This window comes from Paenibacillus rhizovicinus, assembly GCF_010365285.1.
Taxonomy (GTDB): domain Bacteria; phylum Bacillota; class Bacilli; order Paenibacillales; family Paenibacillaceae; genus Paenibacillus_Z; species Paenibacillus_Z rhizovicinus.
The window spans coordinates 4,450,001-4,507,671 of sequence record NZ_CP048286.1 but is presented as its reverse complement, the minus strand read 5'-3'; the positions used below and the strand labels follow the sequence as shown (position 1 = coordinate 4,507,671).

The window sequence follows — 57,671 nt, the reverse complement described above, 5'->3', positions numbered from 1 at the left end:
AAGACGGTCTCTATCTCTTCGAAAATCTTGGACAAAGCGAGGGCTAACGGAATGAGCAAAGTACGGATTGGTTTTGTGGGCGGCGGCGGCATGGGGCAGATGGCGCATTTGAGCAACTATGCGGTGCTCGGGAACGAATGCGAGGTCGTGGCGCTGGCCGAAATCCGGCCGCAGTCCGCGGCGCTCGTCGCGCAGCGTTACGGGATTCCCGAAGTGTACGGCAGCCATATGGCATTGATCGCGAACGCCAAGGTCGACGCCATCGTCGCGCCCCAGCAGTATCGCAACCATGCGGCGCTGATTCCGGATATTCTGCGCGCGGGCATTCCGGTGTTCACGGAGAAGCCGCTCAGCTTGACCGTCGAAGCCGGCCGCGAGCTCGTGCGCATCAGCGAAGAGACCGGCACGCTGCATATGGTCGGCTATCACAAACGTTCCGACCCGGCGATGGAACGCGCCAAGAAGGAAGTCGACGCATGGCGCGCGAGCGGCGATTACGGCAAGCTGCGCAGCATCCGCGTGACGATGCCGCCGGGCGACTGGACCGCCCAAGCGGACAGCCCGCTGAATGCGGGCGATCCCTATCCGGCTTTGACGCCGGAGCCGGGCCCGGCGGATTACACGGATGAGCAAACGCGCGAGCTGGATACTTTCGTCAACTACTACATTCACCAGGTGAACGCGATCCGCTTCTTCCTCGGCGAGAACTACAAGCTGACGTTCGGCGATCGTGCCGGCGTACTGCTCGTCGGCGAAAGCGAAAGCGGCGTCACGGTCAGCCTGGAAATGGCGCCGTACCAGACGTCCATCGAATGGCATGAACACGTCATCGTCGGCTTCGAGAACGGCTTCGTCCGCGTCGACCTCCCCGCTCCGCTCGTTCGTCAGCAGGCGGGCAAAGTGACGATTTACCGGGACAACGCCAAAATCGGCGAGCCTGAAATCGTCCAGCCGATCATGCCCAACGTCTCCGCCATGCGCAACCAGGCGCGCAACTTCCTGGCTGCGGTCCGAGGCGAACGCCCAGCGCCGTGTACATCGAAGGAAGCGCTCGAGGATCTGATACTCGCTCGTTCTTATATTGATTTCATGTCGCGGACGTACGGGAACGGGTTGGCGAAGGTGTAGTTGGCGGGGCGCGAACGGCGGGGTGCGGGGGCGCGCTGTGTCGCTGGCGCTGCGTGAGGGCGGGGCGCGTCGCGAACGGCGGGGTGCGGGGGCGCGCTGCGTGGCTGGCGCTGCGTAATAGCGGGGCGCGGGGCGCGCTGTGTGGCAGCCGCTGCGTGAGGGCGGGGGCGCGGGGCGCGCTGTGTGGCAGCCGCTGCGTGAGGGCGGGGCGCGTCGCGAACGGCGGGGTGCGGGGGCGCGCTGCGTGGCTGGCGCTGCGTAATAGCGGGGTGCGGGGGCGCGCTGCGTGGCTGGCGCTGCGTAATAGCGGGGCGCGGGGCGCGCTGTGTGGCTGGCGCTGCGTAATGGCGGGGCGCGCTGCATGGCTGACGCTTCGTAGACGGCGGTGCGCCAGCCCAAGCAATTAACGTAACGAACCTAGACGACGCTATTCGTTACAAAAAGCGTCCGTTTGATGGCTAACGAACTCAGATGAGCTTATTCGAGCGAAAGTGGCCTATAACACTGGCAAAACAACCAAATAGCGCTGCTGAGATTCGTTAGGATTCAAAACGGCCGTTTTTGCCTGCAATAAGGCTTCTAGGATTCGTTACAATCATGACTCTTGCTTGTGGTTGTTCTCTTGGGATTGTTACTCGGGGTTGTTTCTTTGAGTTGTCCTTGAGGTTGTTACTTAGGTTCGTCCTTGGAGTGTCCTTGGGGGTTGTTCCTCAGTGTTGGTCTTTGGGGGCTGTTCCTTGGAGCTGTTCCTCAGTGTTGGTCTTTGGGGGCTGTTCCTTGGAGCTGTTCCTCAGTGTTGTTCTTTGGGGGCTGTTCCTTGGAGCTGTTCCTCAGTGTTGGTCTTTGGTGGCTGTTCCTTAGGGGTTGTTCCTCAGTGTTGGTCTTTGGGGGCTGTTCCTTAGGGGTTGTTCCTCAGTGTTGGTCTTTGGTGGCTGTTCCTTGGTGGCTGTTCCTTGGTGGCTGTTCCTTGGTGGCTGTTCCTTGGGGCTGTCCTCAGTGTTGTTCTTGGGGTTGCTCCTTGGGGTTCTCCTCAGGGTTATTCCTCGGGGTTGCTCCTTGGGGTTCTCCTCAGGGTTATTCCTCGGGGTTGCTCCTTGGGATTGTCCTTGTGATTATCCTTGGGATTATTCCTTGCTCTTCCCTGCAAAGCCCCCCCTGCTGGGGGGAGTTCTGCTTGCAATGCTTTTAAACCCTTGATCAGCGGGCAAGGCCCGGTGGACGGCATGGAGTCGTAGCAGCGTAGTTTATGCTAGCGAAGCAGGTGAATGCTGCATTCCATGTCTTCCGACATTGAACGCAAACCAATCACCTTAAGCGTTCGCCTTTGTAGTCAGATTTCAACCATTAAAATGTTTAACTAGATGAAGGAAATCTGCACTACAACAGCGATTGGAAACCCCTACCGCCCGCAGGGCCCTCCCCCGCCGTACTAAATCCATTCCACCAGAACGGGGTGTTCTAATGAGAAGAGTTGCCATCATCGGAGCAGGCAGCGTCGTATTTTGCAAAACGCTGATCCTGGATATCATGGCTACGGAAGCGCTGGAAGAAACCGAATTCGTGCTTATGGCGCCGTCGACCACGAAGACGACGCATGTCAAAGGCTACATCGACCGCGTCATCGCCCAGAACAACCTCAAGGCCACGGTGTCCATCACGACCGACCGGCGCGAAGCGCTGCAGGGCGCGAATTACGTCATCTGCTCCTTCCAGATCGGCGGCCTGACCGCCTTCGAAATGGACTACCAAATCCCGCTCAAATACGGCGTCGACCAATGCATCGGCGACACCTTGGGACCAGGCGGCGTCTTCCGTGCCTTGCGCAGCATTCCGGTTATTCTGGACGTCGCGCGCGACATGGAGGAGCTCTGCCCGAAAGCGATCCTGCTCAACTACGTCAACCCGATGGCCATGATCTGCTGGGCGCTCGGCGAGACGAACATCCAGTATGTCGGCCTGTGCCACGGCGTGCAGACGACGCTCGACCTCATTTCCGGCTATACGGGCGTGCCGAAGCAGGAGATCGATTATATAACCGGCGGCATCAATCATATGGGCTGGTTTCTCAAAATCGAGCGCGAAGGCCAGGATCTATATCCGCTGCTGCGCGAGAAGTTCGAGCAGCCGGAATTCTACGTGAACGAGAAGGTGCGCGGCGAAGTGTTCCGGCACTTCGGCTATTTCATGACGGAGTCGACGGGCCATCTGTCCGAGTACGTGCCGTGGTTCCGGCAGTCGAAGAAGGCGCTCGACCTCTACTGCGACGAGCCTGCATTCGGCGGCGCAACGGGCGCCTATTACAACTGGTGCGTCTACGTCGCGGGCAAGTACACGGAATCCGATCTGCTGACGGATGAATCGGCCGATCTGCCGCCGCGCAGCATCGAATATTGCGCCTACATCATCGAGGCGCTGGAAACCGGCAAGCCGTTCAAGTTCAGCGGCAACCTGCGCAACAACGGCATGATCAAGAACCTGCCGGACGACTGCTGCGCGGAAGGCCTCGTCTACGCGGATCGGACCGGCATCCACCGGACGATCGTCGGCGAGCTGCCGGCGCAATGCGCGGCGCTGAACCAAACGAACATCAACGTCCAGCGGCTGGCTGTCATGGCTGCCAAATCCGGCGATCCGGAAACGGTCGTGCAGGCGATCGCCCTCGATCCGTTGACTTCTTCCGTGCTCACGCTGAAAGAAATCCGCGAGATGGTGACGGAGATGCTCGATGCCGAAAGCGAATGGCTGCCGCAGTTCGGCAATCGCCGGCCGCGCCCGACGCCGACGATCCACATCCCCGCCGACGTCAAACGGGCCGACGTGCCTATCGATCCGGCGCTTGCCATCTTCGCCCGGTTAGGCGAGCTGGCGCAATAAGCAGTTCCAAAACCGAATTTAGCGCTTATCTTGGCTCCAGGCTGCCCCGTTGCGGTCGCCGGAGCCGAGATAGGCCTTTTTTTCGTTCCAAGGGTACATCGGCCAGGCGGTATGAGTGGTGTGATCTAGCAACATTGCGAGTAGAGGGGATGGTTTAGACGGGGTTAGACGATGACGATGGATTAAGCGATGAATGGAAGAGGGTAGCCGAGCACGGCGGCAGCAGGTACCGATACCCGCTTCAGTCAAGCCTCGCCGTCTGCGGCATCCCCATGTAGCGCCGTCCATTCCCGGACAAGCAGCCCCATCGCGATCAGGTCGTAGCGGCGTCCCCCGCGCAGGACGGCCTCGCGCAGTCTTCCCTCTTCCACGAAGCCCGCCTTCTCGTAGACGCGAATCGCCGCCTGATTGTAAGCGATCACCTCAAGGCTGATCCGTTCCAGGTTCAGTTCATAAAACGCATAGCGCAGCAGCATGGCGACGGCGTCCTTTCCGTATCCTTTGCCGCGGTCCTCCGCGCTGCCGATGCCGACGGCCATCCGCGAAGAGCGGTTGTTCCACTCGATGCCATGGAGCGCGGCGAAACCGACGAGCCGGTCGTCCTCAAGCGTCCGGAGCATGAATTCGATCGTATTCTTGCCGTTCTCGGCCTGCTCGAAGAACGCCGCCGTCTGCGGCACCGCGAAATCGGTGTCCACGTTGCGCATATAATCGTAACTTTCGGTAAACCGCGACAGCTCCGCCGCGTCGTCCGGCTGCACCGCTGCGAAGCGAAGCCATTCGCCTTGGAACAAATCCTGATGTTGGTTCATGTGGTTCATGTGGTTCATGTGGTTCATGTGGTTCATGTGGTTCATGTGGTTCATGTGGTTCATGTGGTTCATGCGGTTCATGCCGCTTCCACTCCTTCGGGTCCGGATTTCAACAGCCGGCTTTGCTATATTATACCTGCCAAACCTAACGGACCGCCACTATCCGCTCGCTGCCGAACGTCCCCCTCCCCGTCCCCCACTCAACCTCACAGCAACGCCAACAGACCGCCGATCTCTCGGCAGCCTGCAGTCAAACCCATGCGAGCGGACTCTCTAACCCTCCGCCCATCCTTCCGGTAAATTACCAGAACAACTCTACCTGTCCCTTCAGCTTCAACAGCGCCTCGGCAAAGTAATAATCACCGTAGATGATCGGCACGTCCACGTAAGCGTTCCTGGAGTAAAAGCCTGTCGCGTGAAGCAGCAGTCCTTGCTCCTTCTCCTCCCACGCTCCGTAATTCTCATCCAGCGAGCGAAGGATCGCCGCTGCCGCCGAACGGTAGTAGGCTGCATCCGGACCTTCGGCAAAACCCGCGATTTCGAGAATCCCCGAGGCCGCAATCGCAGCCGACGACGAATCGCGCGGCATGCCGTTCACGTCCGGCAGCAGGAAGTCCCAGTACGGCACTTTGTCCTCCGGCAGGCGGGAGACGAAGAAATGGGCCGCCCGCTTCGCAGCGTCCAAATACCGCTGTTCCCCGGTATAGCGGTAGCTGAGCGCGAAGCCGTACAATGCCCAAGCCGTTCCGCGCGCCCAAGCCGATTCGGCGGCATAGCCTTGTCCGGCAAGCGCGCCTGTCCGTTCGCCCGTCTCCGGATCGAAGCACACGATATGATACGACGATCCTTCAGGACGAAGGAAATCGCGCAGCACCATATCCGCATGACGCTTGGCGATATGCTTGTACCGCGGGTCGCCGAGCTCTTCGGAAGCCCAGTACAGCAGCGGCAGGTTCATCATGCAGTCGATGATCGCCCAGCCGCTGTGATCCTCGCCGTCCCAATCCGGCCATGCGCGAATGAAATCGCCGGCCGGATTGAAGCGCCCGGCGAGCAGATTGGCTGCCATCAGGCCATGCCGTCTCGCATTCGAATCCTGGCACAGCTTGTATTGCGCAACGCTGCTCAGGCTGAACATGAAACCGACGTCGTGATGCAGCTCGTCGTAAGCCGTCAGCGTCTCGCCGAGCTTCCGCTCCAGCGATTCCGCCGTCAACCGCAGCCGCTCGTCGCCGTTCTCCCGATAGACGAGCCAGAGCAGGCCCGGCCAGAAGCCGGCGCCCCAATCATGCGCGGGGCAAGAGTTATAGGTGCCGTTCAAGGATGCATGCGGGAACGTATCGGCGATCTCCGCCGCGTTCCGGGTGATTTTGGCCGCGGTCCGCTCCCAAGCGTCCGTCACCCAAGCTTCCACGTTCAATTGTCGTGTCGTCGTCATGTACGTCTCCTCCTCGCTCTATATAACTTCCAGATCATCCGGACCCGGCAGCTTCGGATGCGGGGCATGCGGCTCCGATTGATACCAGAAGGAAACGGAAGCAATGTCGTCCTGAAGCGGCAAGTAGCGGCCTTCCGAACGCCAGCCCAGCGCTTGGATCGTCACGCGCAGGTCGGATTCGAAACGGATCGGATCCATGACATGCCAGCGGTACATGCCGAAGCGCTGCTGGCTCTTGTACAATCCGTCCGGCTTAAGCACTTGAGGCATGCCCATGTACGCCGTCGAGTAGATGCCGTACTGACCGTACGGATGCTCGAAGTTCCAGGCGCCGCCGAAATAATCTTCCGTTCCGGTGCCGCAGATCGTCGGGAATTCTTGATCCCCGTCCATGAAAAACTTAATTTCGCCTTCGCCCCACCAGCCGTTGCTGTTGGATTGCCAAGCGAGGTACGTGCCGACGTAATGGCCTTTTCCTTGCACGCCGTCGATCAGCGTATGAACGTCCTTGTAAGCCAGCGGATTGCTGCGGCGCCACTGCGCATGGAAGTAAGCCGCGTCATCCGGCACCGTCGTAAGCGTATAGGTCACTTGGTAATAGAGAACGACCGGCTTCGTCGAGCGGTTCTCCACCGTCATGCGCGCATGCTGGCGGAACGGCATGGCCCAATAGCTGTTCATGCCGCCGGCCGGGTTCACCGCCACCGGAATAGAATTCACGTTGCTGCGCTCGCACCAGCCGTTGCAGAAGAAATCGCCGAGCGGCACTTCGACGGAAGGCTGCGTCTCCTTGTCCCAATAGAAACGGAGGATCAGGTTGCGCCAATTGTTCGGCGAGCAGGTCAGCCAAATATGTTGAATGGCGCCGGGGCCATCGATGTCCGCCATCGTAAATACCGTGCCCGGCTGGATTTCGACCGAAGGCGAAACCTTCCAGCCCAGGCCCAGATCGCGCGCGCAGCTGGCGCCCGTGCCTTCCGTCGCCATACCGCCGTGACCTTTCGCGCCGTCGAAGTTTTCCGCGCTGATCGATCGGGTTTGCGCGTCGGACAGCCGGAACAGATTGCCTAAATTCATGCCAAGTCCATCGAATCCGTTCATTTCATATCCTCCTGTCGGTAGATCTGCAGCTTCCGCGTCCCGGATGCTACAGCTTCTAGTTCATGTAGCGTTAGACGGTACATATGCTCGCCCCAGTTGCGTTGCAAGCGGGATTCCATCGTATCGATCGATTCGATCGCCGGCTTTAAGCGGGCATGGTCGAAGGCGAGCACGGCCCATCGGCCCGGCGCGTATTCGAAACGGAACTCGCCCTCGGCCGACGCAATCGGCTCGCACGGCGTCATGAGGCTATACGCGATATCCGCCGTACCCTCCCGCAGTTCATAGCGATCCGTAATCTCGATATGCGGCGCACCGGCGCGTTCCAGCTTGAACGACCGCTGCCAGACATCGATTCCGGCCTCCGCCGGATAAGCGTCCGCGATATCGATGCTCAAGACCGACTCCGTTGCGCCGGTCGCATAGACCGCATCCTTCGCGCGGTACTTGCCGCCCTCATGCTGAAGAACGCCGCGCACGGTCGGCAGGTTATGGTATTGGGATTGCAAGTACCACAGCTCGAAGCGATTCGGTCCGAACGTCTGCGCTTTGTACTCTTCCGTGCCGAGATCGACGAACAGCGGGCAGCCGTCGACGAATACCGTGAAGCTGCCGACGTCGTTATGGTTGTGGGACTCGAGATTATGTCCGCCCTTGGCAGCCAAGAACAAGCCTTGCTCGCTGCCCTCTTCCGTGCGCGCCATCATGACTTGCGATACCGGCAGCCAAGCATCGCGGACGTACGGCGCTTTCGCATGCCGTTCTTCCCGCTCGCGCTCAAGGAACAGCGCTTGCAGCTGCGCGTACATTTCGAACCAGATATGGATGACGGGGTCGCCTTCCTTCAAGCTCGCGCCCAGATTCATCAAGCGTTCTTCGCCCGTGCGTTTGCCGTACCGGTACATCACGTCGCCGCCGATCATCGGCATGACGTCGCCGTCCGCGAAGTTGACGAAGTAGCGATCATGGATATGCGCTTTATAAATATAGTTGCCGATGTCCTTGATCAGCGGCTCGTCGAATACGTTAATCGCGCCGCCCGTCGAATCGGAGAGCAGCTCCAGCGCTACGAACAAGCCGCCGCCGGAAGGCGCCCAATAGCCGGGGCCCTCGTCGCAGCAGCCATCGGCCGGATAGGTGCCGATGAAGGCATCGAGGCTGCGCATGATTTTGCGCACCGCCTCGGAACGCTTGTCCGAATCTTCTTCGAGCAGCAGGAAGCCCATCAGCGCGCTGCTGTTGCACCACGGATTCCAGTTGTTGACGCGCACGCCAGGCTGGAAGCCCATCCACCAGTAATCGTCCCGCGCCATGTAAGGAACGAGGAGCCGCGCTTTCACTTCGTCGGCGATTCGCCGGCAAATGCGCGTGCTGACCGCGTCCAGCCAAATCCCCATCACATTGCGGATCCACAGCAGCAGATCGGATGTCGCGCAGGTGACCAGCTCGGCCATATGGTCCGTCTTGTCCGGCATGCATTCCTTGCTCGATTTGTCCGCATGAATGCGGTGAAGCGGCGGAACCCATGTCGTCTCTTCGCAATGGACGTAGATCCCGTTGATCACCTGGTTCAGGAACCTGCCTTGACCTTCGATGCACTCCGCCATAGCCAAGATGCCAAGCACGCTGCGCCGCTCGAAAACCGCCCGCATCTGCTTGTTCATCTCGCCGGACGTCCAGTACGCCCGGTAATCCTCGACCTTCAGCGCAGGCCAGGCATAATCGTGATATTGTTCAGCCAGCGCGATCCAGCGTTCCCGCGTTTCGGGAAGCAGTCCTTCCCAAGAGGCACGGTCATCCGCTTTCGGGAAAGGGTCGATCTGCTCCGGGGACAGCAGCGCGGCATTCAAATCCAAGTTCTTGTAACGATCGGAAAGCATCTCATCCTTCTCCTCTCACCCAAGCCGCATTCCCGGTCGGAATGCTCTTGTCACGTATTATAAATGGCGGCGTTTCTGATAAATATATAAAAATTCGGACATCCGTTGTCATCTGATATGCAATTTCCGATGATGGCCGCCGGGCAATAGAAAAGCCGCCCAAGCTCTGGGCGGCTTTTGAAATGTCTGCTATACGCTGCGGAAATGTCTGCTTTGCGCTGCGGAAAATTCTGTTGAAACGGAAGCTGAGAAGTCCACTGAACGGATACTCTGCTGACTCCTGCGCTGCGCGTACGACGCTCTTATGAACACGCGGCGTCGTACCGCTATTCTTTCGCTTGCCGCTCAAATATAATTTCGTACGCTTCCGGTTTGCCGTGGCCGTTATAGTTGGTCGGCAGAACTTGAACGAGTCTCCATCCATCCTTGGCATATTCGGCGATCGTCTCCCGGTGCTTCGGCTCGGTGAAAAATCCGCCTAGCGAGGTTTCGACAAAAATATATTCATACATCGTTCTATCTCCTCCTAAACACGCTCTATTGCTTTCCACTATTTGGACGAATGATTCGCCGCAAAGTTGCGCAGATCGCGTTCAGCAAGTGAAGACAGACGCAGAGTTATACATAAAATTAGGCGATTTGGGAAACTTAACCACAATATGCCTTAAGGAGGTTCTAGCCGGATGAACGGAACAATCACCCCCTTCCAGTTGTCTATGCTGTTGATTACGTATATCGGCATCTCCAATCATGTCATGTTGATTCCTATTCTGCTGGATACCGCGAAGCGGGACGCATGGGTCTCCGTCTTGTTCGCCATTATCCCTTCCGTGCTTCTTGGCCTGCTGTATGTCTATATCTACAAACATATCCCTTCCTCGCTTTCCACTTGGGCGAAAGAGAAAACGAATACGCTGGTATGGCTGCTGTTCACGATTCTGTTCACTTTGTATTTCCTAGTACAGGCGAGTATAAGCATACGAGACACGATCATGTGGTCGAATGCCTCCTATTTGACCTATACCCCAACCTGGGTTCTCGGCCTGTGTCTCATCGGAATCTGTTATATCACGGCGCGAAAGGGACTCGCCGCGATTGCCATTACCAACGGCATTCTGCTGCCCTGGATCGTTCTGTTCGGCTTCTACGTCATGACCGTAAACTTTCAGTTTAAAGATTACAGCTACCTGTTTCCCGTATTGAAAAATCCGGCTGCTTCGATCGCGCATGGCGCTTGGTATACCCTATCGGGCATCACGGAGGTCTTCCTCGTGTTCTTCCTCAAGGACGAGGTCAAAGGAAAATTGTCGCGCATGAATATGACATTGGTCGTGCTTATGTTGATCGAGCTGACCATCGGACCGCTGACGGGCATCATCGCCATGTTCGGTCCGTTCGAAGCCGCGAAGCTGCGATACCCGGCCTACGAGCAGTGGCGCATGGCATCCATCGGAAGCATGATCAGTCAAACCGACTTCTTATCGATTTATCAATGGTTAGCCGGCGCGTTTATGCGCATTTCACTGGCAATCTACATCATCCACACCTTGTGGGTGAAAAAATGGCGTCAGCCCGAGCTATTGCTCATTCTGATTTCCTTGTTCCTCTTTGCCTTCAATCAGATCAAACTGTCCGATGTCAGGTTCCATGATCATGTGAAAACCTATTATTTGATTTCCAGTTTCTTATGCGGCTTTATGTGCATCGTGCTCTTGCCGTGCATTTGGGCAAGCAAGAACAAGAAGGCGGTGAAGCGGAATGGATAAACCGAACGAAAGCGCCATACGGACGTTATTCGAGGATTGCGGCGATGTGGCCTTCGAGCCGCACGGCGGCTTCCTGTTTGTATTCTGCCTGGGCATGGCCAACCGGGAGCAGGTCAACGAGTTGAGCACGTACGGCGCAGACATGTGGCGCCAGCATCCCTTAACCTTGACGAAGCAGTGGAAGAACGAGCTCGCAACCTGCGTGTTTGACGGCAACCTGCTCCTCTTCGATTCGGAATCCGCTTGCTGCTACCTGCAATACGTCGCGGACCCGCCTCAACGGGACCCGGAAGAATCCGTCACGGAATCGTCCTCGAAGGGCGCACGCGACGGATTTACGGAGAGCATCCAAATCAATGTGGCGCTGATCCGCAAACGGTTGGGAACCCCGACGCTCAAAGTAGAATCCTTCACGATCGGAGTCCGAAGCCAAACCGCGGTCCGTCTGCTCTATATCCAGGATATCGCGAATAAGCGGGCTGTCGACGAGGCTCGGGCAAGATTGCGGAAAATCCGCATCGATGCGCTCATTACGAGCTCTCAGCTGGAAGAAGCGATTTCGGACCAGTCGCTGTCGGTGGTCCCGCTGATCGACAATACCGGGCGGCCCGATTTTGCCGCGGAATATTTGGTCGGCGGCCGTTTCGTGATACTGCTTGACGGCTCTCCGCTCGCCGTCGTCGCGCCGGTTACGCTGACATCGCTGGTAAAATCGCCCGAAGACGGCTATTACCGTTCGCTGATCGGCTCGTTTCAACGGCTGCTGCGATTGTTTGGCTGGCATTTGGCGCTGTTCCTGCCAGGGTTCTACATTGCGCTGATCGGATTCAGTTTCGAGCAGGTTCCGCTGCCTTTATTGGCTACGATAGCAACGAATCGCATCGGACTTCCGATGACGCTTCCGTTCGAAGCGATTATCGTGCTCGTCTTGTTCGAGCTGTTCAAGGAAGCCGGACTGCGGCTTCCCAAATCGGTCGGGCCGACGGTGACCGTCGTCGGCGGCATCATCGTCGGCGATGCCGCCATACGGGCAGGCATTACGTCCCCGACCGTTACGGTCGTGGCCGCGACCACGGTCATCGCCGGCTACACGCTCGTGAATCCGACGCTGAGCGGCGTCGTGTCGATCATCCGCATTCTCATCATGATCGTCTGTTCGATACTCGGCATGTTCGGGTTCTTCATGTCCATCTTCCTCGTCGTCTCTTATCTATCGGGTCTTAAGTCGTTCGGGATTCCGTATCTCTCGCCGCTGTCGCCGCCGTCTTGGGCAGATCTCACGGGTGCACTGCTTAAGCGTCCGGCGAAGCATATGACCAAGCGTTCGCAGAATCTCCACTTGCAAGACGATACGAGGATGGAAGAAGGGACCGAATGAAGCGGGCGGCTTGGAAAGCGGCTTTAACAAGCTGTCTCTTGTTATCCCTCTGCGGATGCTGGGACGTCAAAAATATTCAATACTTCAACTTCGTCAATATGATTGGAATCGACTACGTCGATGGCCAGTACAAGATTTATGCGCAAATCAACGATCTCTCCTCCATGGCGAAGCAAGAAGGCGCAAGCAACGTTGCCAATCCGATCGTCGTCGCCAAAGGCGAAGGCGAGAGCATCGGGATGGCCGTGTTCGATCTGCAGAAAGAAAGTCAGATGCGAACCGATTGGACGCAGAACAAAGTGTTTATTTTCAGCGACCGATTGCTTGCCCGAGGCGTCTTCGAAATTCATGATGAGCTCATGCGAACGCGCGACCAGAGGTATACGCCTTGGGTGTTCGCAACGAACGAAGACCTCGCGAAGGTCTTCGGCACGAAGCCGATTACCGGCACTTCCTCCGTGAACACGCTGTACTACCAGCCGAATCTCTTATTCAAACAGCTGCAGTCTTCCTTCAAGCCCCTGAGCTATGAGAACTTCATTCGATCGTCCAGGGAACCATACGAGACGACGCTGCTTGATCACATCAAGCTCAGCAGGAACTGGGATAAAGACGGCAAGCCGATGACACTGCCCATCGTGAACGGCCTTATCGCCTTGAGGAACGGGAAGAGCGAAGCCAAATTCAACCGCGAAGAAGTGAGCGGCGTGAAATGGCTGAGGGAGAAGACCAAACGCGGCATGCTCCCCCTCAAGGACGAGCAGGGAACATTCGTTGGGAGCGTTATGGTGAGGAACAACAAGGTCAAGAAGAAGCCCGCCTATAAGAACGGCAAACGCATGGTCAAGGTGTACATTAGCATGGATGCCGTCCTTCGGGAGCAGCGGCAGCCGCTCGGGCTGCAGGCCATCACCGCGATGATCAAGAAGAACGTCGAGAAGGATATCCTGCAAACTTATGAGAACGGGAAGAAACGATCCGTCGATCTTTACTCCTTGAACGAAGTCTGGTATCGCAAAGGTCTGGCCGTCAATGCCGATATTCCGGAGATCGAGCTGCATGTCAAAGTCATGCTCATCGGCACGAACATGTTCGAGCTGCGGGAGTAAAAAAAAACGGGACAAGGCTGCTGCGCCTCGTCCCGTTTCCGCTATTATTCGAATGTGAATCCGCTCACCGTATCCGCAAGCTGCACGGCGATCCGCTGACGGCCTTCCGGATCTTCGCCGATCCGGTTGCCGATGAAGACGTTATCCTCGGCCACGCCGCGGGCAAAGATGCCGTAACCGCCCGATTCCGCGCCGCCGTTATCCTCGATGACGTTCCGGTGCCAGCGGTTGCCGTTCGCGCCGTTCCCCGGTTTCTCCAGCCGGTAATAGACGCCGCTGTCCCCGTTGCCCGAAATCACATTGTCCTCGAACAGGTTGTAGGAGTCCTTATGGCCGATGCAAATGCCGTAGCTTCCGTTCGCGCAGATCCGGTTGCGGCTGAACTCCCCGAACCGGACGCGCCAGCAGATGAAGAGGCCTGCTAGACCGTTATGCTCCAAGGTGCAATCCGTAATGATGCTGCGCGTCGAGCCGGCTCCCGGATGCAGCCCGGATCCCGCGCTGCGGGTCACCGTGCAGGAGCGGACCGCGATATGCTCCGTAATTTGCCACGAGATGCCGTCGCCGTTGAAGTTGTCGACGGTGACGTTCTCGAGCCGGCAATCGCCGCTCTTGTACAAATAAATGCCGCCGCCCCTGCAGCCGCCGATCGGGTAATTCCGATCTCCCGCGCCATCCACCGTCAGATCGAGAATCCGGACTTGCCGGCCCTCAAGCACTTCGATGACGGAGCACGCATTCGTCAGCATTCCGCCGTCGTCCGCTTGGTAATCCCGTTCCAAATGGCGGTCGAAGTACAATAGATTGCCCTCGATGCGCGTAATGACGGCATTGCTCTCGTCCCAGCCCCAATGCTGCGACTCGTCGTACACTTGAATGCCCATGCCGACCTCGAAGCCGGATGCGTCTTCCACTTCCGCCTGCAGCTCGCCATAATCGGCATCCGCCGTAAGCTTCGTCTGCACGCCGGGCGATTTGCGCAGCACGGTGGCGGAGCCGCTGCCCTGCAGCGTTATCCCGTCGTACAGCCGGACCGGCCCGATCATCCGATAGACGCCTTCGTCCAGCCGGATCGTTCCCCCGTCGCCCGCGCGGCGCAGCTCCTCGACAGCCGCCTGAATCGCCGCTGACGTGAACCCTTGGAAATCCGCGTTCCGTCCCCCGACCGTCAGCGTGCGGCCCGCTTGTTTTAACATATACTCCCTCTTCATCGCACTTCTCCCCCTGTTGGCACGGCAATCATCCCATGTTGCTCCAGCAGCGCGCGGTGATGGTCCCGAATGCGGAGGAAGCTCTCTGCCGCCGCACCGTTGCCCCAATCGAAAATCGTGAATTCGCCGATACCGAGCCCTTTGTCGTTCACGACCCCGTCATGCCCGTAATTCTCCATCATGAACCCGTAATCCTTCTCGTTAAAGAACGGATGGGCTTGCTCCCACTGCGCCTGCGTGGTCGGATTCTCCGGACAATACATCATCACGAACGCGCAGCGCAGCGCGGCAAGACCCCGCTCGATATATTCCTGACGGCCAAGCTGCTGTCCGTATTCGATGATCAGCTCGGCGAATAAGCTTTGCCGCGCATCGTTCCATTCGCCGTCGCAGTTCATAACGCCGAAGCCGCCGAGCGCGTTAACGTAAATATAAGACGGCTGCCAGGAAGCCTGCGTCATGAGCAGTTCATCCAGGCAACGCTCGCCAAGCTGCAAGTAACGGGAATCGCCGGTTTGCCTGTAACAAGCCAAGAGCGCTTCCGCGGTCCAGAACATGGAGAAGTTGCACTGCTTGTACATGTTGTTGCGATCGACCTTGTTATGCTGCAAATGGCCGCTGCCGTAGCTGCTGCAGGACCAGTAGGTTTCGAAGTCCTCCCACCGGCCGATCGGAATGATCTCCTCGGCAACGATGTTCATCGCTTTCAAGGCTGCCGTCAAATACGACTCGTTGCCTGTCAGCGCATGCAGCTTCAGCAGGAACGTGACAGACATGGAGGTTTCGGGCGAATCCGCCAGCTCGCTCAGCGGCTGCAGCGTATCCTTGTCCAGCCATGCCGGGAAGTAGCCCTTGTCAGCCTGCAGGCCAAGCAGCGCATCGCCATAACGAACCGCATACGAGAGCAGGCGTTCATCCTTCTCCAGCTCCTCGTACCAGCTCAGCATAAGCAGCGACGTAAAGCTCATATCGAGCACATGGTACGGCGCCTCGCCGGACGAGCGGGTGACGGGATTCCGGTTGGAGTTGCCCCAATGCGCCGTGCCCCAGCCCTTGGAACGATTGACCGTCTTCCCATCCACGACGATCTGTTCCATCTCTGTCACGATAACCGCAGGGAAGAAGCCTTCGCGCTGCGGCGCCGACAACGCCAATTCCTTCGCCATCCGCGCGCGTTCGAGGTCTTCCTGGCTGCCCTTCTCCTGCCCGTAGCGGTACAAGCCCTGCGCGGAGCGGAGCGAGCTGAACCAGGCTTGGTTCCAGACGGAACGGAATTCCCGCTCGTTCAAGACCCCGGGATAATTCGGGCTCTGCGTCACGTTGACGATGAAGACCGGCGCTCCGACAGTCTTGCCGTCCAGCTCGAACTGCTGCCATACGGCGTCCTTCCACGTGTTGAACGCCCAGTTGTACGCATGATCGACGTAAGGCGCAAGCGGACGGCCGACCGGCTCCCCGCTTTGAAACAGCTCGCTGCCCCACTTGTCCCACAACAGGCCGAGCACCGGACGCCAAGGATTCTGCGTATAGTCAGGCCCTTCCCCCGTAAGCACGTAGAAGCCGAACTCGACAGTCCCTTTCGGGTACGCCGCGCCGGCATCCTTCTCGAACAGCACATGTTCGGTCACTTTATACAGGCTCATGCCCAGCGTCAGCCGGTTGTCCCGCGCGTTCATGTCCATGTACCAGCGGACCGGCGTTTCGCCGAGCAGCATGTCCAGATCGGGAACGACCGCCAGCCAACGGTCCGCGTCATGCGCGATCAGCGCCGGGGAACGGAACGCATGCTGATCGATAATGTGGTTGTCGGTCGGCGTCAAATGCGGCGCCCAATGGAACGTCGGATTGAAGGACGGCATAATGCCAAGCTGCCAATCGTCCTGCTGTACCGCTTCCTCCAGCTCGAAGGAAAGTTTAACCTTCACGCGATGCTCATTGATGCGCGTAATTTCCGTCTTCGGCTGCGCGCGGCCGATGGAACCCGCTGTCATTGTTCCGATGAATGCCGATAGTCCGGCATCGAACATTAGGCTTGTTGTCTCGTTTGACACATGAAACCCTCCTGGTTTATGGCCGCTTGAGATCCCTGAATTCCTGCGGGCTCAGCTGCGTCATTTTTTTGAAGCAACGCGTAAAATAAGCGGCCGATTCGAAGCCGACCGTTCTTCCGACTTTATGAATTTTCATGTCCCGTTGCAGGAGCAGCTCCTTCGCCTTCTGCACCCGGCAGTCGATAATGAAGTCCTTCAGACTCTGCCCCGTTTCCTGCTTGTACAGCTTGGAGAGGTACGAGGGCGACAAATAGACGATTTCGGCCAGTCTGGTCAGCGACAGATCGCCGCCCAGGTTATCCCGGATATGATCCTGCACCTTCCAGATGACGTCGTTCGTCTGCTTCTCGTTCTCGCTGACCGTCTCGTCGAACAGGAGGTTAGCCAGCTTCTGGAAATGCGTCGTCGTTTCCTGCCAAGTGGCATGCTCCGCGATCGTGAACAGCAGGTTCAAGTTGAACGTATCGGTAACCGTCTTCATGAGTCCCCAACGGTTGATATACGTGATGAACATCGATACCATGGAATAGAAAATCTCCACGGCAACCCCCGTCTTGGACACGGATCCGCCTTCCACCAAATTCATGAACGCCCCGTACAGCTCGAAAAACTCCGTGCGCTGGCCTTTTTCCAAATAATCGTCCAGCAGCTGGACCGTACGCATCTTGACCCGGCCGTCATGCTGTTCCTGGAAAGCGTCGACCAGCTGCTTGTCCGACAGCAGAATTTCCTGCCGCGTGCCGAGCCCCCGGGCGAACAAGAAGGACAGCGTGTCGAACTTGTGCGAAATCTCGTTCCAGCCGAACGCTTCGCTGACCAGCACGAAGGAGCAAGGGATCCTTAAATATTGATGGCAGGCCGACTGCACCAGCTCCAAATACCCGTTTAGCTGACGCAGCGGATTCGCCGCCTGAGCGATGCCTTCCGACGCCGTTTCATCGTTCTCGCGCGCATCATCCGACTTCGATTGCAGCAGCCAGACGAACCGGTCCTGCCCGTACTTGATATGGAACATCCGGAACGAATCCGATAAGAATTCTTCGGCGATATTGTGCACGGCGTACATCAGCAGCATCTTGTCGGATTGCCGCATCTCGGACGGCCACGTGTCGATCCGCCCCATGATCATGAAGAGCGGTTGATGCGCATGCAGCGGAATGTTCAGCTCCTGAAGCTGCTGGCTTCCTGCCAGCGGATCGGTCAGCAGCACCGTACCCTTCAACAAATCCAGCGCAAACTCCCGCTGCATGAGCGGGAGCGCGAGGGACATTTGGGTTTCGGCCTTGCGCAGCATCTGCTGGACGGCCAGGTCCTCATCCAGCTTGCCCACGGCCTTGCTGACGGCTGCCAGGATTTGCGCGTCGCCTTCCGTCTTCAGCACATAATCCGAAGCGCCGTTGCGGCTGGAAGCATGAATGAAATTGAAATCGTTATAGCCGGTCAAGAAAATAACTTTGCATCTCGGCCATCTGGCGTTGATCTCCTTCTGCAGCGCGAGTCCGTTCATCTCCGGCATTTCAATATCCGTCAACACGATATCGATCCGCGTCGTATTCAGGCATTTCAGCGCATCGTCAGCCGAATACGCCCAATACAATTCCAGCTCCGGCCCATTCGACGCATCGGAGAACAAGTCGATCAATCCGTCCACGATGATCGGTTCATCGTCGACAACCAATAATCGATACATCATTGGCACCTCTCTATTCCGGGTAGGTTAGGGTTGAACGGCGTTCGAAGGGAGCGAGCGTTCCTTGGCTACACGTCGGACCGCTCCGGTCCCTTCTCCTCGCCTTCCAGCAGGTCGGCGATGCGCCGTTCCTGATTCGGCAGCTCCGGGAACGGACGCGTCGGCAGCGATTGGTACCAATAGGCGACCGAGCAGATATCGTCGCTGCGTTCGAACAGGCAGTTGCCGTTCTCCTCGTTATTGCCCGGCGCGGAATAGCATGTCGACTGCTCGCCGTAGAACGAATCGGACGATTCACGAGGCCCGAAGCCGAGCTGCTGCAGCGTGACCTTGACCGATTCGCGGAAATAGATCGGATCCTTGCCGTGGAACCGGTACATGGAGAACAGCGCGTTCTTGTATTCGACGAGCGGCGCACCCTGCTGCGGCGTTACGACTTCCTGCATCCCCCAGGCGCTGCCGACATAGTCTTCCAGGCCCGTTCCGCAAATGGTCGGGTACTTGTCGTCATCGTCGATGAAGAACTTGACCTCGCCTTCGCCGAACCACGTTTTATTCTGCAAAATGCTGCGAACGCCGATCACCGTGCCCAAGTAAACGCCGCTTCCCTCAATGCCGTCCAAGATTACATAGTCTTCGAACAGCGGGCACAGGTTCTGTCTTCTGAATTGTGCATGGAAGTAACCCGCTTCTTCGTCCAATACATCGCCGAGCGTAAAATCAACCTGATAGAACAGCATTTCAACGTCGCTGCCGGAATCGTTCTCGATCGTGATGCGCGCCCGCGTGCGGAACGGCATCGGAATCCAGCAGTTGAAGCCTTTGGCATCCTGCATCGTGACGTAATCGGTTACCAGGTTGCGCTGCCTGCCGTGCGCGATGCCGAAGAAATCGCCGAGCGGCGCTTCGACGCTTGGCGTCTCCTGGCCGTCCCAGTACATCCGAATGATGAGCCCTCTCATCGCGGCAACGTTGCCAGGCGGAATCGTGCACCAGATGTGGCGGACGATCCCCGTTCCTTCCCGGTCAAGCAGCGTATGAACGGCTCCTTGCTTGAACGGCGTGATACACGCAGAGCCTTTCCGGCCGTTGTTGGCTTGGCCGCCGGCCCCCCGTTCCGCGCGGATGTTCTCCGCCGTGGCGGCATAGGAACGAATGGTGGACGAGCATTTATAAAGCATGGGCATGTTGTCTCCTTTCATCATCGTGCCGACCCACCTCTTACTCTTTGACACTGCCTAGTACAATTCCTGTCATGAAGAACCGTTGAAGCAACGGATAAATGAGCAGAATCGGCAGCGCGCCGAGGAAAATCTGGGCCGCTTTAATATTGCGATCGGAAATATTTTTGAGCCGCATGATATCGTCGGCCGACAAATTGCTCATGTCCCTGGCCACGATAATGGTTTGCATATAGCTTTGCAGCGGATATTTATCCGTCTGATTCATGTAGATAATGCCGTCGAACCACGAGTTCCAATGGCCGACCGTCGCGAACAGCGTGATCGTCGCGAGCGCCGGGAGCGATACCGGAACGACGATCTTCCACAAGGTGTTCCATTGGCTCGAACCGTCGATGAACGAAGCCTCGATCAGTTCCTTCGGAATATTGCGGAAGAAATTCAGCAGCAGAATGACGTTAAAGATCGGCACTGCGCCCGGAATAACGAGCGCCCAGATCGAGTTGAGCATGTGCAGGTTCTTCACGACGACGTAGGTCGGGATCAGCCCGCCGCTGAACAGCATCGTGAAGACGAAGACCCAGACAAAGCCCGTCCGGAAGCGAAGCTGGGAGGAATCCTTGGACAGCGGGTACGCAATGAGGATCGTAATCAACATGTTTATGCTTACGCCGAGCGCGACCCGTTCGAGCGTGATCAGGAAAGAGCGGATGAATTCCGGTTTCTTCGCCACGTATTTATAGGCATCCAGCGTGAAATCCACGGGGAAAAACTTGACGACCCCGCTTGCGGCCGCGGAGCTCGAGCTGAAGGAGATCGCGAGCACCTGAACCAGGGGGAATATGCAGATCAGCGCAATCAAGGCCAGCAGCACGTAATTGCCGTAAACGAATGCCTTGCGCCCTAAACTGTTATGTTGCACCATTGCGCTCTCTCCTTTGCATGTATGGGATGTTTGCGGCCACCGTTAGAAGATCCGGTAGTTGGCAAACCGATAGGCGAGAAAATAGGAAGTCGAAATCAAAATGAAAGATACGACGGATTTGAAGAATCCGACTGCGGTCGCGACGCCGAATTGGAAATTAATCATGCCGAGACGGTAAACGTACGTATCGATGATATCGCCTGTCGAATATACGACGGGGCTGTACAGGTTGAACACCTGGTCGAATCCGGCGTTCAGCACGTTGCCGAGGCTGAGCGTCGAGAGCAGGATAATGATCGGCAGAATGCCGGGCATCGTAATATGCCAGGTTTGCTTCCATCGTCCGGCGCCGTCCATTTGCGCCGCTTCGTATAAATTCGGATTAATGCCGGTTAATGCAGCCAGATAGACGATCGTATTGAAGCCGAATTCTTTCCAGACGTCGGAGATGACGAGCATCGGCTGGAACCACGACGGCGTGCCGAGGAAGAAGATCGGCTTGAAGCCGAGAAACGAGATGAATTGGTTCACGATCCCGTCCGACGGGGAGAGGACGTCCATCAGGATACCGGACAGAATGACCCAGGACAGGAAATGCGGCAAGTAAATGAGCGTTTGAACGCCTTTGCGAAAGAAGACCTTCCCGACCTCGTTCAGCAGCAGCGCAACGACGATCGGCACGACCAGCCCGGCGGCCATCTTCATAACCGCAATGGATACCGTATTGCGCAGCACGGTCATCGTGTCGTCCAAGGAGTAGACGTACTTGAAATTCTCGAGGCCGACGTAGTCGGAGCCGAACAAGCCTTTCGTCGGATTGAACTGCTGGAAGCCAATAGCCAGGCCCGCCATCGGAATGTAGCTGAAGATAATGATTAATGCCAATCCAGGCAGCAGCATCAGATATAGGGTATAGTCGGAAAGCTTGAATTTCTTAGTCATGGCCGCTCCCTCCTTATCATTGTGAAGAAAGGGAAGCATCGCTTCCCTTCCTCCGCTTATCGGCTATTTCTTATTTTTTTGGTACCAATCGTTGACTTCTTTCGTAATCTGATCGCCGCCGGATTGCTTCCACGTTTGGACGTATTGATCGAACGAGTCGACCGAATCGCCAAGAATGATCTTCGTAATCATCTTCGCTTCCAAATCCATCAGGATCGAGCCTTTCGTCGCCATCGTAGCCGTAGGCGCGCCAAGGAACTCGTTGACTTGAATCAGCTTGTTGTCCTTGTAGTTGCCAAGCACGGAGAACGAACCTTCAGGACCCCATGTTCTGTCTGCGCCCCATTGCGAGAGGTCGCCGTCTTTGTATGCTTTCAGTGCATCGTAATATTTCTTCTGTTCCGGATTCAGCGTCGACGTGTCGCCCGCTTTCATCGCTTCGCTTACTTTGCCGAACGCGATCTGGTTCTTCTCGGGATGCTCGCCCTGCACCGCGGCATAGTCGAAGTAGCCGTAGCTGACGTCGCCTACCGTGCCCGAGTGGTATTTATCCGGATCGGCATTGTCGCTGAAGATGTGCTCGAAGAACAGGTTCATCATTTTCACGATCGCTTCCGGGTTCTTAACGCCCTTCTTAACGGCGAAGTTCCAGTATGCGGTCGGATCCGGTACTTGAACTTTCGCTGGCTGAGCGTCAACCGAAGGAATCGGATACGGTCTCCACTCGATGCTTGGATCGTTCTTCTTGGCAAGACCGTCGATCGGCCAGCCGATGTTCCAGAAGTAGCCGAAGTGAACGCCGGCTTTGCCTTGGTTCTCGGCCTCGGCTGCCTTGGCTCCGTCGTAAACGACGAATTGCGGATCGATCGCGCCTTCTTTATACAGGTTTTGAAGCGCTTGCAATGCAGGCTTCATTTCAGGCTGAATGCCGCCGTAGACGAGATTGCCGTCTTTATCCTTGATCCACATCGAAGTCGAAGCGCTCGTGTACGGATAAGCATGGAAGGCGTTGAAGAAACCGGCGAGACCGGCATAGCCGTCATAATAGTTCTTCGCCATCGTGAGGCCGACCGTGTCTTTCTTGCCGTCGCCGTCCGGATCCTGTTCGACGAATGCTTTGATGATCGCATTCAGGTCGTCCATCGTTTTCGGCTCGGGCAGGTTCAGCTTCTTGCGCCAATCTTCGCGGAGCCAGACCATGTCGACGCTGTTGAAGCCGCGGGTCGTTCCAGGCACCGCCATCAGCTTGCCGTCGAACGTTGCCGCTGTCATCGCTACGCCGTTATTGGCCGCATAAGCTTCTTTCACCAGCGGAGACGCATATTTATCGAATACCTCGGTCATATCTTCCACCATGCCGGCATCGACGAGGTTTTTCAGTTGCTTCGCGCTAACCGGGAAGAAGTCCGGCAGGTCGCCCGATACGATGGATAAGTTCGTCTTCTCTTCGCACTGCGTGTTGCTTACCGACCATTTATTCGTCAATTTGATGCCGAGTTCATCCGCATAGGCACGATACCAGACATTGTTATCGATGGAGTCGCCCGCCGGGTAGGTTTCGCTGTCGTTCATGCAGCGGAATGTAGATAGATTGATCGGCGGATCGTACTTGCCGAGCGGGTTTACATCTTCGCCTGCGGTATTCGCATTGCCGGAAGCTGTATCGCCGGACGCCGTATTCGTATTGCTTGTCCCTGCATTGCCCGCTTGGTTGGCGTTTCCGTTCTGTCCGTTGTCGGCGTTGTTTCCGCATGCGGAAAGCACGAGCACCGCCGCCAGACTTGCGGCCAAGGTCAACTTCGTCGTACGTTTTTTCACCTTGAATCCCCCTTTAATGTCTGAATCTTTTGAACCTTTTGAATTCTCTCGGCTACATGTTCATTATAAAACCAGGGGATAGGCGTCAAAAATAATAAAGTTTTGTGAAACGTTGACGTTTTAAGCGTTATTCTCCCCAATGGCCTCCGCCTGCGCGAACTTGTCGCGCACCGTGATCGTAATCACTACCTTCAGCCCGCCATCGCTGCCGTGATAGAGCCGAATGCCGCTCTCTTTGCCAAACTGCAATTGCAGCCTCCGGTGGACGTTGTTGATGCCGGTAATTTCGTCTCCTTCGATATGCAGGCCTAGCTGCGACTGCAGTTTGTGCATCGCTTCGTCCGTCATGCCGGCGCCGTTATCCTCCACGGTAATCCGGATCACCTCGTCATGCTTGATCGTCACCTTGATCAAACCGTCGTCCTTCTTCCGCTCCATCCCGTATTTATACGCATTCTCGAGGATCGGCTGCAGAATCAGCTTCGGCACCATCACATGCTTGCATGATTCCGGCAAATCGTCGAATTCGACGTCGATCCGGTTCGAGAAGCGGATTTGTTGAATCTCCACGTACAGTCGCCCGTGCTTCACTTCTTCCTCGAGAGGTATCTCCGAAGCGCCGTTGCGCGTAATAAACTGGAAGTATTCGCCCAAGTATTGGCTGAATAGAATGACGTTCTCGATATCGTCCATTTTGGCCAGCCGGTGCAGGATGAAATACGTGTTATAGAGGAAATGCGGATTGATTTGCGACTGCAGCTGCTTCAGCTCCGAACTCTTCACCCGAATTTCTTGCTCGTACAGCTCATGGATCAATTCCTTCAGCTTCACGACCATGGAGTTGAAACCTTCGAACAGATAGCGGAATTCATCCTGCCCCGTCGGCAGCACGGTTGGCTCCAGGTAGCCGTCCTCCACCTTTCGGAACGAGAAAACGAGCTTATTCAGCGGCTTGTGGATGAGCCGGTAAATCCACGTGGAGAAGACGACGACAATCAGCATCGATACGATCGCCAGCACCCAGAACCAAATCCGGTACGAGTCCAAGTCTCCGAGCACCGACTTCTCGGGCACGAACACGAGCAATTTCATGTTCATGAACTGTGAATACCGGTACGAGACCAGATAGGAGGTCGAGCCGACCTTGAACGACTCGATCTTCGCGGATTCGTTCTTCTCGTCCCGCTCGTCCGCGAAGCGGCTCATCGCGGCCAGCACGTCCTTGTCGCTGTCGGTAGACACGTTCCACTTCCGGTTCACGTCAGCGAGTATCGCTCCGGAATGCTCGTAATTCGCGAACTGCATCATCGCGTTGCGCAGCTCCGGAATGGAAAGCTCGATAAAAATAATGTAATCCGGCTTCTTCTGCGCCAAGATCGCAACCGGATTGACATAGCCCAGCAGCAGCCGCCCTTTGACATTGATGATCGAGGTTCCCTTGTCCTTGTACTGCGCCATGAAGGCGTCGACCGCTTCCTGATCGATCGCATTATAGGGATCCTCGTTCGAAATCGCCTTGCCGATGGTGAGCATTTGCACGCTGACGCTATTGATGAACTTGCTCGACGTTTTGATGATCTCCATCTTTTCCTGCAGCCGGTTGATCGTCTGGCCCCATTCGAACCGGTCCAGCGTATTGTCGACGTAGACAAGCCGCTGCAAATCTTTATCCAAATTAAACCCCTGCTGATGCTCGTACATCCGGTTCGCTTCCGTTTCCAGCGTGTCGACGAAATAGGATGTTTTGGAGCCGAGCGATTTATCGATCTCCTGTTTGACCGCCGACTCCCCCTTCGCGTTGATGAATAAGCTCATCATACATAAGGGAGTAATCACCAACATGAAGACGAGTAGAATTTTCGGGAATATTGTCGATTTGTACCTCGCGAACAGTTTCTTCTGCATGGGAATACGGCCTCCTAATCGCGCAAGAGCAGGGGTATCTGCCTGTCTGCAGCATTGCGTGTATGCGCTTTAATATGACATAAAACGCGCGAAACGTGAAGGCCCAGCAACGGCGCAAACGCGAAAAAGCCGCCTCCGGCAGCTGACCGGAAACGGCTTGCAGTTGGAGAACGGCTTATTCGCACGGGAATATGGCTTGACTGGCTGCCCTACCCTTTCAAAGCCCCCAGCACGTCCACAAGGAACGGCCATGTCCGCTCTACGGACGATATCGACAGATGCTCGTCCGGCGTATGGATTTCATACATGTTCGGACCGAAGGAAACGGCATCGAGATCGGGCATTTTCTCGATCAGGACGCCGCATTCGAGGCCGGCGTGGATCGCCTTGATCTCGATCGGCTTGCCGAAGCGCTGCTCGAACGCCTCCTGAACGACGGGGCGCAGCTTGGAGTCCGCGCGGTACGGCCAGCCCGGGAAATAATGATCTTCCCTGAATTCGCAGCCTACCGCCTCCGCCACCGTTCTCATCGCGCGCACGACTTCGTCCACCTGCGAACGCATCGAACTGCGCGACAGGCTTTGCATGACGATATGCGTGTCGTTGACCGACACGACGCCGAGATTGGAAGACGTGCGCACGAGATTGCCGATCGCTTTATCCATGCTCAGCACGCCATTCGGGATAAGCGTCAGCAGGCGGATGACGGACAACTTCACGTCCTCCGTGAACGCCTTGCCGGAGGATGCCGCCGCACCCGCCGCGCCGCTTTCGTCGAATCCGACTTGCAGCACGACTTCTGCGCCTTTGTCGCTCGCCTGGAACTCGTCTTTCAGGATCCGGTTCAGCTCGGCGATACGGGCCTCGGCCGCCGCTTTGCCTGTCTCGCTCAAGTAAACCGCGGCTTCCGCTTCCCGCGGAATGGCGTTGACCTTCATCCCGCCGCTCACGCCCGCGAGCGCGAAGTCCGCATGGCGGCGCAAGTCGTCCAGCACCCGGCCGAGCAGCTTGTTGGCATTGCCGCGTTCGTGGATGATATCGTCGCCGGAATGGCCGCCCATCAGCCCTTGCACGCTGATCGTATACGGGGCTCCCGCCGCCGTGCCCGCTTCTTCCCACGCGACCGGCACCGAGTGAAACGTATTGATGCCGCCGGCGCTGCTGACGAACAAGATGCCTTCGCGGTCGGAGTCGAAGTTGATCATCATCCGGCCCTTAAGCGGCGAAGCGTCGAGATGGAAGGCGCCGCCCATGCTCGTCTCTTCCTCCGTCGTAAGCAGAATCTCCAGCTCGGGATGCGCCATGTCCGGCGCGTCGATGATCGCCATCGCCGTCGCCACGGCAATGCCGTTGTCCGCGCCGAGCGTCGTGCCATCCGCGTAAATCATGTCGCCGTCGATCTTGAACCGGATCGGATCCTTGGCGAAATCGTGGACCGTCGTCTTGTTCTTCTCGCATACCATGTCCAGGTGGCCTTGGAAAATAACGATCGGCGCAGACTCGTAGCCGGCCGCCGCAGGTTTGCGGATAATCAGGTTCCAGCGATCGTCCTGCAGCACCTCGCAGCCCCGTTCCCGCGCGAACGATGCGACGAAATCGCTGACCGCTTTCTCGCTGCTTGATGCCCGCGGAATGGCGGACAGCTCCTCGAAGAACCGAAGCACCTTGGAATCGCCTGTATAGACCTTGCCTGTTTCATTGCTCATATGTAAAATGCCTCCAATCGATAGGTTGATCTCTGTTACCAGTGTAGCGCATGCGGTTCGCAAACGCCAAATCTCAAAAAAAGAGATATTGACAGCAGCTTGTCCGATATGATACTTATTTATTAGTCAATAAATACAGCGTAAGGAGCCGCAGCCGACATGACATCCAAAGACGAAGCTTCCCTGAACCGCAAAGAACAGATCCTCGATGCCGCGGCGACGCTATTCGCTCAGCTTGGCTATTACAAGACGACGACAGCCAGAGTCGCTCAGGCCGTTGGCGTAACGCAACCTTATGTGTTTCATTTCTTCACGACGAAGGAGGCGCTTTATCTTGCTGTTCTGGAACGCGCCTATCAGCGTATTTTATATGCCTTTACCTCCGTCGAGGCACCGCCGGAACATTTGCAGGAAACGATGGGCAAGGCGTTCGTCGACCTGCTCGTCGATCACCGGGACGAAATCCTGCTCATTATGATGGCCTACACGACGCCCGAGCCTGCCATTCGCGAGCACACGCGCCAACAATTCGAGCTCATCTACGAGCGCGTCGAGAACCGGTTTACCCAAGCCGGACTCGAAGATCCGCAAGACAAAGCGAGCAGCTTCATCGGCCATGGCCTGCTGATCGCGATGTCGGAAACGCTGGACCTCCCGCATATCTGCCGCTGGAGAGAGAAGGATCCCGAGAAGTACGGCCTCCACGACAGCGGTTCCGCAGGAGTGTAGTAAGGCACATTGGTCTGCCAGGGGTAGTCTGTAGGCATGAGCCGCGGGCATTGATGTGGCGGGATTGGAGACACGTGCTGCGGGCATGCGCGGCGGCAGACAGTAGGTACGTGCTGCGGGCATTCGCGGTGGCAGGACAGTAGGCATTTGCTGCGGACATGCGAGGCGGCAGGACAGTAGGCACGTGCTGCGGACATGCGCGGCGGCAGGACAGTAGGCACGTGCTGCGGGCATGCGAGGCGGCAGGACAGTATGCATGAGCTGCGGGCATAGGCGGTGGCAGGACAGCAGGCACGTGCTGCGGGCATGCGAGGCGGCAGGACAGTAGGCATGAGCTGCGGGCATAGGCGGTGGCAGGACAGCAGGCACGTGCTGCGGGCATAGCTGGCGGCAGGACAGCAGGCACGTGCCGCGGGCATGCGCGGCGGCAGGACAGCAGGCATGAGCTACGGGCATGCGCGGCGGCAGGAAAGTAGGCACGTGCTGCGGGCACCTGTAGAAAAGTCGGTTTGGGGTTTGCGGAGTATTGCCGACCAGCGGCGACCTCAAGATCGAGCCGCTGAGGAATCAGATTCGTACGCGTAACGAACCCAGCAAGCGCTATTCGTTCCGATTAACGTCATTCTGAATTCTAACGAACTCAGATAAGCTTATTCATGCAAAAGTAAGCCAAAACGACTGTAACTATGCCATATAGCGCTTGTAGGATTCGTTATTGTTCAAAACCACTGCTTTAACCAACAATAAGGCTTCCTGGGTTCGTTACATTTCGTACGTGGTACTCCCTTTTCCAGTTTGAGCTCAACACGCCGTGCCAGACCTAGCTGCTCGTCACTGTCTGAATTCGCCTGCAGCTATCTGCTCGTCACCGTCAGACCATTCGCCTGCGGCTATCTGCTCGTCACCGTCAGACCATTCGCCTGTGACTAGCCACTAGTCACCGTCAGACCATTCGCCTGTGACTAGCCACTAGTCACCGTCAGACCATTCGCCTGTGACTAGCCACTAGTCACCGTCAGACCATTCGCCTGCGACTAGCTGCTCGTCACCGTCAGACCATTCGCCTGTGACTAGCTGCTCGTCACCGTCAGACCACTCCCGCCTGCGACTAGCCGCTCGTCACCGTCAGACCATTCGCCTGCGGCTAGCTGCTCGTCACCGTCAGACCATTCGCCTGCGGCTAGCTGCTCGTCACCGTCAGACCATTCGCCTGCGGCTAGCTGCTCGTCACCGTCGCACCATTCGCCTGCGGCTAGCCACTCCCTCGGCGTCGCACCATTCACCAGCAGTCAGCCTGTTCATTAATAGACGCTTTGACTGTACGATCCACCAACATACTTCCTTGATCAACTTCGTCAGACTCATCAGATTTCTGCCATCTACTGTGCAAGCAAACCTTCGACCTCCAGATGATGCTACTTTTTCGCCCAATAATTTATTTATCGATAAATAATTATGTCCATCCCTCGGCTAATTATTTATTTATTAATAAATAAAAAACAAGGAGTGATAACATGTTTACCTCTTCACGCGTCAAATTGCTTGTCGTCACCTGCGCCGCACTGTTCATGGCCATGCTGGATAATCTCGTGATCGGCGTCGCGCTGCCGGCTATTCAGAAATCGTTCCACGCCAGCATTTCCGATCTGGAATGGTTCATGAACGCCTACACGCTCGCATTCTCCGTGCTGCTTATCCCTTTCAGCGTGCTTGGCGAACGGATCGGCCGCAAGCGGATGTTCCTGACCGGCATCGTGCTGTTCACGGTCGGCTCCGCCCTGTCGGGCATCAGCGAGAGCTCGATTCAACTCATTCTATCCCGCGCGCTGCAAGGCATCGGCGGAGCCGCGATCGTTCCGCTCAGCCTGTCGCTCGTCAACTCCGCGTTTCCTCCGGACAAACGGGCGGCGGCTCTCGGCATCTGGTCCGGCATCTCCGGGCTGGGCTTGTCGGTCGGTCCGCTTGTCGGCGGCTTGATCGTAAACGGCGCGCCGTGGCAGCTGATCTTCTGGGTCAACGTTCCCGTCGGCATTCTTGCCTTCCTGTTCGGGCTGCGCTGGCTTCCGGAAGGGCGCGGGGCGAACAAACCGATCAACGTGCCTAGCGTTCTGCTGCTCGGGGCCGGGCTGTTCGGCATCGTATTCGGACTCGAACGCGGCAATGCCGACGGCTGGGGCTCGCCGCTCGTCATCTCCTTGCTTGCAGGCGGAGCGGCACTGCTGGCGCTGTTCTATCTATGGGAACGCAGCCGCAAGCATCCGCTCGTCCAGTTCGAACTCTTCCGCCGTCCCAAATATACGGGACTCGTATTCGCCGGATTTTGGATGAACGCCGGCATCTTCTGCGCCATCTTCCTGCTTACGCTGTTCCTGCAGCAAGCGCAGGGTAATTCCGCTCTCGGAGCCGGCGTGCGCGAAATGGTTTGGACCGGATGCACCATGCTGGCCGCGCCGCTTGCCGGTCTGGCTGTCGGAAAACTCGGCACCCGCACCGTCTTGACGGCCGGATTGCTGCTTCAAATCGGCGCCTTGCTCGGATTCGGACTGCAAATTCTTCATCTCGGCGTCGATTTCCCGTTCGGCTATATGGTGCCGTTCATGATGATGGCCGGGACCGGCATGGGACTCAGCTTCACGCCGATCTCGCACGGCCTCCTCTCCTCCGTGCCGGAGTCGTCCGAGGGCGAAGCAAGCGGCGTAAGCAATGCGATGCGCGAGCTTGGCGGGGTGTTCGGCATTGCCATCGGCGGATTGGTCTTCCAATCAGGCGCCGCCGTCCAGTCGCCCGCCGACTTCGGCGATCATATCGTGCCCGCGCTCTTCACCGGCTCCGCCATGATTCTGCTCAGCTTGCTGAGCGTCATCGTTTTCCGCGAGCGAAGAAGGCATGCCGCGCATCGGGCGCAAGCCGCGAACGAGATCGGCTAGCGCGCTATGGTAATGCCGCACGCCGGTCATGGCTGTACCAAAAAGACGATCCGCAGCGCCTTGCAGCGCCGCTGGATCGTCTTTTCTTCGATACTGAAGCTCTCGTTTTCCATACTCAAGCTCGTTTTCCATACTCAAGCTCGTTTTCCATACTGAAGCCGATTATTGAAACGTGATGCCCGTGTCCGTGCGCTTCCAACTAAAGCGCCGTCCCCGCTATCCGCTCAGCACCGCGCCGAACTGATTCGAGAACATCTCGTAATACACGCCTTCGCGCTTCATCAGCTCGTCGTGCGAGCCTCGCTCCACGATATTTCCGTGCGCGATGACCATGATCGTGTCCGCATCGCGGATCGTGTTGAGCCGATGGGCAATGACGAAACTCGTGCGTCCTTGGAGCACGCCTTTCAGCGCATCCTGGATATGCAGCTCCGTCCGGGTATCGATGCTGCTCGTCGCCTCGTCCAGAATGAGAATGGACGGATCGGCTAGAATGACCCGCGCGATCGCCAGCAGCTGCCGCTGCCCTTGGCTCAGGTTGCTGCCGTTCTCGGCCAGCACGGTATCGTACCGCAAAGGCAGCCGCCGTATGAACGTCGCCGCGTTCGCAAGGGAGGCCGCGCGCTCCAGCTCTTCGTCCGTCGCGTCCGGCTTCCCGTATTTGATATTGTCGCGGATCGTGCCGGCGAACAGATACGTATCCTGCAGCACGATGCCGAACGCCTGACGCAGGCTGTCCTTCGTATACTCGCGGATATCCCGGCCGTCGATCGTAATCGATCCGGCCGTCACGTCGTAGAAGCGCGTCAGCAAATTGACGATCGTCGTCTTGCCGGCCCCCGTCGGGCCGATCAACGCCGTGCTCGTTCCCGCTTCCGAGACGAAGCTGACATCGCGAAGGATCGGCACGTCCGCACGGTACCCGAACGAGACGTTGTCGAAGACGACGCGGCCGCGCGGATTGCTGAACGCCACCGCTCCCGGCGGATCGGCCGGCTCTTCTTGCTCGTCGAGCACCTCGAACACCCGCTCCGCGCCGGCCACGCCGGATTGCAGCACGTTGAACAGGTTCCCCAGATCGATGAGCGGCCGCACGAATTGGCGGGAGTAGCTGAGGAAGCTCGCAATGACGCCGACCGTGATATGGCCGTTGACCGCGAGCAGGCCGCCGACAATCGCCACGGCCGCGAAGCCCAGGTTGTTGATCACGTTCATGATCGGCATCAGGAAGCCCGAACGGATTTGCGCTTTAATGCCGACCTGGCACAGCTCTTCGTTAACGGCGTCGAACTCGGCGATCGCCTTGTCCTCGCGGTTGAACGCTTTGACGATTTGGATGCCGGAGATCGTCTCCTCGACATGGCCGTTCAATTTGCCCAGCTTGCTTTGCTGCTCCTTGAACAGCGGAGCCGTCGAACGGGCGATCGAGCGGGCGAGCCAATAGACCGCGGGCACTGTGATCAAGCTAGCGAGCGTAAGCAGCGGGCTCAGAACGAGCATCATGACGAGCGCGCCGACGATGGCGATCGAGCCCGACATCACTTGCGCGGCCGACTGCGCGACCGTGTTGCTCACGTTGTCGATGTCGTTGGACATCCGGCTCATGAGGTCGCCGTGCGTCCGCATGTCGAAGAACCGGATCGGCAGCTTATGCAGCTTCTCGAACAGCGAGGTCCGCAGCCTGCCGACGATGCGCTGCGAGGCGCCTGCCATCAGCCAGCCCTGCAGGAACGTCAAGCCGCCGTCCGCGATGTAGGAAACGACGAGCGTGAGCAGCGCGATTTCCAGCAAGCCGAAATCAACGCCTCCGCCGTCCTGCGCCGTCATGGCATCAATGGACACCCCGATGAGGTATGGGGACGCCAGCATAATGACGGAATCGACCAGCACGATCAGGAAGATGACCGAGAGCAGCTTGCGCTCATTGCCGAAATACGTCCACAACCGTCTAAGCGTTGCTTTCAAATTCTTCGGTTTGACGACCGGACCCCCGCGGCCCATCGGTCCTCCTCGGCCCGGCATGTTCAGCGGAGGCGGCCCGGCTTGCGTCTGCGCTGCGCCGGAAGGCCGTCCTCCTTTGTTCTCGTCGCGGTCAGACATTGGCCTCCGCCTCCTTGCCGGTCTGCGACCGGTAGATTTCCTGATACGCGCGGCAATCCCGCAGCAGCTCGTCATGCGTGCCGGAGCCGACGATTTCCCCGTTGTCGAGCACGACGATCCGCTCGGCGTCCATGACGGACGAGATCCGCTGGGCGATCAGCAAGCAGGTCAGCCCTTGCGCGTACTCGCGCAAAGCCGCTTTGATGCGCGACTCCGTCGCGGCGTCGACCGCGCTCGTGCAATCGTCCAGAATGAGGATGGACGGCTTCCGCACGAGCGCCCTCGCGATGGAGAGCCGCTGCTTCTGGCCGCCCGACAGGTTGACCCCGCCCTGCCCGAGTTTCGTTTCGTAACCTTCCGGGCACGTTTCGATAAACTCGTGGGCTTGAGCCATTTTCGCCGCAAGAAGCAGCTCCTCTTCGGTCGCGTCCTCTTTGCCCCACAGCAGATTCTCCCGGATCGTGCCGGTAAACAGCACCGTCTTCTGAGGGACGATGGCGATCCGTTCCCGCAGCTTCTTCGGATCCACTTCCCGAACGTCCGTGCCGTCTACCGTTACGGTTCCCGACGACGCATCATAGAACCGCGGGATCAAGCTGACGAGCGTGCTCTTCCCTGAGCCCGTAGAACCGATAATGCCGATCGTCTCGCCCGGCTGGCAAGTCAACGAAATGTCGCGAAGCACGGACTCCGTGCCGCCGTAGGCGAACGATACCCCTTGCAAGGCGATGCTGCCCGGAGCTTCCGGCGTCTTCGGCTCCTTGTCGCTCCACGTCATGGCATCTTTCTCCGCGAACACTTCGCCGATCCGTTCCGAGGATGCTTTTGCCCGGACGAACAGGTTGAATACGTTGGAAATCATGAGCAGCGAGAACAGAATCTGCGTCATGTAGTTGATGAACGCGATAATATGGCCGACCTGCATGTGGCCCTCGTCGACGCGATGGCCTCCGATCCAGATGACCGCGGCGATGCCGAAGTTGACCGTCAGCATGATGCTTGGGCTGAATATAGCCCCCATGCGCATGGCGCGCGACGAGATGTCCAGATACGAGCGGTTGACCCCGTCGAACTTGTCGCTCTCGTATTGGAACCGGTTGAATGCTTTCACGACGCGGACGCCGGAGAGATATTCGCGGGATACGCCGTTCAAGCGGTCGAGCGCCTTTTGCACCCTTCCGAACAACGGGAAGCCGATTCGCATGTTGACGACGATCAGCACGGCCACCATGGGCACGACGACCGCCAGTACGAGCGACAGCGGCGGATTCAGGCGTACGGCCATAATCAAGCTTCCGATGCAGATCAGCGGCGACTTGACGAAAATCCGCATCAGGCCGTTCGTGAAGTTCTGCATCTGGGTGACGTCGTTCGTGAGACGGGTGACCAGCGATGCCCGGTCGAACTTATCGATGTTGCCGAAGCTCAGCGTCTGGACTTGCCGGAACAAATCCGAGCGCAGCCGCGTTCCGAAATTAAGCGACACGTGGCTGGAGATGACGTTGCGGAGCGATGCGGCCACGGCGCCGAACGCCGTCACGAGCAGCATGTACCCGCCGAAGCGGATCACGTAGTCCAAATCCTTGTTTTGAACCCCCACGTCGATAATGCGCGACATGAGCGTCGGCTGGAGGAGATCGCACAGCGCCTCGAACATCAGAAACAGGATCGCCACCGCGAAAGGCTTGCCGAAGCGGCGAAAGTAAGGCTTCAAATAACTCAAGATCAGGACTCCCTTGCCGGATAATTGTGGAGCGATAACGCGCGTGCGGTACGGCTGCCGAACCGGACAGACAGCCCGTCTCCAGGCCGCCCTTGGATAATTGTGGAGCGATAACGCGCGTGCGGTACGGCTGCCGAACCGGACAGACAGCCCGTCTCCAGGCCGCCCTTGGATAATTGTCCCTGCGGCGCTCTTATACGTCCCATTATAACTTGTGTTACTATAGGATGGAATGGAATTCAAACGGCAAGGAGCGTGCATGGCATGAAAGACGAAATTTTAAAACGGTTTACCTCCTACATAGAAATCAACACGCAGTCCGACGACGACAGCGAGACCTGCCCCTCGACGGATGGACAATGGAACCTCGCGCGACTGCTCGAAAAGGAGCTGAAAGCGATCGGCCTGACGGAGGTTACGCTCGACGAGAACGGCTACGTCATGGCGACGCTGCCGGCGAATACGGACCGGGACGTGCCGACGATCGGCTTCATCTCCCACATGGATACGGCGACGGACTTCACGGGGAACGGCGTCAAACGCCAAGTCGTCGAGAACTATGACGGCGGCGATATCGTGCTGAACCAAGCGCTCAACATCGTGCTTTCGCCCCGCGAATTCCCGGAGCTTGCCGGCTATAAAGGCCAGACGCTCATCACGACGGACGGCACAACGCTGCTCGGAGCCGACGACAAGGCGGGCATCACCGAGATCGTCACCGCCATGGCCTACCTCGTGAAGCATCCCGAGATCAAGCACGGCCGCATTCGCGTCGCGTTTACGCCGGACGAAGAAATCGGACGCGGAGCCCATAAGTTCGATGTTCCCGCATTCGGCGCCGATTATGCGTATACGATGGACGGCGGTCCGCTCGGCGAGCTGGAATTCGAGAGCTTCAACGCCGCGCAAGCCGTCGTAACGGTCAAAGGCGTCAACGTTCACCCCGGTACCGCGAAGAACAAGATGATCCACTCCGCCAAGATCGCGATGGCGCTGCACAACCGCCTGCCAGCCGGCGAAGCGCCCGAGTTTACCGAAGGGTACGAAGGGTTCTACCATCTGATCTCGATGAACGGGAACACCGAGCAGACGAAGCTCGTCTACATCATCCGCGACCACGACCAAGAGATCTTCGCGCATCGCAAGGCGACGATGGAAGCGATCGTGGCGGAATTCCGCCAAACGTACGGGGAAGACCGCATCGTGCTGGAGCTGAAGGATCAGTACTACAACATGGGCGAGAAAATCGTGCCGGTTAAATTCATCGTCGACATCGCCCATGAAGCGATGACGAATCTCGGCATCGCGCCGATCGTCAAGCCGATCCGCGGCGGCACGGACGGCTCCCAGCTGTCGTACATGGGCTTGCCGACCCCGAACATCTTTGCCGGCGGCGAGAATTTCCACGGCAAGTTCGAGTACGTCTCGCTCGATACCATGGTCAAGGCGACGGAAGTGATCGTCGAGGTCGCCCGGCTGTTCGAGCAGCGGGGACGCTAAACCGCGCATGAATGACAATAAAGCTACGAAATAATTCCGAGGTGCATGCATGCCCATTAATTTCACGAAAGCCATCGTCGGCCAGCTGCAGCGCGAAATCGCCGACCTGGATAACCAGGCCGGCGTTCTAAAGCAAAAGCAGCACAAGGCGCAGGCCAAAATCAAACAGCTGCAAAGGGATATGAAGTTAAGTCAGTCCTCCAGCGATTTAAGCAGTAAATTGTCGCGCGTGAACAAACATAACGAAGAGATCAAGACAGCGACGCGCGCATTAGCCGACCTTGCTAAACAGATCACCGCAAAGAAAACTGCGCTTGAGCAGCATCTCTCCAAGGCGGCTCGGCGCGAGGAGTCTTAGACGCGAGCTATAACAAATAAGCTGCCGAATTCAACCTTCGGCAGCTTTTTGTTTTGGCACTGGCACTGGCACTGGCACTGGCACTGGCACTCTCGTTCGCACGCACTAGCACTCTCGTTCGCCCGCACCTGCACGCTCGCATACTTGTCCCGCACTAGCACTCTCGTTCGTTTTCTCGCTCCGCTCTCGAACGCTCGCCCGACGCTACCCGCGCGTCCCGATTCCTTTCGCAATAAGCCCCGACAGCTCCGCGGCGGAATGGCACAAGAAATCCGGCCCGGCTTCGGCCAGCAATGCCGCGGAATCAAGCCCCCAGGTCACGGCGATAATCGGCACGCCTATTTTCCGGCACGCCTGCACGTCGCGGAGCTCGTCCCCGATGTAGACCAGCTGATCCAAGCCTATGTCGAGGCTGCGCGCCATTTTCCGAATCGCCTTGTCTTTGCCGAACATATTGGTCGCGGAATGAACGACGTCGAATTCGGCCAGCTCGTGAAGCGCAAGAAAGCCCCGAATATTGTCCATCGTATTGGAGGATAGAATGCCCAGTTTATGGCCGTTCTCCTTGAGCCGCACGAACGCCTCGCGTATGCCCGATACCGGCTGCAGACTAGACAGTTCCTCCCGATACCGGCGCTTTCCTTCCATGACCAGCGCAGGCATCTTGTAGAGCGGCACCTGCAGCGCTTTTAGCCGGTCGGGAATCGAGAGGTCGGACAAGCGCGAAATTTCCTCATCCTCGATTTGCCGCCCCCCGTACTTCGCGGACAGTTCGTTGAACAGCCGGACGGCCAGCATTTTGGACTGCACGATCGTTCCGTCGAAATCAAATACCACGTACGGCTTCAACTCCCCTCACTCGCCTCTCCTGTGCTCGTCGTCTTGCTAATGCTAACTCTTATCATGTTCTGACTGTCTCTCTCTATCGTCCGCTTGGGTGGCCGTTCAGAAGCAGTTGAGTGCCTGAGCGTGTGGTCCTTCCCTTATATTCATTTTATTCGCACGGAGCTTATTTGTAATCGCTTTTTACTCCTTCCTTCGTATTTCCCGTACGCATTACTACCGTATACATGAACCGATGTTTACATTGGACTGGATATAGATCTTTTATCTATACCGGGAAATGTGCTCGTTCATTGATATTCGGTGAGCATGTTAAACTCACCCATCTGACATTCTCCGCAAGTACAGACTCGCGAGCAGATAACACTTGAATCGGAATCACGGTATAGTGATGGTAGTTTGAGGAAATAATTCCATAAAGCGTTGCTGGGATGATGGATGGAGGCTTTTCGTCAGCATGGATAAGCAAAAAACACCGACACCAATCGAGCCTTTGGCTGTCCGCAATGTAGATGCACTGCGACGTCTGTTTGCCGATAATGAACAGCTTGCCTTTTACTATCTGGAATCGAATACGGGCACGATCATAGCTGCAATCGTATATATTAAAGTTCTGATCGATATGGAACGGCTTCGACAGCATATTCTTCCGCAAATCGGCATGCATGGTCGAGCCAGCGGATCTGACTCGCACGCGCTTGCTGAAGCTGCTGCTGCGCAGGGCTTCCAACAGACGGTTCACGACATGGACGCGGCAGTTCGGATGATCTCCGATGCGGGGATCGTGCTCTTCCTCGAAGGCGAAGCCGATGCGTATGGCATGATCCTGCCCGGGTACGGGAAACGCTCGGTCACTGAACCGATGCTGGAAGTAAACGTACGAGGCCCAAGGCTAGGTTTTATCGAAGATCTAAGCACTAATGTTGGACTGATCTACCGTCGATTGAAGACCAACAAGTTAAAATCGATCTCGTACTTCATCGGTCAAGACAGCCGCACCGAAGTCTCCGTACTCTATCTCGAGGATCAAGCCGATGCCAACGTGCTGCAAGAGATAGAGCGCAGGCTTAAGTCGATCACGCTGAATGTCGTGGCGGATAGCGCGCAAATCGAGGAATGGATCCAAGACAGTCCCTATTCCCCTTTCCCGCAGATTCAAAACACGGAACGGCCAGACCGGGTTGCGACAGCGTTGAGCCAGGGTAAGGTGGCCGTCGTCACGGACGGAAGTCCTAACGTTTTGTTGATGCCATCGCTCTTTACCGATTTCATGCACCCGAGCGAAGATCTCTATGAGAAGTTCTATTTTGCCAATTTCCTTCGCGCTTTGCGCGTAATTACGCTGTTTATTTCCTTGTTTCTGCCTTCGATTTATATCGCTCTCTCCACCTTCCATCTCGAGATGATTCCAACGCCGCTGATGCTGACATTTCTGACCGCGAAAGCCGGCATCCCGCTGCCGACCTTTGTCGAGGCGCTCGTGATGGAAATTGCCTTCGAGATACTTCGCGAAGCAAGCCTTCGGCTGCCGCAAACGGTCGGACAATCGGTCAGCATCGTCGGGGCACTCATCATCGGGGAAGCAGCCGTGCAATCAGGGCTGGTTTCAAGACCGATCGTCATCATCGTTGCATTAACGGGAATTGCATCGTTCACTATTCCATCCTTTAATACGGCCATTACGATTAGGATGCTCCGTTTCCCGCTCATGTTCATAGCCGCTTGGACCGGAGTTCTCGGCATATCGCTCTGTCTCTTCACGCTTGTGCTGCATGTTTGTTCCTTGAAGTCGTTTGGAAAGCCGTATATACCGACATTGGAAGCTGCCAAATGGCGTGACTTTGTCGGTCATTACATCCTGCTCCCCATCAAGAAGAGAAGGTTCTCGAGAATGCATACATCCCCTGCAGCGCAGGGAGGGTCAGACCATGAAGATCATTAAACGGGGCCTGCTGATGCTTGTGTTTACGGCGCTTCTTGCCGGTTGTTCGTCGGATGTCGTCGAGATAAGCGATGTCGCGCTTGTCATGATGACGGCTATCGATTATGACGAGAAGAAACACTTGTATATCTTCACCATCAATTGTCTCGAATCTTCAACGAACAATTCCAATAACTCGGAGAACAAGTCCGAATGGATTGCCAGCGCTTCAGGCAAGTCCATCTTCGAAGCAGCTCGGAACTTGCGCAGCCGCGCCGGTAAAATTTTGGTCTGGCAGCACGACAAATTTTTTCTGCTTGGCGAGAGCGCGGCACGCCGTTCGATATACGAAGTCGTGGACTTCTTGACCCGAACCCGCGATATCCGGCTGTCCAGCTTCTTGATTGTTAGCGAAGGGAAAGCGACCGAGCTCATGCGAACGAAGGCGGAAACCGGCGACCTCATATCGAATGAGATGCTGGGCCGGATTAATAACGAGCAATTATGGGGCAAAAGTCTGTCGATCACCATTAAAGATATCGCTAATTATTACCCCGATCCGTACCGCGGGTTCGTAACCGGCAAGCTTAGCAAATTCAAGCCGATTGGCAGCAAGCACGAGGTCAACATCCTCAGCGGTGCCTCTGTCTTTCAGAATGGCAAGTTGAAGGACTGGCTGTCTAAAGACGATACGTTGTCCATGCACATCATCGTCAATAAGAAATATTGGAGGGCACTCGAATTCGCGGAATACGTGCCGTTTAAGTCCCTCAAAGTCGGAATGCGGATGCGAGTGGCCAAGCGTTCCATGAAGCTGGTTCAGATAGACGGCAAACCCGGCATCGCGATTCGTATCAGAGTGGTCGGAACCGTGACCAGCATAAACCATCGTGTCAATTTAGCCAATCCCGCAAGGCTGCGAGAGCTGGAAAACGAGTCAGGCCAATACATGGAGAAGCAATTGAAACAAAGTCTTGACCGGTTCCAACATCAATTGAAGACGGATATCGTGGGTTTATCCGATTATATCAGACGCTATCACCCAAACGATTGGAAGCAGATGTCGAAGGACTGGGTAACGAACGTATATCCTTCAATGCCGGTTCGCATAGATGTGGATGTGGCGATTCCAACCATCGGGATGAGCGACGTGCTGGGAGGTCCATGAGTTGACAGGGAACGTTGTATTGACAGTCATTGTGCTCTATGGGATTTGGAAACCGATCCAGTTATGGAAGCAGGACCTTTGCCGTGAAGCCATTGCCTTATGCCTGATCTCGGTTATTGCGGCCAGCTACCTCCTGCCTGTAATCGGCAACTGGGTCCCGACGTCCGAATCCATTCATAGGTGGATGTACAAATCCATATCCGATTTCGTAATACAGCAGCTCGATATTACACAGGAGGTAAGCCCCAAATGAAAGTTGAGAAGATTTCGCCATTTCAATTGGGCTGTTTATGTTTCGCTTACATGTCAGGCTTCTCGACCTTGTATCTATTGGAAGCAAAGCTCATCCTTCATGACGTTTGGATGGCCAATATTACGGCTGCGGTTGCCATCATTCTGCTGCTGCAATTGCTCATGTACATTCAACGAAGGTTTCCCGATCAGAATTTTAGCGACATCATCGTGAATATGTTCGGAAACTGGATTGGAAAATTTGTATTATGCTTGTATCTGTTAGCTATGACGGGGCTGGGCGTACTATCGCTGCGATCCATAGCGCTGTTCTATACGACAGCTATCCTGCCGAATACCTCTTCGAGTTTAATTATGGCCATTGTCGTACTTGTAACGACCTATGCTGCTTATCTTGGACTGAATGCGATTTCCCGGGCAGCTCTGGTCATTCTTCCTTTCTTCGCCATGGCTATGGTGGTGATTTGCATTTTTATTTTTAATGATGTGGAGCTCAATCCGCTCCTGCCTCAGTTTCAGCATTCGTTCCCTTTAATTGTCTATGGCTCCATGATTTCGTTCGGTTTTCCTTTTGGCAAAACGAGCGTAATCGTCTTTCTGTTCTCCGAGATTACTAACCAGAAGAAAGTGGTCAGGAGCTGCGCCATAGCCGTCATTCTTTCTTGCTTGTACCTGCTCATGTCGACCTATCTCTCGATTGGCTGTTTGGGGGAACACTTGTTCAAGTCGGCGGCATTTCCTTTCTTCTCCGCCATTCAATTGGTCAAGTTCGGGGAATATATCGAGCGAATTGAAATTATGATTATTGGGATATGGACAATTCTGACCTTATTCGAGATCATTATCGCGCAATACTGTTTCGTGAAAATCGTTGGCCGCATTTTCGGCGCGAAGGCGTTATCTTCCCTCTATTTGCCTGCAGGCGCTTTCTTCATAGCCGTCTCGATGAGAAGCTTTGACAATCCCGCGAAGCTGCTGTCTTACGATATGATGATTCTGCCCATCTCGATTCTTGCGCCTTCGATCCTCGTCCCGCTGGCATTGATTGGCACGATATGGGTAAGGTGCGGACTGGCAAATAAGAGCTGACATTGTCAGCTCTAAGATTATCGAGAAACTCCCCGTCGAACCAAACCGCCTGAACAAAAGAATGCGGCCGACTGCATCTCGCAGCCGGCCGCTTAAGCGGTACTATTTATTCACGACCACTTTCATCGTATCGCTCGTCGTTGCGCCCGAAGCATTAACCAATTCGCAATAGTACGCGTACGTGCCTTTCGCTTTACCGCTGATTGCGGTTACTGCGCTCTGCGCGTTTGGCGAGGCTGCCGCGAGCGGCTTCGTATCGATCAACACGCCGTTCTCGTACAGACGATATTCGGTGGCGTTCGTGCCCCACCACATGTTCATCGTGACCTTATACTGGCCGTTGCCGTCCCAGTTATCGTTGGACAGCACGGCTTTGCCCGGCTTTGCGTCTTTGACGACGACGACGAGCGGGCTGCAAGCTGTCGTTCCGTACGGGTTAGTCAGCTCGCAGGTGTACGTATACGTGCCGTTCTTCTTCCCGGCGATGTCCACGGCCGCGGATTGCGCTGCAGGAGACGCGTCGGTCAGATGCTTCGCGCCGATCAGCACGCCGTTCTCGTATAACTTGAATTCCGTCCCGTTATTGCCGCTCCACATATTCATCGTCACGGTGTAATCGCCGTCCTTCAGGCCGGTATCATAACCGTTGTTGTCGGTCAAAACCGGCTTCCCTGGCGCAGCTTTAGCCAGCAGCTTCTTCACTTGGAACGACACGCTGTTCGTCAAGCTGTTGCCTGCCGCATCCGTCACTGCATACGTAATCGCGTGTGAGCCCAGGCTTAGCGATTTGGAATTCAGCACCTGGCCGGAGGCGATCGCTTGTCCGTCGAGGGTCAGCCGCTCCGAAGCGACGCCGGACCCCGTGTCTGCGCTTGTTAATGCGAAATTAAGCGTTTCTCCCTGCGCAATATCGCCGACCGACCGTCCTGACATGAGCAGCTGCGTTGTCGGAGCGGTCTTATCGATCTTGATCTGCAGCGACTTGACGGCCTCACGCTGACCCGCCGAATCGACGGCGTAATAGCGGACGTTCGTCACGCCTTCCGAGCTTACCGTTACGGGACCGGTATAATCCGCGAAGCCGCCGTCGTTTACGGCGATTTTCACTGCAGCCGATCCTGCGCCTTCCGAAGTGACGGCCAGTGTCACCGTTTCATCCTGATTCACCCAGCCGGCGGCGTTCGGCTCCGCCGATAACACGGCTGACGTACCAGGCAGGCCGTACGTGCTCATATTAGCAGGAAGCTCGTCGAGCGTAATAACCGAATCGCTGTTGAAGACTTCATTCACATGCGAGAGCGAGTTGTTCTTGCCGTCGCGGATATAATCGCCGTACCATGTGCTGAACCAGCTCCAGTCCGCGCCGAAAATCTTCATCTGCGCCGGATCCGGAATCGAGCCGTTTTCCGGCATCGCAACCAGTTTTTTATCGCCGACCAGCTTTACCAGGTCTTCGTACTTGTTGCTGCTTGGGCTGTAATCCCCTGCCGCGTTGTAAACGTCCGTGCTGATAATATCGACGACATCGTCGCCCGGATACCAATCTGCCGAAGCCGAGTTCCACACCCAAATCAGATTGTTCAAGCCGTTCACGTTGGTCATCCGGTCGTACATGAGACGGTACAGTTCTTTTGCCGCTTCGGGGCCTTTGGCTCCCCACCAGAACCAGCCGCCTTCCGCTTCGTGCAGCGGTCTCCAAAGCACCGGAATGCCCTGATCCTGCAGACGCTTCAGCTGTACCGAGATCGCATCGATATCTCTCAGCAGCAGTTGATAATCATCGGAATCCGGATGAGCAAGCGCATACTGCAGATCGAACGAAGTGGCAGACGTGTAGAAGCCTCTCCACCATTCATTACCGTCCACGTTGTACAGCCCCTTCGGCGCATTCCAGTGCCAGCACAAGGCGATAAGGCCGCCCTTGCCGGCCCAGTCGATCATATCCTCCACCTCATGCGAGTCCGAGCCGAACGCTACGCGGGATGGCGAATAATCGATCATATCGAAGGATACGAGCGCCGGATACTTACCGGTTTGCTGATAAATCCAGTCGGCATCGGCTGTCGTCTGTTGACCGGAAATAATGTTCTTGCCGTATTGGTCCACCAAATAATTATGCAGCGCCTGCGCCTGCGGCGTCGCATTCGGATTCACCAGCTTCTTCTCGACCTGATGGGTCCGCGTAACCGGCGCAACCGGCGAGAACGAGATATAGTCGATGTAGTACCAGCCCCAGAACGGCTCGAACGTAATCGTATTCTCTCCTTTGCGAAGCAGCAGCTTGCCGGCCGGCTTCTCAGCAAACGAGCTGCTCTGATCGAAGTGGACCGAGCCGCTCGGCTGTCCGTTTAGAATAATATTCGTATCTTTATTGCCGAACGGAGCAGCGTAGCCGATGTTGAACTCGTACAAGCCGTCCTCGGCCGCGTCGTACTTCAGCGTCAAGGTACCGCTGCTCTTGATCCAAACATAGCCGGTTCCGGAGTAGCCGGCCAGCTCGCTCGCCGTTGAGATATCCGCGTCGAAGGTGCCCGTCTCCGCTTCAACCCGGTCTGCCGGAGCCTTCGTCGACTCGACCCGGATGTACTCGATACCGTAGTAGCCCCAATCGCGCGCGAAGCCGATCGTGTTCTCGCCGGCATTCAACAGCACCTTGCCCGCATCCAGTTCGGCGGTCACCTGTCCAGCTGCCGGAGCCGGGAGCTTCGCGTTGCCGTTCGCCTGGCCGTTGACCAGAATCGACGTTTCCTTCTCGCCGTAAGGCGCATAATAGCCGATCGTCAATTTGTACAGCCCTTGTTCCTTCACGCTTACATGGAAGGCAGCCGAGCCTGGGCTGGCGCTGTTCTCTTCATAAAAGAACGACACGTAGCCGCCGCCCGCATACAAGCTGTCGCCGCCAGCCGGAGCAGTTCTGAACTCGGGGCCCGCTCCTGCAAGCACCGCGTCGCTAGCCTTATACACCCCGTCGGCAGGAGGCTCGGGCGCAATATCGCGTCCCGTAAACTTGAAATTGTCCAGGTAAATCGGACCGTTGTAGTTCATCGTCATATTTTTGGCCAGTTGAATGACGAATTCGGATTGCGCTGCTTCTGCTGGAATGGATACGGATTTGTGGATTTTCACAAAGGAGACGCCGTTGATCTCCGAGGCTGAAGAGGATGAGCTTGCGATGTCATGATTGCTGTAATTCAGTTCCTGCCAGCTGCCGTTCATTGCCGTGCTGATTCCGAGCACGCCAGGGAATGACTGCGGTACGAACACGTCGTAATCGACCTGCGAGTAGGTGCCGAGCGCGATGCCCGGGTAAACCCGAAAAGCCGCTACCTGCCAAGCTGCCGCATCGGTGTAATTCGTCGCGACTTTGAGCGCGTACCTGTTGTCCGGCGTACTCAAATCTTCGCTGACGCCAACGGAGACGAGCGCGTCTCCCCATCCCGGCTGCCAGCCCATGGCGGTGCCGTCTTCAAAATCATAGCTTCTGTCTGGCGTTTGCGCCGCATGGCCGACCCCAGCCACCGGAACTAACAAATAAGCTAACAAAGAAAAACAAATCAAACTGATCATCCGCCGTCTCTTGCCTCGATGCAATCTCATCACTCCTCAGGAATATTAGTTTGCCTGCAGTGTTCGTTGCTCTTCTATCATATAATAAAGCGCTTTCAAAATGAATCGCCCCAATCCCTTTTTATAATAATTTTTGCTAAAAATTTGTAATCCAAACCCTCGGTCTGTTAGTTTGAATTGCCCATAATTTTATTACCCATGATAATTCTGTTAGTATGATTTTTCTGTACGTTTGCTAACTTTAGTTGTTTGTTTGCTTTGTTATGAAGCCGCCGGCAGCGGACAACAATAAACGCCGCGGAGTACTCCGCGGCGTCGGTCAGAAGTCAGGTCGCTATGGCTTGAATGAAATCATGCAAAAAGAGGCGGCCAAAGCCGCCCCTCCACTTGCTGTCGGTGCTCGAATTCAACTGTGCACCGATTCGATGAACTTTTCCAATGCGGCAACGTCCGTAACATTCTTGTTGCACTGATCGCCGTTGATGCAGATATAATTGCCCACCGTTTTGTAATAATCGGGAGATGCGTTCGCCGGCTTCTTCTTGTGAATCGCCGAGAACAACACCACTTCTTCCAAGCGGTTGCAGGCGAAGCAATAGCTTTTCTTATTGCTGGCCGTATACCTGCCTTCCAAGCCGACGAATTGTCCGCCTGCCGGATACACGATAAACATTTTATTGGTGGCAATATCGATCCAGCTCAGATAGGAGACGTGCCGGAAGTCGATTTGCGCGAGATCGGGCAGCTTCAACTTCTTGTTTTTCGGAAAAAGCTTCTGGATTTCCTTCGTCGTAATCGGAGGAAAAGCGATCCTATACGGCTCGAGCGCCTCCATATACTTCTGAAAATCTTCCCCCGACTTCAAATCCGCTACGGATTCCAGCATCGTTCTCCGATGGTCCGTTATAGTAGGAAACAGTTCCGCCACCTTCGCTTGCGCGTTCGAGCGGACGGACGCCACGACCTTCGGGTCCCCGACCGTTCGGAGCGTGTGCAGCACGTAATCTGCCTGTTTATGGATAAAGTTATATTCATGATTTCTAATAAATGGTTCGCGCATGGAAATCAGCCCCTTATTTAGTATGGATGAGCAAATAAGGTGCAAAGCCATTGATTAGAAAACGATAGAAACGAGTTCAGCCAGCGATAACGGTTGGCCAGCCCATGCAAAGTATCGCCCCCTAATCAGGCTTTGCATAGCGCCGATCCAGTCCGGCAACCTCTGATTGCCATGGGTATCACCTCCCCAACAATGGTTACATTAGTATAACCGATGGTTCAGTCCCCCGGCAATCGGTTGCGGATCAACCGGATCTGTCCGCGATGATTGATTTCGTCCTCGAACACATGAAACCACATGAAGTACCGGTTGGCCTGTTTCCCGTACCAGAACTCTTCCTGCTCGTAGAGCCAGTTATCGTCGACCGTCCGGAACAAGTCGCAGGTTCGTTGTCTTACCGTTTCGAGCTTGCCGAGGTAGTAGTCCAGGCCGAAGTTCTTCAGCTTCTCCCTGCCGGCGTCGCCGAGTTCCAGCGCCGCTCCCCATTCCGCCAGCTCCTCATCGCTCAGCCTCCGATCCTCGAACGTCGAGACTTGGTAGGCATACTCCACGGCCGCAAAATGCATCAGCAGTCCTCCGATCGAGTTGCTCCGCGCGTCCAGCAAATAATCGAGCTGTTCCTGAGTCAGACCCTTCACTGCTTCCAGCGTTGTATGCCTCGCATAATTCATCATCGAGAGCAGACGGCCGACTTGCGGCGTATAGCCGGGCATGTCAGTGATAAGGTAGATATCATCCATATTGAGCATTTATGGGTCAGCCTCCTTACTCATTTTTTAATTTGATAAATTTGTCATTTCTTGCGAATCCTCTCTATTAATTCGCCAAGCTCGGCTCCTCCACCTGTTCAAGCGCTTGTGATTTGTTGCCAAAATCTCTAGTGCTGGCCAGCGTAACAAGCTATGATTGGCATAGTGGAATCCCCCTTGCCTGGTCAATTACATACGGTTGGAGGAGAGCAGGAATGGACTTTCTGAAGGTGGAAGGACGGCGGATCGTCGACAGCCGCGGCCATGAAGTGCGTCTGCGCGGATTCTCGTTCGCGAGCTGGTTGAATTGGGAGAATTTCATTCTCGGCATGCCGGGGCATGAAACGGGCGTGCGTCAAGCGCTTGTGCGCGTGCTCGGCGCAGAGCGTGCGCAGTATTTTTTCACGAGCTTTTTGAACTGTTTTATTGGCGAAGAAGATTTCCGATTCATTCGGAATCTGGGCTGCAATCTGGTGCGCATCCCGTTCAACTATCGGCATTTCGAGTCGGATGACGCGCCTTTCGTCTATTTGTCCGAAGGGTTCGCATGGCTGGACAAGGCGGTTAGCTGGGCTCGCGACAACGGGATTTATTTGATTCTGGACATGCATGCCGCCCAAGGCGGGCAAAATCCCAACTTCCACTCGGATACCATTACCGGAGCGGCCGCCTTCTGGGAGCACCAGTCCCACCGGGATCGCGCAGCCGCGCTATGGAAGGAAATCGCGCGCCGTTACCGCGACGAGCCCGTCATAGCGGGATACGATCTGCTGAACGAGCCGATTCCGCCGCAAATCAGCCAGCTGAACCGGTTTTACCGCGAAGCGGTCCAAGCCATCCGCGAGGTGGACGAGCGGCATATCGTGTTTATCGAAGGCGACGGCTATGCGACCCGTTTCGAAGGGCTCGATGATCCTTTTGACGGGAACGCGGTGTACAGCATGCACTTCTATTCCGTCTGCGGGATGGGGAATATGGAGTACCCCGGGATAGACGATCATAACGGCCAATATTGGGATCGCGAGGCGCTGAAACGGGAATACATCGAGCGAACGGCCTTCATGCGCAAACACGGCGTGCCCAACTGGTTCGGAGAAACTAGCGCGACCTTCCCTGCATCGGTCTCGGAAGCATCGCGCATGCGTTTTCTGGAAGATACGCTCTCCATCGCCGAGGAGCTGGGGGATTCCTGGACGTTCGGCATCTACAAGGACCTCGGAAAGACCGGTATCGTCCATATTGATCCCGAATCGGATTGGGTACGGCGTACGGCCCCGGTCAGCCGCGCGATCGACGCCCTGCACTGCAATCCGTTCGCGGACCATGCGGGCGAGAACGAGTGGATTGCCTTATGCCGCGGACTTGGGGAACATCTCCATCAGACGATAGGCAGCCTGAACGGAAGTCCGACGGCCGAGGAGCTGGCAAGGAAGCTGCTATTCTACTTGAACGAATGCATCGCGCCGGTCCAGCTGCAAGTGCCGTTCGCCGAACAATTCAGTGGATTAAGCGAGGAAGAGATCGACAGCATGATGCAGTCTTTCTCCTTGCGCAACTGCCGCCCGCACGAAGGCTGGGTCGATATCGTACGGAAAACGACAGGCGCGGACGCTTAATAAGCGTCCGCGCCGCGGGTAGACTTTCGTCAATATAGACGTTCAATGCTTTAACTCAAGACAACGCATCCGACCAGAAGTGCTCCGGCCGCCAATTCAACGTTTCTTTCGCCAACCGGTTGCTGAACAATGGCTCCCTGCCGTCGAAAGGTACCCTTAAGTCCGTCACTTCCGGGTAGCATTCCCGAAGCAGCTCGCTCGTATCGAACTGGCTGAGCGTATCGTCGCCCGTAATATTCAGCGCCACGGCCCCGTCGATATCCGCATGAAGCGAAGCGATGCACGCGCTGGCGGCGTCGCGGATATCGACGTAGCTCCATAGGATTTTGGCGAAGTCGCCATGCTTGGCGATGCTGCCTTTCATCCGCTCGTACTCCTCCGGGGCCGCGATCAGCGAGAACCGGAGGCTTACGACCTGCATGCCGTTCCGGCGATGGAACATCGCTGCCGTAAGCTCGTTCAGCGTTTTGGACAGGCCGTACCCTTCTTGGGACAGCTGCGGATGTTCCTCGTCGATCGGCAAATAGTGCGGCGCGAACGGCTCGAGCGCCCAGGCGAATCCGTAGGCCGACGTGCTGGAGCCCATGACGACCCGCCGAATGCCGAGCATGGACGCCGCCTCCAGAATATTGTAACCACCCATGACATTATTGGCGAAAATCGTCGGAATCGGAAAACCGGTCGGCGACGGAATCGCAGCCAGATGAATGATCGCGTCCGCACCCTGCATCGCGCTGGCCACTTGGCCGAGGTCGTTCATGTCGACGACGATTTGCCGGCAAGGGAGCCCTGGAGCCTGCTTCTGGTCCAGCGAGATGACGCGGTATTGCTGCTTTACAAGTTCCCGAACGACATATTGCCCCAGCTTGCCGCTGCCCCCGGTGACTGCTATCGTTTTCATAGATCGCTCCACTCCTTCGTTTATCGCGGTTGTTGGATATGCCCTGACACTTTTCGGTTACGGTCGAACCAGCGTGCCGTCGGCCTTGCGGTCGAGCGTGTACGGCTGATGGTAACTCTTGCGGCTCCCGTCATCGCCTGTCAGCAAGACGGCCTTCTCCTCGTCGAAATCGATGCCGAGCCCAGGCTTGCCGGATACGTACAAATATCCGCCTTTGCGTTCGACGAGCCCCGGGAACACCTCGCGCTCTTCCGGTCTGAAATGATTGATCTCTTGAATACCGAAATTCCAGACCGCCATATCCAGATGGACCGCCGCGGCCTGGTTCACGGGATCGTTCTCTCCGCCTTCCTGCCAAGCCGTACGTACGCCGAACGCCTCCGCCAGCGTTGCGATTTTGCGGGCTGCGCTAATGCCGCCGACTTTGGAAATGCGTACCCGGATAAAATCAATCAGCCGCTCTGTAATAAGCGTCGTCCACTCATGCGGATTCGTGAACAGTTCTCCGACGGCCTGCGGAGTCGCACTCTGCTGCCGCAGCTGGCGATACCAGCCGAGCTGCTCGGGCGGCAGCACGTCCTCGAGGAAGAACAGATCGTACGGCTCCAGCCGCTTCGATAGTTTAATGGCGTTAATCGGCGACAGATGCTCATGCACGTCATGCGTGAACTGCAATTCGGATCCGAATGCTACCCGCAGCTGCTCGAACATCTCGGGAATGGCCCGCACGTACGCGTTCTCGTCGAAGATCGCTTCCTTCGCCCAAGCTCCGGCAGGCACATTCGCCTGATCGCGCGGGATGAAGCCCCCGCCGCCGTAACCGCCAAGCTGCGCGCGGATGACAGTGTATCCTTGCTCCAGGTAGCGCTGGACGTCCTCTTTCAGCTCCGCTATATCGTGTCCGCCAGCATGTCCATAACAAGGAACGGCCGCCCGGCAAGCGCCGCCGAGCAGTGCATAGATCGGCAGGCCGGCTTCCTTGCCTTTGATATCCCACAACGCGACGTCGATGCCGCCGATCGCCGTTTGCAGAATCGAACCATTTCGCCAGTAGGAGCTAAGCTGCATCGTCTGCCATATATCTTCGATGTTGCCGGTGTCTCTTCCGATCAGCTGCGGAGCGAGCAGCTGTTCAATTACCTGTATGACTGCCTCCGAATTATAAATATCGTTCGCCGAGCCGATGCCATAGAGTCCATCCTGATCGGTCATCACCTTCACAATGGTCCATGTTCCGTTTTTCCGTGTGCGGATGCATTTGATTCCCGTAATTTTCGCCACTTGCGGGCACCTCTTCCCCATAATGTTCATTCAGTATGACGGCCCCCCGCCAAGCGGCGGGAGGCACTCGTTGGTCATGATGGTTGAACTTGAAGTCGATACATACTGATGCATGAATACTCCACTAATCTCGCGATGCCGGTTGATTGCGCATTTCGTACCGCTTCGGCGTGATAAGCACCGCAGCAGGAGCAGCAATAGGAAATCCGCATCGCGAGACCGCTTTACCCGGATTAAAAATATCTTTCGCCGTTCCTCGCACGATTCCTCCAGCCGCCAGCGATTCAATTGCCTCGCGTGCCCAAGGACTGCTGTCCCGTTCAAGTCACCGCGTCTACCGTCCGGTTCTGGACTATCATTGTGCCCAGCGTTGGGAATATAGACAGAGAAGCCGCCCCTCGTCGGCTTAACCAAACGTTCAGTCAGCGGGGGACGGCATGTTTTCTGGATGGTATACAGCTGCTAATTTCTAGATGTTGATCACGAAATGCCTATTATTTGGCTTGCGTAGTCAGATAGGCGTCGATTTGCTTTTGCGTCTCGGACACGATTTTGTCGAGGCCGTTACCCTTCTGCTTCTCGATATACGAACTGACTTCCTTCGCTGCATCTTTCGTAATTCCGTATTCCAGCGGCTTGCTGATCTCGTCGGACGCTTGGTCGCGCTTCGCGAGTTCATTCTTCATCGTATCTTCGGCGATGAATAGACCATCCACCGGGGAATTCACGTTCTCCGGCTCAGCGGCAAATTCGGCCTCATGCAGCCAGAAGTCTTTCGGATACGTCGACGTCGGACGCATGAATTGCGGTTTCCAGAACGCCCATTGGCCGCCCCACTCCATGTAATTGCTCGTCGTTGTGTCCATGCCGTCCGGATATACAGCCGTATCTCCGTCCAGTTTGTAGGTTTTGCCTTCGATACCGTATTGCAAGAGATCGTACAGCTTCTGATCCGTCTCCACCATGTCGAGGAAACGAAGGACGCGGTCCGCATGCTTGGAGTTGCGGTTGATGGCAACTACGTTAGCCAGCGCGGTACGGTTTACTTGTTTCTTATCCGGGTAAAGCAGGGACATTTGCTGTTTGAACGACGGATCGGAGAAACCAGGATCCGCATTCGCCCATTCATGCGATGTTTGCGTAAGCAGCGTCTTGCCGTTACGCCATTCAGCCGCGCCATCCGCCTTGTCGATCATCGCGTCGCGGTTGATCAGCTTATCGTCATACCACAATTTCGCTTTCTGTACCGCTTCCAAATAGAACGGCTGCTGCTCGACCGGTTGTACCGTAACTTTCGGGTCGTTGAGATAGAAGCCCAAGCCGTGGAAGTTCAGGTCAACCCACTCATCGCGAATCATATAGATCGGCAAAGGTGTCGAACGGTACAGCTTATCGTTCGGATAAGCTTTCTTCAGATCGCGAAGCAGGCCTTCGACGTCATCGATCGTCTTGATGGAATCAGGGGCGACCGTGATGCCCGCTTTGTCCGTCAAGTCGGAGCGCCAGCCGGCATACAAACGCTGGTTCATCTTCATCGTCCAAGGCAAGCCGACGATTTGACCATTTACCGTTGCCGCGGAAAGCGTTCCTTGTTCTTGGTACTTTTTGTACAGATTCGGTGCGTATTGCGGAAGCAGGTCGTTAAGCGCCATGTAAGAGCCTTTGGCAGCCATCAGCTTGTAGGACAGCCAGTCGCCGTCAAAGTTCATGTCCCAGCTGTCACCGGAAGCGGCCATAACGAGCATCTTGTCTTTGAAATCAGTGAACGGAATGAAGTTGATATCGAACTTCACGTTCAGGCCTTTGCCTTTCACGTAATCGCTGATCGTGGACCATACTTCGTCGGTAGCCGACTTTTTGTCGCCGCCAAAGTAAAACTTCAGCGTCACTTCATCCTCTGTCTTCGCGGTATTGCCGTTGCCGCTTTTGGCATCGGTATTGCCGGACGTATTGCCGCCGTTGCCGGTATTGCCCGTGGTGCCGCTATTCCCGCTGCTATTGTTGTTGCCATTGTTGCCGCCGCACGCCACCAGCATAGCCGTGAACAGCATCATGACCGCAAGCAGCATCGGAACTCTTGCCTTCTGCTTTCTCATGTAATCCCTCTCCCCTTAATGAAAATAATTATATCGCTATACAGCCGAAGCTGGTATAGTCAGCCTTTCACCGCGCCTACCATGAGTCCCTTGACGAAATACCGCTGCAGGAACGGATACAGGAAGACGATCGGGCCGATCGTGACGACGGTCAATGCCATCTTCATCGATTCGGATGGAATTTGCGGCATAATGCGCTGCATCGCCGCCGCATTGCTCGAATTTCGCAGGAAGTCCACGTTCGAGACGAGCGTTCTCAGGAGCAATTGCAGCGGCTGAAGCTCCTGCTTATCGATGAACATGAGGCCGAGGAACCAATCATTCCAGTACGCCAGCGCTGCGAACAGACCAATGGTCGCGAGAACCGGCACAGACAGCGGAGTAATGAGCCGCGAGAAAATCCGGAATTCGCTGGCACCGTCCATTTTGGCCGATTCGTAAATATCCTCCGGAATGGATTGCATGAAGTTCCGGATCAGGAACATGTTGAAGGCATTCGCCATCGGCGGCAAAATCATCGCCCACATCGTATCCTTAAGCTCCAGATACCGGACGCATATGATGTACCATGGCACCAAACCGCCGCTGAACAGCATCGTCAAGATGACATAGATCGACAGGATATTACGGTATTTAAACGACCGTCTTCCCATGACGTATGCACCCATGCTATTGACGATAAGGGAGAGAACCGTTCCGACTACCGTGACGATAATGCTGATCATGTAGGCATCTACGATCCGATTGGAACCCAGGAACAAAATGCGGTACGAATCGAACGTGATATGCCTTGGGATGAGCTGGTAGCCATAGTTTACGATATCGTTCTCGATACTAAGCGAACCCGAGATGACCATCAGGAACGGGAATAGACAAGCCAAGCTGAATAAGGAAATGATGATGATGATCAGCGTTTGGCTCATGGAAATTTTTTTGGCAGCCATCGATCGAAGCCTCCTTGCTTGTAGTAGTCTTAGAAAATCGCCGAATCCCGGTCCACCTTACGCGCGGCATAGTTGCTGCCGAGTACGAGCACGAACGCAACGACCGACTGCACGAAGCCAGCCGCTGAAGCCATGCCGATATCCCCGGATTTGCGCAAGCTTCTGTACACAAGGGTATCGATAACGTCTGTTGTCGGATACAGCTTTGCGGCGTCGCCGACCATGGCATAGAACATACCGAAATCCGCGTTCATGATGCGGCCGATCGCCAGCAGCGTCAGAATGATAATCGTCGGCTTCAGCATCGGGATGCTGATATACCGCGTCTGCTGCCAACGGGAAGCGCCGTCGATCGAAGCTGCTTCATAATAGGAGCTATCCACCGACGTCAGCGCGGCCAGATAAACGATCGTGCCGTAGCCGGTTACCTTCCAACGAACCGCAATCATCAGGATGACTGGCCACCAGCTCGCTTTGTTGTAGAAGTCCACGCCTTGGAGTCCGAACCATTCCAGCATGCGGTTCAGCGCGCCGTTCTCGTAATTAAGCAGGTTGTACGTGAATACGCCGACTACGATCCAGGAAATGAAGAACGGCAGGAAGGTCAGCGATTGGGTGATCCGCTTGAAATACTTATTCCTAAGCTCGTTCAGCATTAATGCAAATCCAACCTCGAAAACGAGCCCTGCGGCGATGAACAGCGCATTCAGCAGGATCGTGTTGCGAATCGCCCGGAATGCCACATCCGAGGAAAACAAGTAATCGAAGTTGTTGAACAACGGATGCATCCAGTCACTGCGGAAGATGCCTTTGTTGAAGTCGAAGTTCTTGAATGGAATCATGAGACCCGACAACGGCAAGTAACTGAATAGGAAGAGCAGCGTCGCGACGGGAAGAAACATAAGCAGCAATTGGCGGTTGCGGATGAGTTCGCGAAGGACTCCGTTTCGTTTCATGGGCCTTTACCCCTTCTCTTTCGTGATACGTTAATCATAAGGGAGCGGCCAAAACGATACTATGAGCGAATCTTATCCTTTCCGGTATGGGATTGGCCTGTTTCGAGCTACGTATAAAATGCTTGCTTCTCATGGAAATCAGACCGTCCGTCCCAATCTGAAAAGAACACCGAGCCACTCCGTTGCCCGTCTTCACACTGGTCGCGCCTAAGCCATTTTCCGTTCTCCCCTCGCTCCATTTTCTGCTTTTTGCCTTAAAAATTCTCGTTAGAAAAACAAACCAAAAAGACCTCCAGCCATCACAAATGTGATGGCTGGAGGTCTTATCTATGTAATAGAGGTATTACACCCTGAAAACTGGATACGAACCTTTGCGAAGGTTTCTTGCATTAGCTGAAACGAGTTGTTCTTGGATAAGCCCTCGACCGATTAGTATTCGTCAGCTCCACGCATTGCTGCGCTTCCACCTCGAACCTATCAACCTCGTCGTCTTCAAGGGGTCTTACATACTGGGAAATCTCATCTTGAGGGGGGCTTCACGCTTAGATGCTTTCAGCGCTTATCCCGTCCGCACTTGGCTACCCAGCGATGCTCCTGGCGGAACAACTGGTACACCAGCGGTGCGTCCATCCCGGTCCTCTCGTACTAAGGACAGCTCCTCTCAAATTTCCTGCGCCCACGACAGATAGGGACCGAACTGTCTCACGACGTTCTGAACCCAGCTCGCGTACCGCTTTAATGGGCGAACAGCCCAACCCTTGGGACCTACTTCAGCCCCAGGATGCGATGAGCCGACATCGAGGTGCCAAACCTCCCCGTCGATGTGGACTCTTGGGGGAGATAAGCCTGTTATCCCCAGGGTAGCTTTTATCCGTTGAGCGATGGCCCTTCCATGCGGTACCACCGGATCACTAAGCCCGACTTTCGTCCCTGCTCGACTTGTAGGTCTCGCAGTCAAGCTCCCTTATGCCTTTGCACGCTACGAATGATTTCCAACCATTCTGAGGGAACCTTTGGGCGCCTCCGTTACATTTTAGGAGGCGACCGCCCCAGTCAAACTGCCCACCTGACACGGTCCCTGTACCGGATTACGGTACCAGGTTAGAACTCCGATACGATCAGGGTGGTATCCCAACGATGCCTCCATCGAAGCTGGCGCTCCGATTTCTAAGGCTCCCACCTATCCTGTACAGATCGTACCAAAGTCCAATATCAAGCTGCAGTAAAGCTCCATGGGGTCTTTCCGTCTTGTCGCGGGTAACCTGCATCTTCACAGGTATTAAAATTTCACCGGATCTCTCGTTGAGACAGCGCCCAAGTCGTTACGCCATTCGTGCGGGTCAGAATTTACCTGACAAGGAATTTCGCTACCTTAGGACCGTTATAGTTACGGCCGCCGTTTACTGGGGCTTCGGTTCATAGCTTCGCCTTGCGGCTAACCACTCCCCTTAACCTTCCAGCACCGGGCAGGCGTCAGCCCGTATACTTCGCCTTACGGCTTCGCACAGACCTGTGTTTTTGCTAAACAGTCGCTTGGGCCTTTTCACTGCGGCCCCCTCGGGCTATTCACCCTACCGAGGCACCCCTTCTCCCGAAGTTACGGGGTCATTTTGCCGAGTTCCTTAACGAGAGTTCTTCCGAGCGCCTTAGCATACTCTGCTCGACTACCTGTGTCGGTTTGCGGTACGGGCACCTTCACCTGGCTAGAGGCTTTTCTTGGCAGCCTGAACTCATGACCTTCGCTACTGCAATTTTCGCTCCCCTTCACAGCCCAGCCTTATTGATGTGCGGATTTGCCTACACATCAGCCTCACTGCTTGGACGGACATCCATCAGTCCGCGTCACTATCCTTCTGCGTCACCCCATTGCTCGTAACGGCTTACGGTGGTACAGGAATATCAACCTGTTGTCCTTCGACTACGCCTTTCGGCCTCGCCTTAGGTCCCGACTTACCCTGAGCGGACGAGCCTTCCTCAGGAATCCTTAGTCTTACGGCGGACAAGATTCTCACTTGTCTTTTCGTTACTCATACCGGCATTCTCACTTGAATGCGCTCCACCAGTCCTTACGGTCTGACTTCAACGTACATTCAACGCTCCCCTACCCCTGCAACATAGTTGCAAGCCATAGCTTCGGTGGTGTGTTTAGCCCCGTTACATTTTCGGCGCAGAGTCACTCGACCAGTGAGCTATTACGCACTCTTTAAATGGTGGCTGCTTCTAAGCCAACATCCTGGTTGTCTTTGCAACTCCACATCCTTTCCCACTTAACACACACTTGGGGACCTTAGCTGATGGTCTGGGCTGTTTCCCTCTTGACAATGGATCTTAGCACTCACTGTCTGACTCCCGGATATAAGTACATGGCATTCGGAGTTTGACTGGACTTGGTAACCCTTGGCGGGCCCCGCACCCAATCAGTGCTCTACCTCCACGACTCTTACTCCGAGGCTAGCCCTAAAGCTATTTCGGGGAGAACCAGCTATCTCCGAGTTCGATTGGAATTTCTCCGCTACCCCCACCTCATCCCCGAATTTTTCAACATTCGTGGGTTCGGGCCTCCAGTGCGTGTTACCGCACCTTCACCCTGGACAGGGGTAGATCACACGGTTTCGGGTCTACGTCCACATACTATGTCGCCCTATTCAGACTCGCTTTCGCTGCGGCTCCGGCTCTTCACCTTAACCTTGCATGGGAACGTAACTCGCCGGTTCATTCTACAAAAGGCACGCCATCACCCATATAGAGGGCTCTGACTTTTTGTAAGCGCACGGTTTCAGGTTCTGTTTCACTCCGCTTCCGCGGTGCTTTTCACCTTTCCCTCACGGTACTGCTTCGCTATCGGTCGCTAGGGAGTATTTAGCCTTGGCAGATGGTCCTGCCGGATTCCCACGAGGTTTCACGTGTCTCGCGGTACTCAGGATCCGTCTCGGAGAGTGCTGACTTTGGACTACAGGGCTTTTACCTCTTATAGCG

At 56.0% G+C, this 57,671-nt stretch carries 41 protein-coding genes, 1 rRNA gene and 1 pseudogene (2 of these 43 running past the window's edge); 14 read left to right on the top strand and 29 right to left on the bottom strand.

Annotation, left to right across the window (positions count from 1 at the left end; genetic code table 11):
- The 3 genes from GZH47_RS20180 to melA form a co-directional block, all read left to right on the top strand.
- Positions 1-47, top strand: partial view of an FG-GAP repeat domain-containing protein gene (locus tag GZH47_RS20180; RefSeq protein WP_162642741.1) — the end only. Its footprint begins 1,042 nt before the window's first position; 47 of the gene's 1,089 nt are visible here — the last part of the coding sequence; its start codon lies off the left edge, out of view; it ends in the stop codon at positions 45-47.
- A 4-nt stretch (positions 48-51) separates the two neighbouring features.
- On the top strand, positions 52-1,128 hold the full coding sequence (locus GZH47_RS20175) for a Gfo/Idh/MocA family protein (protein WP_162642740.1): 1,077 nt from the start codon (positions 52-54) through the stop codon (positions 1,126-1,128).
- A gap of 1,461 nt (positions 1,129-2,589) precedes the next feature.
- Positions 2,590-4,002, top strand: coding sequence for an alpha-galactosidase (gene melA / locus GZH47_RS20170; RefSeq protein ID WP_162642739.1), 1,413 nt, complete (start codon positions 2,590-2,592; stop codon positions 4,000-4,002).
- A 245-nt stretch (positions 4,003-4,247) separates the two neighbouring features.
- On the opposite strand, the gene GZH47_RS20165 is transcribed toward melA, so the two are convergent.
- From GZH47_RS20165 to GZH47_RS20145, 5 genes are all read right to left on the bottom strand, one after another.
- Positions 4,248-4,814 carry a GNAT family N-acetyltransferase gene (locus tag GZH47_RS20165; protein WP_162645340.1) on the bottom strand — a complete coding sequence of 189 codons (567 nt, stop codon included), beginning with the start codon at positions 4,812-4,814 and terminating at the stop codon, positions 4,248-4,250.
- Positions 4,815-5,115: 301 nt separating this feature from the next.
- Positions 5,116-6,252, bottom strand: a complete 1,137-nt coding sequence (locus GZH47_RS20160; RefSeq protein WP_162642738.1) for a glycoside hydrolase family 88 protein — start codon at positions 6,250-6,252, stop codon at positions 5,116-5,118.
- Positions 6,253-6,270: 18 nt separating this feature from the next.
- Positions 6,271-7,353, bottom strand: a complete 1,083-nt coding sequence (locus tag GZH47_RS20155; RefSeq protein WP_162642737.1) for a glycoside hydrolase family 172 protein — start codon at positions 7,351-7,353, stop codon at positions 6,271-6,273.
- Positions 7,350-9,233 (bottom strand): heparinase II/III domain-containing protein, encoded by a 1,884-nt coding sequence (locus GZH47_RS20150; protein WP_162642736.1) that lies wholly within the window; start codon positions 9,231-9,233, stop codon positions 7,350-7,352. Before GZH47_RS20150 ends, GZH47_RS20155 begins: the two co-directional genes overlap by 4 nt.
- A gap of 326 nt (positions 9,234-9,559) precedes the next feature.
- Complete coding sequence (locus GZH47_RS20145; protein ID WP_162642735.1) at positions 9,560-9,745, bottom strand: DUF4177 domain-containing protein; 186 nt, start codon at positions 9,743-9,745, stop codon at positions 9,560-9,562.
- A 171-nt stretch (positions 9,746-9,916) separates the two neighbouring features.
- On the opposite strand from GZH47_RS20145, the gene GZH47_RS20140 reads away from it, so the two are divergent.
- The 3 genes from GZH47_RS20140 to GZH47_RS20130 are packed head-to-tail and all read left to right on the top strand — an operon-like array spanning position 9,917 to position 13,486.
- Complete coding sequence (locus tag GZH47_RS20140) at positions 9,917-10,999, top strand: GerAB/ArcD/ProY family transporter (RefSeq protein WP_162642734.1); 1,083 nt, start codon at positions 9,917-9,919, stop codon at positions 10,997-10,999.
- Positions 10,992-12,377 carry a spore germination protein gene (locus GZH47_RS20135; protein WP_162642733.1) on the top strand — a complete coding sequence of 462 codons (1,386 nt, stop codon included), beginning with the start codon at positions 10,992-10,994 and terminating at the stop codon, positions 12,375-12,377. The genes GZH47_RS20140 and GZH47_RS20135 overlap by 8 nt, the downstream gene beginning before the upstream one ends.
- Positions 12,374-13,486: a Ger(x)C family spore germination protein gene (locus GZH47_RS20130; protein ID WP_162642732.1), complete on the top strand. Its 1,113-nt coding sequence runs from the start codon at positions 12,374-12,376 to the stop codon at positions 13,484-13,486. The genes GZH47_RS20135 and GZH47_RS20130 overlap by 4 nt, the downstream gene beginning before the upstream one ends.
- A gap of 44 nt (positions 13,487-13,530) precedes the next feature.
- Here the strand turns inward: GZH47_RS20130 and GZH47_RS20125 are convergent, their stop codons facing one another.
- The 9 genes from GZH47_RS20125 to GZH47_RS20085 form a co-directional block, all read right to left on the bottom strand.
- On the bottom strand, positions 13,531-14,682 hold the full coding sequence (locus tag GZH47_RS20125) for a right-handed parallel beta-helix repeat-containing protein (protein ID WP_162642731.1): 1,152 nt from the start codon (positions 14,680-14,682) through the stop codon (positions 13,531-13,533).
- An 11-nt stretch (positions 14,683-14,693) separates the two neighbouring features.
- Positions 14,694-16,748: a glycoside hydrolase family protein gene (locus tag GZH47_RS20120; RefSeq protein WP_162642730.1), complete on the bottom strand. Its 2,055-nt coding sequence runs from the start codon at positions 16,746-16,748 to the stop codon at positions 14,694-14,696.
- 16 nt (positions 16,749-16,764) lie between these two features.
- Positions 16,765-18,441 carry a response regulator transcription factor gene (locus GZH47_RS20115; RefSeq protein ID WP_162642728.1) on the bottom strand — a complete coding sequence of 559 codons (1,677 nt, stop codon included), beginning with the start codon at positions 18,439-18,441 and terminating at the stop codon, positions 16,765-16,767.
- Between the two features lie 65 nt (positions 18,442-18,506).
- Positions 18,507-19,619 (bottom strand): glycoside hydrolase family 172 protein, encoded by a 1,113-nt coding sequence (locus GZH47_RS20110; RefSeq protein WP_162642727.1) that lies wholly within the window; start codon positions 19,617-19,619, stop codon positions 18,507-18,509.
- A gap of 40 nt (positions 19,620-19,659) precedes the next feature.
- Positions 19,660-20,544 (bottom strand): carbohydrate ABC transporter permease, encoded by an 885-nt coding sequence (locus GZH47_RS20105; RefSeq protein WP_162642726.1) that lies wholly within the window; start codon positions 20,542-20,544, stop codon positions 19,660-19,662.
- A 42-nt stretch (positions 20,545-20,586) separates the two neighbouring features.
- A complete protein-coding gene (locus tag GZH47_RS20100) occupies positions 20,587-21,486 on the bottom strand; it encodes an ABC transporter permease (protein ID WP_162642725.1) in 900 nt (299 codons plus the stop codon).
- A 63-nt stretch (positions 21,487-21,549) separates the two neighbouring features.
- Entirely contained in the window at positions 21,550-23,304 is a 1,755-nt protein-coding gene (locus GZH47_RS20095) for an extracellular solute-binding protein (RefSeq protein ID WP_162642724.1), read from the bottom strand.
- A 120-nt stretch (positions 23,305-23,424) separates the two neighbouring features.
- The gene (locus tag GZH47_RS20090; RefSeq protein WP_162642723.1) at positions 23,425-25,209 is read right to left on the bottom strand and encodes a sensor histidine kinase; all 1,785 of its coding nucleotides are present in this window, start codon (positions 25,207-25,209) and stop codon (positions 23,425-23,427) included.
- A 209-nt stretch (positions 25,210-25,418) separates the two neighbouring features.
- Positions 25,419-26,915 carry an aminoacyl-histidine dipeptidase gene (locus GZH47_RS20085; protein WP_162642722.1) on the bottom strand — a complete coding sequence of 499 codons (1,497 nt, stop codon included), beginning with the start codon at positions 26,913-26,915 and terminating at the stop codon, positions 25,419-25,421.
- 159 nt (positions 26,916-27,074) lie between these two features.
- On the opposite strand from GZH47_RS20085, the gene GZH47_RS20080 reads away from it, so the two are divergent.
- Entirely contained in the window at positions 27,075-27,644 is a 570-nt protein-coding gene (locus GZH47_RS20080) for a TetR/AcrR family transcriptional regulator (RefSeq protein WP_162642721.1), read from the top strand.
- Between the two features lie 1,070 nt (positions 27,645-28,714).
- Here the strand turns inward: GZH47_RS20080 and GZH47_RS20075 are convergent.
- Entirely contained in the window at positions 28,715-28,927 is a 213-nt protein-coding gene (locus GZH47_RS20075; protein ID WP_162642720.1) for a hypothetical protein, read from the bottom strand.
- 231 nt (positions 28,928-29,158) lie between these two features.
- Between GZH47_RS20075 and GZH47_RS20070 the strand changes: the two genes are divergently transcribed.
- Entirely contained in the window at positions 29,159-30,571 is a 1,413-nt protein-coding gene (locus GZH47_RS20070) for an MFS transporter (RefSeq protein WP_162642719.1), read from the top strand.
- Between the two features lie 216 nt (positions 30,572-30,787).
- Here the strand turns inward: GZH47_RS20070 and GZH47_RS20065 are convergent, their stop codons facing one another.
- The 3 genes from GZH47_RS20065 to GZH47_RS34180 are packed head-to-tail and all read right to left on the bottom strand — an operon-like array spanning position 30,788 to position 34,600.
- Entirely contained in the window at positions 30,788-32,671 is a 1,884-nt protein-coding gene (locus tag GZH47_RS20065; protein WP_162642718.1) for an ABC transporter ATP-binding protein, read from the bottom strand.
- Positions 32,664-34,394 (bottom strand): ABC transporter ATP-binding protein, encoded by a 1,731-nt coding sequence (locus GZH47_RS20060; protein ID WP_225446141.1) that lies wholly within the window; start codon positions 34,392-34,394, stop codon positions 32,664-32,666. Before GZH47_RS20060 ends, GZH47_RS20065 begins: the two co-directional genes overlap by 8 nt.
- Before the next feature lie 2 nt (positions 34,395-34,396).
- On the bottom strand, positions 34,397-34,600 hold the full coding sequence (locus GZH47_RS34180) for a hypothetical protein (protein ID WP_225446140.1): 204 nt from the start codon (positions 34,598-34,600) through the stop codon (positions 34,397-34,399).
- A gap of 58 nt (positions 34,601-34,658) precedes the next feature.
- Here GZH47_RS34180 and pepT point away from each other — a divergent pair, with 58 nt between their 5' ends.
- Together pepT and GZH47_RS20050 are read left to right on the top strand one after the other, a co-directional pair.
- Positions 34,659-35,894, top strand: coding sequence for a peptidase T (gene pepT / locus GZH47_RS20055; protein ID WP_162642716.1), 1,236 nt, complete (start codon positions 34,659-34,661; stop codon positions 35,892-35,894).
- A 49-nt stretch (positions 35,895-35,943) separates the two neighbouring features.
- Positions 35,944-36,252, top strand: coding sequence for a hypothetical protein (locus GZH47_RS20050; RefSeq protein WP_162642715.1), 309 nt, complete (start codon positions 35,944-35,946; stop codon positions 36,250-36,252).
- Between the two features lie 204 nt (positions 36,253-36,456).
- Here the strand turns inward: GZH47_RS20050 and GZH47_RS20045 are convergent, their stop codons facing one another.
- Positions 36,457-37,101, bottom strand: a complete 645-nt coding sequence (locus GZH47_RS20045; protein ID WP_162642714.1) for an HAD hydrolase-like protein — start codon at positions 37,099-37,101, stop codon at positions 36,457-36,459.
- A gap of 451 nt (positions 37,102-37,552) precedes the next feature.
- Here GZH47_RS20045 and GZH47_RS20040 point away from each other — a divergent pair, with 451 nt between their 5' ends.
- The 3 genes from GZH47_RS20040 (at position 37,553) to GZH47_RS20030 (ending at position 41,525) form a co-directional block, all read left to right on the top strand.
- Positions 37,553-39,037: a spore germination protein gene (locus GZH47_RS20040; protein WP_162642713.1), complete on the top strand. Its 1,485-nt coding sequence runs from the start codon at positions 37,553-37,555 to the stop codon at positions 39,035-39,037.
- Entirely contained in the window at positions 39,024-40,184 is a 1,161-nt protein-coding gene (locus tag GZH47_RS20035; protein ID WP_162642712.1) for a Ger(x)C family spore germination protein, read from the top strand. The genes GZH47_RS20040 and GZH47_RS20035 overlap by 14 nt, the downstream gene beginning before the upstream one ends.
- A gap of 249 nt (positions 40,185-40,433) precedes the next feature.
- Entirely contained in the window at positions 40,434-41,525 is a 1,092-nt protein-coding gene (locus GZH47_RS20030) for a GerAB/ArcD/ProY family transporter (protein ID WP_162642711.1), read from the top strand.
- Positions 41,526-41,627: 102 nt separating this feature from the next.
- Here the strand turns inward: GZH47_RS20030 and GZH47_RS20025 are convergent, their stop codons facing one another.
- The 3 genes from GZH47_RS20025 to GZH47_RS20015 all read right to left on the bottom strand — a co-directional run bounded on the left by GZH47_RS20025 (position 41,628) and on the right by GZH47_RS20015 (position 46,901).
- The gene (locus GZH47_RS20025; protein WP_162642710.1) at positions 41,628-45,122 is read right to left on the bottom strand and encodes a glycosyl hydrolase; all 3,495 of its coding nucleotides are present in this window, start codon (positions 45,120-45,122) and stop codon (positions 41,628-41,630) included.
- 376 nt (positions 45,123-45,498) lie between these two features.
- Positions 45,499-46,152 (bottom strand): FusB/FusC family EF-G-binding protein, encoded by a 654-nt coding sequence (locus GZH47_RS20020; RefSeq protein WP_162642709.1) that lies wholly within the window; start codon positions 46,150-46,152, stop codon positions 45,499-45,501.
- A 218-nt stretch (positions 46,153-46,370) separates the two neighbouring features.
- The gene (locus tag GZH47_RS20015) at positions 46,371-46,901 is read right to left on the bottom strand and encodes a DinB family protein (protein ID WP_162642708.1); all 531 of its coding nucleotides are present in this window, start codon (positions 46,899-46,901) and stop codon (positions 46,371-46,373) included.
- 215 nt (positions 46,902-47,116) lie between these two features.
- Here GZH47_RS20015 and GZH47_RS20010 point away from each other — a divergent pair, with 215 nt between their 5' ends.
- Complete coding sequence (locus tag GZH47_RS20010; protein ID WP_162642707.1) at positions 47,117-48,517, top strand: glycoside hydrolase family 5 protein; 1,401 nt, start codon at positions 47,117-47,119, stop codon at positions 48,515-48,517.
- A gap of 55 nt (positions 48,518-48,572) precedes the next feature.
- Here the strand turns inward: GZH47_RS20010 and GZH47_RS20005 are convergent, their stop codons facing one another.
- From GZH47_RS20005 to GZH47_RS19975, 7 genes and pseudogenes are all read right to left on the bottom strand, one after another.
- Positions 48,573-49,418, bottom strand: coding sequence for an NAD-dependent epimerase/dehydratase family protein (locus GZH47_RS20005; RefSeq protein WP_162642706.1), 846 nt, complete (start codon positions 49,416-49,418; stop codon positions 48,573-48,575).
- Between the two features lie 57 nt (positions 49,419-49,475).
- Positions 49,476-50,699 carry an enolase C-terminal domain-like protein gene (locus GZH47_RS20000; RefSeq protein WP_162642705.1) on the bottom strand — a complete coding sequence of 408 codons (1,224 nt, stop codon included), beginning with the start codon at positions 50,697-50,699 and terminating at the stop codon, positions 49,476-49,478.
- A 124-nt stretch (positions 50,700-50,823) separates the two neighbouring features.
- Positions 50,824-51,000, bottom strand: a pseudogene (locus GZH47_RS34660) (hypothetical protein); the annotation flags it as partial.
- Positions 51,001-51,193: 193 nt separating this feature from the next.
- Complete coding sequence (locus tag GZH47_RS19990; protein WP_225446139.1) at positions 51,194-52,795, bottom strand: DUF3502 domain-containing protein; 1,602 nt, start codon at positions 52,793-52,795, stop codon at positions 51,194-51,196.
- 59 nt (positions 52,796-52,854) lie between these two features.
- Positions 52,855-53,739, bottom strand: coding sequence for a carbohydrate ABC transporter permease (locus tag GZH47_RS19985; RefSeq protein WP_162642704.1), 885 nt, complete (start codon positions 53,737-53,739; stop codon positions 52,855-52,857).
- A 29-nt stretch (positions 53,740-53,768) separates the two neighbouring features.
- Positions 53,769-54,695 carry an ABC transporter permease gene (locus tag GZH47_RS19980; protein WP_162642703.1) on the bottom strand — a complete coding sequence of 309 codons (927 nt, stop codon included), beginning with the start codon at positions 54,693-54,695 and terminating at the stop codon, positions 53,769-53,771.
- Positions 54,696-55,104: 409 nt separating this feature from the next.
- Positions 55,105-57,671, bottom strand: a 23S ribosomal RNA gene (locus tag GZH47_RS19975) (it continues 359 nt past the right edge of the window).

Bases quoted from the DNA above. Each gene is read 5' to 3' on its own strand.
- GZH47_RS20175 (WP_162642740.1), top strand. From the start codon at position 52: ATGAGCAAAGTACGGATTGGTTTTGTGGGCGGCGGCGGCATGGGGCAG.
- melA (WP_162642739.1), top strand. From the start codon at position 2,590: ATGAGAAGAGTTGCCATCATCGGAGCAGGCAGCGTCGTATTTTGCAAA.
- GZH47_RS20165 (WP_162645340.1), bottom strand. From the start codon at position 4,814: ATGAACCAACATCAGGATTTGTTCCAAGGCGAATGGCTTCGCTTCGCA.
- GZH47_RS20160 (WP_162642738.1), bottom strand. From the start codon at position 6,252: ATGACGACGACACGACAATTGAACGTGGAAGCTTGGGTGACGGACGCT.
- GZH47_RS20155 (WP_162642737.1), bottom strand. From the start codon at position 7,353: ATGAACGGATTCGATGGACTTGGCATGAATTTAGGCAATCTGTTCCGG.
- GZH47_RS20150 (WP_162642736.1), bottom strand. From the start codon at position 9,233: ATGCTTTCCGATCGTTACAAGAACTTGGATTTGAATGCCGCGCTGCTG.
- GZH47_RS20145 (WP_162642735.1), bottom strand. From the start codon at position 9,745: ATGTATGAATATATTTTTGTCGAAACCTCGCTAGGCGGATTTTTCACC.
- GZH47_RS20140 (WP_162642734.1), top strand. From the start codon at position 9,917: ATGAACGGAACAATCACCCCCTTCCAGTTGTCTATGCTGTTGATTACG.
- GZH47_RS20135 (WP_162642733.1), top strand. From the start codon at position 10,992: ATGGATAAACCGAACGAAAGCGCCATACGGACGTTATTCGAGGATTGC.
- GZH47_RS20130 (WP_162642732.1), top strand. From the start codon at position 12,374: ATGAAGCGGGCGGCTTGGAAAGCGGCTTTAACAAGCTGTCTCTTGTTA.
- GZH47_RS20125 (WP_162642731.1), bottom strand. From the start codon at position 14,682: ATGTTAAAACAAGCGGGCCGCACGCTGACGGTCGGGGGACGGAACGCG.
- GZH47_RS20115 (WP_162642728.1), bottom strand. From the start codon at position 18,441: ATGATGTATCGATTATTGGTTGTCGACGATGAACCGATCATCGTGGAC.
- GZH47_RS20110 (WP_162642727.1), bottom strand. From the start codon at position 19,619: ATGCTTTATAAATGCTCGTCCACCATTCGTTCCTATGCCGCCACGGCG.
- GZH47_RS20105 (WP_162642726.1), bottom strand. From the start codon at position 20,544: ATGGTGCAACATAACAGTTTAGGGCGCAAGGCATTCGTTTACGGCAAT.
- GZH47_RS20100 (WP_162642725.1), bottom strand. From the start codon at position 21,486: ATGACTAAGAAATTCAAGCTTTCCGACTATACCCTATATCTGATGCTG.
- GZH47_RS20090 (WP_162642723.1), bottom strand. From the start codon at position 25,209: ATGCAGAAGAAACTGTTCGCGAGGTACAAATCGACAATATTCCCGAAA.
- GZH47_RS20085 (WP_162642722.1), bottom strand. From the start codon at position 26,915: ATGAGCAATGAAACAGGCAAGGTCTATACAGGCGATTCCAAGGTGCTT.
- GZH47_RS20080 (WP_162642721.1), top strand. From the start codon at position 27,075: ATGACATCCAAAGACGAAGCTTCCCTGAACCGCAAAGAACAGATCCTC.
- GZH47_RS20070 (WP_162642719.1), top strand. From the start codon at position 29,159: ATGTTTACCTCTTCACGCGTCAAATTGCTTGTCGTCACCTGCGCCGCA.
- GZH47_RS20065 (WP_162642718.1), bottom strand. From the start codon at position 32,671: ATGTCTGACCGCGACGAGAACAAAGGAGGACGGCCTTCCGGCGCAGCG.
- GZH47_RS34180 (WP_225446140.1), bottom strand. From the start codon at position 34,600: ATGGGACGTATAAGAGCGCCGCAGGGACAATTATCCAAGGGCGGCCTG.
- pepT (WP_162642716.1), top strand. From the start codon at position 34,659: ATGAAAGACGAAATTTTAAAACGGTTTACCTCCTACATAGAAATCAAC.
- GZH47_RS20050 (WP_162642715.1), top strand. From the start codon at position 35,944: ATGCCCATTAATTTCACGAAAGCCATCGTCGGCCAGCTGCAGCGCGAA.
- GZH47_RS20040 (WP_162642713.1), top strand. From the start codon at position 37,553: ATGGATAAGCAAAAAACACCGACACCAATCGAGCCTTTGGCTGTCCGC.
- GZH47_RS20035 (WP_162642712.1), top strand. From the start codon at position 39,024: ATGAAGATCATTAAACGGGGCCTGCTGATGCTTGTGTTTACGGCGCTT.
- GZH47_RS20030 (WP_162642711.1), top strand. From the start codon at position 40,434: ATGAAAGTTGAGAAGATTTCGCCATTTCAATTGGGCTGTTTATGTTTC.
- GZH47_RS20025 (WP_162642710.1), bottom strand. From the start codon at position 45,122: ATGAGATTGCATCGAGGCAAGAGACGGCGGATGATCAGTTTGATTTGT.
- GZH47_RS20020 (WP_162642709.1), bottom strand. From the start codon at position 46,152: ATGCGCGAACCATTTATTAGAAATCATGAATATAACTTTATCCATAAA.
- GZH47_RS20015 (WP_162642708.1), bottom strand. From the start codon at position 46,901: ATGCTCAATATGGATGATATCTACCTTATCACTGACATGCCCGGCTAT.
- GZH47_RS20010 (WP_162642707.1), top strand. From the start codon at position 47,117: ATGGACTTTCTGAAGGTGGAAGGACGGCGGATCGTCGACAGCCGCGGC.
- GZH47_RS20005 (WP_162642706.1), bottom strand. From the start codon at position 49,418: ATGAAAACGATAGCAGTCACCGGGGGCAGCGGCAAGCTGGGGCAATAT.
- GZH47_RS19990 (WP_225446139.1), bottom strand. From the start codon at position 52,795: ATGAGAAAGCAGAAGGCAAGAGTTCCGATGCTGCTTGCGGTCATGATG.
- GZH47_RS19985 (WP_162642704.1), bottom strand. From the start codon at position 53,739: ATGGCTGCCAAAAAAATTTCCATGAGCCAAACGCTGATCATCATCATC.
- GZH47_RS19980 (WP_162642703.1), bottom strand. From the start codon at position 54,695: ATGAAACGAAACGGAGTCCTTCGCGAACTCATCCGCAACCGCCAATTG.